Source organism: Lentzea sp. NPDC004782, from assembly GCF_040609115.1.
Classification (GTDB): domain Bacteria; phylum Actinomycetota; class Actinomycetes; order Mycobacteriales; family Pseudonocardiaceae; genus Lentzea.
Genome location: NZ_JBEXJN010000038.1, coordinates 54,748 through 95,548 on the forward strand (window position 1 = coordinate 54,748; position 40,801 = coordinate 95,548).

44 protein-coding genes (1 of these 44 cut by a window edge) are annotated in these 40,801 nt (G+C 70.5%); 23 read left to right on the forward strand and 21 right to left on the reverse strand.

What is annotated here, in order from left to right; all coding sequences use genetic code 11:
• Nucleotides 1-1,161: the 5' portion of an acyl-CoA carboxylase subunit beta gene (locus tag ABZV40_RS30400; RefSeq protein WP_355448997.1), read on the reverse strand. 477 nt of this gene lie to the left of the window's left edge; the window shows 1,161 of its 1,638 coding nt (coding positions 1-1,161); the start codon lies at nucleotides 1,159-1,161; the stop codon falls past the left edge of the window.
• 117 nt (nucleotides 1,162-1,278) lie between these two features.
• Between ABZV40_RS30400 and ABZV40_RS30405 the strand changes: the two genes are divergently transcribed.
• Genes ABZV40_RS30405 through ABZV40_RS30415 form a run of 3 tightly spaced genes read left to right on the forward strand, consistent with a single transcriptional unit; the run spans nucleotide 1,279 to nucleotide 3,551 of the window.
• On the forward strand, nucleotides 1,279-2,097 hold the full coding sequence (locus ABZV40_RS30405) for a biotin--[acetyl-CoA-carboxylase] ligase (RefSeq protein ID WP_355449000.1): 819 nt from the start codon (nucleotides 1,279-1,281) through the stop codon (nucleotides 2,095-2,097).
• A 13-nt stretch (nucleotides 2,098-2,110) separates the two neighbouring features.
• On the forward strand, nucleotides 2,111-2,635 hold the full coding sequence (locus ABZV40_RS30410; protein ID WP_355449003.1) for a PH domain-containing protein: 525 nt from the start codon (nucleotides 2,111-2,113) through the stop codon (nucleotides 2,633-2,635).
• On the forward strand, nucleotides 2,622-3,551 hold the full coding sequence (locus ABZV40_RS30415; RefSeq protein ID WP_355449006.1) for a hydroxymethylglutaryl-CoA lyase: 930 nt from the start codon (nucleotides 2,622-2,624) through the stop codon (nucleotides 3,549-3,551). Before ABZV40_RS30410 ends, ABZV40_RS30415 begins: the two co-directional genes overlap by 14 nt.
• 4 nt (nucleotides 3,552-3,555) lie before the next feature.
• Here ABZV40_RS30415 and ABZV40_RS30420 read toward each other — a convergent pair whose 3' ends face one another.
• A complete protein-coding gene (locus ABZV40_RS30420) occupies nucleotides 3,556-3,996 on the reverse strand; it encodes a MaoC family dehydratase (protein ID WP_355449009.1) in 441 nt (146 codons plus the stop codon).
• A gap of 96 nt (nucleotides 3,997-4,092) precedes the next feature.
• Here ABZV40_RS30420 and ABZV40_RS30425 point away from each other — a divergent pair, with 96 nt between their 5' ends.
• Genes ABZV40_RS30425 through ABZV40_RS30440 form a run of 4 tightly spaced genes read left to right on the forward strand, consistent with a single transcriptional unit; the run spans nucleotide 4,093 to nucleotide 7,715 of the window.
• Nucleotides 4,093-4,578, forward strand: a complete 486-nt coding sequence (locus ABZV40_RS30425; protein WP_355449011.1) for a YbaB/EbfC family nucleoid-associated protein — start codon at nucleotides 4,093-4,095, stop codon at nucleotides 4,576-4,578.
• Nucleotides 4,575-4,889: a hypothetical protein gene (locus tag ABZV40_RS30430; protein ID WP_355449014.1), complete on the forward strand. Its 315-nt coding sequence runs from the start codon at nucleotides 4,575-4,577 to the stop codon at nucleotides 4,887-4,889. The genes ABZV40_RS30425 and ABZV40_RS30430 overlap by 4 nt, the downstream gene beginning before the upstream one ends.
• A gap of 1 nt (nucleotide 4,890) precedes the next feature.
• On the forward strand, nucleotides 4,891-7,458 hold the full coding sequence (locus ABZV40_RS30435; RefSeq protein ID WP_355449017.1) for a glycohydrolase toxin TNT-related protein: 2,568 nt from the start codon (nucleotides 4,891-4,893) through the stop codon (nucleotides 7,456-7,458).
• Nucleotides 7,455-7,715 (forward strand): hypothetical protein, encoded by a 261-nt coding sequence (locus ABZV40_RS30440; protein ID WP_355449020.1) that lies wholly within the window; start codon nucleotides 7,455-7,457, stop codon nucleotides 7,713-7,715. Before ABZV40_RS30435 ends, ABZV40_RS30440 begins: the two co-directional genes overlap by 4 nt.
• Here the strand turns inward: ABZV40_RS30440 and hisN are convergent.
• Nucleotides 7,696-8,475 (reverse strand): histidinol-phosphatase, encoded by a 780-nt coding sequence (hisN, locus tag ABZV40_RS30445; RefSeq protein ID WP_355449023.1) that lies wholly within the window; start codon nucleotides 8,473-8,475, stop codon nucleotides 7,696-7,698. The genes ABZV40_RS30440 and hisN overlap by 20 nt on opposite strands.
• A 31-nt stretch (nucleotides 8,476-8,506) precedes the next feature.
• Here hisN and ABZV40_RS30450 point away from each other — a divergent pair, with 31 nt between their 5' ends.
• On the forward strand, nucleotides 8,507-9,181 hold the full coding sequence (locus ABZV40_RS30450) for a response regulator transcription factor (RefSeq protein ID WP_355449026.1): 675 nt from the start codon (nucleotides 8,507-8,509) through the stop codon (nucleotides 9,179-9,181).
• Entirely contained in the window at nucleotides 9,181-10,455 is a 1,275-nt protein-coding gene (locus tag ABZV40_RS30455; RefSeq protein WP_355449029.1) for an ATP-binding protein, read from the forward strand. Before ABZV40_RS30450 ends, ABZV40_RS30455 begins: the two co-directional genes overlap by 1 nt.
• 1 nt (nucleotide 10,456) lies before the next feature.
• Here ABZV40_RS30455 and ABZV40_RS30460 read toward each other — a convergent pair whose 3' ends face one another.
• The 3 genes from ABZV40_RS30460 to ABZV40_RS30470 all read right to left on the reverse strand — a co-directional run bounded on the left by ABZV40_RS30460 (nucleotide 10,457) and on the right by ABZV40_RS30470 (nucleotide 13,845).
• Complete coding sequence (locus ABZV40_RS30460) at nucleotides 10,457-10,990, reverse strand: GtrA family protein (RefSeq protein ID WP_355449032.1); 534 nt, start codon at nucleotides 10,988-10,990, stop codon at nucleotides 10,457-10,459.
• Nucleotides 10,920-11,498, reverse strand: a complete 579-nt coding sequence (locus tag ABZV40_RS30465; protein WP_355449123.1) for a GtrA family protein — start codon at nucleotides 11,496-11,498, stop codon at nucleotides 10,920-10,922. The genes ABZV40_RS30460 and ABZV40_RS30465 overlap by 71 nt, the downstream gene beginning before the upstream one ends.
• A 133-nt stretch (nucleotides 11,499-11,631) precedes the next feature.
• Nucleotides 11,632-13,845 carry a sigma-70 family RNA polymerase sigma factor gene (locus tag ABZV40_RS30470; RefSeq protein WP_355449035.1) on the reverse strand — a complete coding sequence of 738 codons (2,214 nt, stop codon included), beginning with the start codon at nucleotides 13,843-13,845 and terminating at the stop codon, nucleotides 11,632-11,634.
• Between the two features lie 139 nt (nucleotides 13,846-13,984).
• On the opposite strand from ABZV40_RS30470, the gene ABZV40_RS30475 reads away from it, so the two are divergent.
• The 4 genes from ABZV40_RS30475 (at nucleotide 13,985) to ABZV40_RS30490 (ending at nucleotide 17,072) form a co-directional block, all read left to right on the forward strand.
• Nucleotides 13,985-14,752, forward strand: a complete 768-nt coding sequence (locus ABZV40_RS30475; protein WP_355449037.1) for a GGDEF domain-containing protein — start codon at nucleotides 13,985-13,987, stop codon at nucleotides 14,750-14,752.
• Nucleotides 14,753-14,905: 153 nt separating this feature from the next.
• Nucleotides 14,906-15,286: a GntR family transcriptional regulator gene (locus ABZV40_RS30480; RefSeq protein ID WP_355449039.1), complete on the forward strand. Its 381-nt coding sequence runs from the start codon at nucleotides 14,906-14,908 to the stop codon at nucleotides 15,284-15,286.
• Nucleotides 15,283-16,077, forward strand: a complete 795-nt coding sequence (locus ABZV40_RS30485; RefSeq protein WP_355449042.1) for an ABC transporter ATP-binding protein — start codon at nucleotides 15,283-15,285, stop codon at nucleotides 16,075-16,077. The genes ABZV40_RS30480 and ABZV40_RS30485 overlap by 4 nt, the downstream gene beginning before the upstream one ends.
• The gene (locus ABZV40_RS30490; protein ID WP_355449045.1) at nucleotides 16,074-17,072 is read left to right on the forward strand and encodes a hypothetical protein; all 999 of its coding nucleotides are present in this window, start codon (nucleotides 16,074-16,076) and stop codon (nucleotides 17,070-17,072) included. The genes ABZV40_RS30485 and ABZV40_RS30490 overlap by 4 nt, the downstream gene beginning before the upstream one ends.
• On the opposite strand, the gene ABZV40_RS30495 is transcribed toward ABZV40_RS30490, so the two are convergent.
• Nucleotides 17,030-17,788, reverse strand: coding sequence for an NAD(P)-dependent oxidoreductase (locus ABZV40_RS30495; protein ID WP_355449048.1), 759 nt, complete (start codon nucleotides 17,786-17,788; stop codon nucleotides 17,030-17,032). The two genes, ABZV40_RS30490 and ABZV40_RS30495, sit on opposite strands and share 43 nt — an antisense overlap.
• A gap of 67 nt (nucleotides 17,789-17,855) precedes the next feature.
• Between ABZV40_RS30495 and ABZV40_RS30500 the strand changes: the two genes are divergently transcribed.
• The 4 genes from ABZV40_RS30500 (at nucleotide 17,856) to ABZV40_RS30515 (ending at nucleotide 21,558) form a co-directional block, all read left to right on the forward strand.
• The gene (locus ABZV40_RS30500; protein ID WP_355449051.1) at nucleotides 17,856-18,680 is read left to right on the forward strand and encodes a helix-turn-helix transcriptional regulator; all 825 of its coding nucleotides are present in this window, start codon (nucleotides 17,856-17,858) and stop codon (nucleotides 18,678-18,680) included.
• Nucleotides 18,644-19,831 (forward strand): 5-(carboxyamino)imidazole ribonucleotide synthase, encoded by a 1,188-nt coding sequence (locus tag ABZV40_RS30505; RefSeq protein ID WP_355449054.1) that lies wholly within the window; start codon nucleotides 18,644-18,646, stop codon nucleotides 19,829-19,831. The genes ABZV40_RS30500 and ABZV40_RS30505 overlap by 37 nt, the downstream gene beginning before the upstream one ends.
• Nucleotides 19,828-20,316, forward strand: a complete 489-nt coding sequence (gene purE, locus ABZV40_RS30510; RefSeq protein WP_355449057.1) for a 5-(carboxyamino)imidazole ribonucleotide mutase — start codon at nucleotides 19,828-19,830, stop codon at nucleotides 20,314-20,316. The genes ABZV40_RS30505 and purE overlap by 4 nt, the downstream gene beginning before the upstream one ends.
• Before the next feature lie 78 nt (nucleotides 20,317-20,394).
• Entirely contained in the window at nucleotides 20,395-21,558 is a 1,164-nt protein-coding gene (locus tag ABZV40_RS30515; RefSeq protein WP_355449060.1) for an acyl-CoA dehydrogenase, read from the forward strand.
• Nucleotides 21,559-21,614: 56 nt separating this feature from the next.
• On the opposite strand, the gene ABZV40_RS30520 is transcribed toward ABZV40_RS30515, so the two are convergent.
• The 4 genes from ABZV40_RS30520 to ABZV40_RS30535 all read right to left on the reverse strand — a co-directional run bounded on the left by ABZV40_RS30520 (nucleotide 21,615) and on the right by ABZV40_RS30535 (nucleotide 23,619).
• A complete protein-coding gene (locus tag ABZV40_RS30520) occupies nucleotides 21,615-21,971 on the reverse strand; it encodes a hypothetical protein (protein WP_355449063.1) in 357 nt (118 codons plus the stop codon).
• 478 nt (nucleotides 21,972-22,449) lie between these two features.
• Complete coding sequence (locus ABZV40_RS30525) at nucleotides 22,450-22,626, reverse strand: hypothetical protein (RefSeq protein WP_355449066.1); 177 nt, start codon at nucleotides 22,624-22,626, stop codon at nucleotides 22,450-22,452.
• Nucleotides 22,627-22,816: 190 nt separating this feature from the next.
• The gene (locus tag ABZV40_RS30530; RefSeq protein WP_355449069.1) at nucleotides 22,817-23,296 is read right to left on the reverse strand and encodes an SRPBCC family protein; all 480 of its coding nucleotides are present in this window, start codon (nucleotides 23,294-23,296) and stop codon (nucleotides 22,817-22,819) included.
• A complete protein-coding gene (locus ABZV40_RS30535) occupies nucleotides 23,293-23,619 on the reverse strand; it encodes a metalloregulator ArsR/SmtB family transcription factor (RefSeq protein ID WP_355449072.1) in 327 nt (108 codons plus the stop codon). Before ABZV40_RS30535 ends, ABZV40_RS30530 begins: the two co-directional genes overlap by 4 nt.
• A gap of 314 nt (nucleotides 23,620-23,933) precedes the next feature.
• Here ABZV40_RS30535 and ABZV40_RS30540 point away from each other — a divergent pair, with 314 nt between their 5' ends.
• The 3 genes from ABZV40_RS30540 (at nucleotide 23,934) to ABZV40_RS30550 (ending at nucleotide 26,406) form a co-directional block, all read left to right on the forward strand.
• On the forward strand, nucleotides 23,934-24,869 hold the full coding sequence (locus tag ABZV40_RS30540; protein WP_355449075.1) for a hypothetical protein: 936 nt from the start codon (nucleotides 23,934-23,936) through the stop codon (nucleotides 24,867-24,869).
• Between the two features lie 77 nt (nucleotides 24,870-24,946).
• On the forward strand, nucleotides 24,947-25,711 hold the full coding sequence (locus tag ABZV40_RS30545) for an META domain-containing protein (RefSeq protein WP_355449078.1): 765 nt from the start codon (nucleotides 24,947-24,949) through the stop codon (nucleotides 25,709-25,711).
• Nucleotides 25,712-25,989: 278 nt separating this feature from the next.
• On the forward strand, nucleotides 25,990-26,406 hold the full coding sequence (locus ABZV40_RS30550; RefSeq protein WP_355449081.1) for a DoxX family protein: 417 nt from the start codon (nucleotides 25,990-25,992) through the stop codon (nucleotides 26,404-26,406).
• Here the strand turns inward: ABZV40_RS30550 and ABZV40_RS30555 are convergent.
• From ABZV40_RS30555 to ABZV40_RS30565, 3 genes are all read right to left on the reverse strand, one after another.
• Nucleotides 26,387-27,070 (reverse strand): TIGR03089 family protein, encoded by a 684-nt coding sequence (locus ABZV40_RS30555; protein WP_355449083.1) that lies wholly within the window; start codon nucleotides 27,068-27,070, stop codon nucleotides 26,387-26,389. The two genes, ABZV40_RS30550 and ABZV40_RS30555, sit on opposite strands and share 20 nt — an antisense overlap.
• A 9-nt stretch (nucleotides 27,071-27,079) precedes the next feature.
• Nucleotides 27,080-28,267: an LCP family protein gene (locus ABZV40_RS30560; RefSeq protein ID WP_355449086.1), complete on the reverse strand. Its 1,188-nt coding sequence runs from the start codon at nucleotides 28,265-28,267 to the stop codon at nucleotides 27,080-27,082.
• A gap of 67 nt (nucleotides 28,268-28,334) precedes the next feature.
• Nucleotides 28,335-29,876 (reverse strand): LCP family protein, encoded by a 1,542-nt coding sequence (locus ABZV40_RS30565; RefSeq protein WP_355449089.1) that lies wholly within the window; start codon nucleotides 29,874-29,876, stop codon nucleotides 28,335-28,337.
• A 126-nt stretch (nucleotides 29,877-30,002) separates the two neighbouring features.
• Here ABZV40_RS30565 and rfbB point away from each other — a divergent pair, with 126 nt between their 5' ends.
• Nucleotides 30,003-30,989, forward strand: a complete 987-nt coding sequence (gene rfbB, locus ABZV40_RS30570) for a dTDP-glucose 4,6-dehydratase (RefSeq protein ID WP_355449092.1) — start codon at nucleotides 30,003-30,005, stop codon at nucleotides 30,987-30,989.
• Between the two features lie 4 nt (nucleotides 30,990-30,993).
• Nucleotides 30,994-31,842, forward strand: coding sequence for a dTDP-4-dehydrorhamnose reductase (gene rfbD, locus ABZV40_RS30575; protein ID WP_355449095.1), 849 nt, complete (start codon nucleotides 30,994-30,996; stop codon nucleotides 31,840-31,842).
• Nucleotides 31,843-31,966: 124 nt separating this feature from the next.
• On the opposite strand, the gene ABZV40_RS30580 is transcribed toward rfbD, so the two are convergent.
• The 7 genes from ABZV40_RS30580 to ABZV40_RS30610 form a co-directional block, all read right to left on the reverse strand.
• Nucleotides 31,967-32,569 (reverse strand): DUF6000 family protein, encoded by a 603-nt coding sequence (locus tag ABZV40_RS30580; protein WP_355449097.1) that lies wholly within the window; start codon nucleotides 32,567-32,569, stop codon nucleotides 31,967-31,969.
• Entirely contained in the window at nucleotides 32,566-33,648 is a 1,083-nt protein-coding gene (locus ABZV40_RS30585; protein WP_355449099.1) for a glycosyltransferase family 1 protein, read from the reverse strand. The genes ABZV40_RS30580 and ABZV40_RS30585 overlap by 4 nt, the downstream gene beginning before the upstream one ends.
• Entirely contained in the window at nucleotides 33,641-36,130 is a 2,490-nt protein-coding gene (locus tag ABZV40_RS30590; RefSeq protein WP_355449101.1) for a glycosyltransferase, read from the reverse strand. Before ABZV40_RS30590 ends, ABZV40_RS30585 begins: the two co-directional genes overlap by 8 nt.
• A 3-nt stretch (nucleotides 36,131-36,133) precedes the next feature.
• The gene (locus tag ABZV40_RS30595; protein ID WP_355449103.1) at nucleotides 36,134-36,685 is read right to left on the reverse strand and encodes a hypothetical protein; all 552 of its coding nucleotides are present in this window, start codon (nucleotides 36,683-36,685) and stop codon (nucleotides 36,134-36,136) included.
• A gap of 44 nt (nucleotides 36,686-36,729) precedes the next feature.
• Nucleotides 36,730-37,578 (reverse strand): glycosyltransferase family 2 protein, encoded by an 849-nt coding sequence (locus ABZV40_RS30600; protein ID WP_355449106.1) that lies wholly within the window; start codon nucleotides 37,576-37,578, stop codon nucleotides 36,730-36,732.
• A gap of 25 nt (nucleotides 37,579-37,603) precedes the next feature.
• Nucleotides 37,604-38,731: a glycosyltransferase family 1 protein gene (locus ABZV40_RS30605; protein WP_355449126.1), complete on the reverse strand. Its 1,128-nt coding sequence runs from the start codon at nucleotides 38,729-38,731 to the stop codon at nucleotides 37,604-37,606.
• Nucleotides 38,732-38,811: 80 nt separating this feature from the next.
• Nucleotides 38,812-39,783, reverse strand: a complete 972-nt coding sequence (locus ABZV40_RS30610; RefSeq protein ID WP_355449109.1) for a glycosyltransferase family 1 protein — start codon at nucleotides 39,781-39,783, stop codon at nucleotides 38,812-38,814.
• Nucleotides 39,784-39,803: 20 nt separating this feature from the next.
• Between ABZV40_RS30610 and ABZV40_RS30615 the strand changes: the two genes are divergently transcribed.
• Nucleotides 39,804-40,712 (forward strand): glycosyltransferase family 2 protein, encoded by a 909-nt coding sequence (locus ABZV40_RS30615; protein ID WP_355449112.1) that lies wholly within the window; start codon nucleotides 39,804-39,806, stop codon nucleotides 40,710-40,712.
• Nucleotides 40,713-40,801: the final 89 nt, after the last annotated feature.

Below are 40,801 nucleotides of genomic sequence, written 5' to 3' on the forward strand. Positions count from 1 at the left end.
GTCGACGAACGTGAGCACCGGGATGTTGAACGCGTCGCAGGTGCGCACGAACCGGGCGGCCTTCTCGGAGGCGTCGATGTCGAGGCAACCGGCGAACTGGGTGGGCTGGTTCGCGACGACGCCGACGGAGTGGCCGTCCACACGGCCGAAGCCGACCAGGATGTTCGGCGCGAACAGCGGCTGGACCTCCAGGAAGTCGCCGTCGTCGAGCACGCGGTTGATGACCTCGTGCATGTCGTACGGCTGGTTCGCGGAGTCCGGGATGAGCGTGTCCAACGAGCGGTCCTCGTCGGTGATCGAGTCGGCGATCGATCCGGGGGCCAGCGTGCCCTCGAACGTGGGCGCGTCGCTCAAGTTGTTCGACGGCAGGTACGACAGCAGTTCCTTGACGTAGGCGATCGCGTCCTCCTCGTCGCTGCCGAGGTAGTGCGCGTTGCCGGACTTGGTGTTGTGCGTGCGGCCGCCGCCGAGCTCCTCGAACGTGACGTCCTCGCCGGTGACGGTCTTGATGACGTCCGGGCCGGTGATGAACATGTGCGACGTCTGGTCGACCATCACCACGAAGTCGGTGAGCGCCGGCGAGTAGACGTGGCCACCCGCGTTGGAGCCCATGATCAGCGAGATCTGCGGGATCACGCCGGACGCGCGGACGTTGCGGGTGAAGATCTCGCCGTAGAGGCCGAGCGAGACGACGCCCTCCTGGATGCGCGCGCCGCCGCCCTCGTTGATGCCGATGATCGGCCGGCCGGTCTTGATCGCCAGGTCCATGATCTTGACGATCTTCTCGCCGTAGACCTCGCCGAGCGAGCCGCCGAAGACCGTGACGTCCTGGGAGAACACGCACACCGGACGGCCGTCGACGGTGCCGTAGCCCGTCACCACGCCGTCGCCGTACGGGCGGTTCTTCTCCTGGCCGAAGTTGGTGGACCGGTGCCGCGCGAGCTCGTCCAGCTCGACGAACGAACCGGGGTCGAGCAGGAGGTCGATGCGCTCGCGGGCGGTCTTCTTGCCCTTCGCGTGCTGCTTTTCGACCGCGCGCTCCGACCCGGCGTGGACCGCCTCGTCGTTGCGCCGGTAGAGGTCAACGAGCTTGCCCGCGGTGGTGTGGACGTCCGGGACGTCCGCGGGGACGTTCCCGATCGGCTCGGTCGCACTGCTCATGGGCTCGCAGCCTAACGAGAGCATTGCTGAACTGCCCCGTGCAGTTGTCCAGGTCACGGCAACCTGTTGGTCATCTCAAGTCGCACGTACCCTCTCTCGTTCCAATAGCCTGGCGCGATGGACACCGCACTCGACGCCGATGCGCTGCGCGCGCGGCTGGTAGCACCCAACGGTCCGTACGCCGCGCTGGACGTCGTGGCGACCACCGCGTCCACGAACGCGGATCTCGCGAAGGCCGCTGCCGAAGGCGCCGCCGATCGCACCGTGCTGATCGCGCTGGAGCAGAGCGCCGGGCAGGGTCGCCGCGGCCGCACCTGGTCGTCGCCGCCCGGCGGGCTCTACGTCAGCGTGCTGTTCCGCCCGTCCGAGGTGCCGCCGCAGCGGTTGCCGTGGCTCAACCTGATCGCCGGTCTGGCGCTGGTCCGGGTCGCGCAGTCGGCCGGTGTCGAGGCGTCCCTGAAGTGGCCCAACGACCTGCTGCTCGGTCCGAAGGCGGAGAAGGGCGCGGGGATCCTGTCCGAGATCACCGCCGGGGTCGCGCAGGCCGTGGTGGTCGGCATCGGCCTGAACGTGGCCAAGCTGCCCGACGACGTGCAGCCGGCGCCGGGCGGTCTCGCGCCGACGTCGCTGGAGGACGTCGGTGCCTCCGAGCTGGACCGGGGCGAGCTGGCGTTCCGGCTGCTGGTCGAACTGGCCCAGCTGGAAGGCGTGTGGCGCAAGAACGGCGGCGACGCGTTCGAGTCCGGGGTGCTGGAGGAGTACCAGGAGCACTCGGCGACCGTCGGCGAGCGCGTGCGCGTGGAACTTTCAGGTGGTGTTCAGCTGCTCGGGGTCGCGCAGCGCATCGAGGCGGACGGCACGCTGGTCGTGCGCGGGACCGACGGTGTGGATCACGGCGTGTCCGCTGGTGACGTGGTGCATTTGCGCCCCGCGTGATTAGGGTTGGCCCATGGCCTATCCCGACGACCTGCTGAGCCCGAGCGAGCACGTCGTGATCCACCGGCATCCCCACTGGAAGATGCTGATCTTCCCCGTGTTCTGGTTGCTGGTGGTCGTCGCGATCGCCACCTACCTGGCCGGGCTCGTCGTGGACCAGTCGTGGGCCACCGTCGCGTGGATCGCGCTGGCCGTGGTCGGCGTCGTGCTGATCATGTGGCTGACGCTCGCCCCGCTGGTGCGCTGGCGGACCACGCACTTCATCGTCACCTCGGACCGCGTGATGGCGCGCGAGGGCGTGTTCAAGCGCACCGGCCTGGACATCCCGTTGTCGCGCATCAACAGCGTCCGGTTCGAGCACAGCCTGCTCGACCGGGTGCTGGGCTGCGGCACGCTGATCATCGAGTCGGCGTCGGACGAGCCGCTCGAGTTCGACGACATCCCGTCCGTGGAGAGGGTGCACTCGTTGCTGTACCGCGAGGTGAACGACAACCCCGACGACGACTTCCACCCGAGGACGCTCGATGGGCGCGCGTGAGGCCGGTCTGCCCGACGTGGTGCCTTCCGGTTCGCTGCCCTCGCGGGTGACGATCTGGGAGGTCGGCGCGCGGGACGGCCTGCAGAACGAGTCCGTCGTGGTGCCGGTGTCGGTGAAGCTGGAGTTCCTCTCACGGCTGGCCGGCGCCGGACTGTCCGTTTTGGAGGCGACGTCCTTCGTGCACCCCAAGTGGGTGCCGCAGCTGGCGGACGCGGCCGAGCTCCTGTCCGGTTTGGACGCCAAGCCCGGCGTGATCTACCCCGTGCTGGTGCCGAACGAGCGCGGGCTCGACCGGGCGCTGGAGGCCGGCGTCACGCACATCGCGATCTTCGCGTCGGCCACCGAGACGTTCGCGTCGAAGAACCTCAACCGGACGCTGGACTCGCAGTTCGAGATGTTCGAACCGACGGTGAAGCGGGCCCTGGCGGCCGGTCTGGACGTGCGCGGGTACGTGTCGATGTGCTTCGGTGACCCGTGGGAGGGCGCTGTTCCGCGCGCCCAGGTGGTGGCCGTCGGCGAGCGGCTGCTGGAGATGGGGTGCTCGCAGCTGTCGCTGGGCGACACCATCGGGGTGGCCACGCCGGGGCAGGTCGAGTCGCTGCTGGAGGGCTTCCGGGACGTGACTCGGCTGGCCGTGCACTTCCACGACACCTACGGGCAGGCGTTGTCGAACACCTTGGCCGCTTTGCGTTGTGGCGTCACGACTGTGGACTCCTCGGCCGGTGGGCTGGGCGGGTGCCCGTACGCGGAGTCGGCCACCGGCAACCTCGCCACCGAGGACCTGGTGTGGATGCTCGACGGGCTCGGCATCGAGACCGGGGTCGACCTGGACAAGCTCGTGGAGACCTCGGTGTGGATGGCCGAACAGCTCGGCCGGCCCAGCCCGTCCCGCGTGGTGCGGGCGCTCGCGAAGTGAAGGCTCAGCGGCCGCGCGCTGTGAACATGCCGGTGGCCACGAACTTGTAGACCAGTTCCTCGCCCCGGTGCGCGGTGCCCGCGAACTCCACCAGGCCCAGGCTCGGCCGGCTCTTCGACAGGCGGGCGTTCAGCACCTCGGCCGCGAACGTGAGCTTGTCGCCCGCGTACACGGGCGCCAGCCAGGACAGCTCGCGGCCGCCCGGCGAGCCCTGCGAGGTGGAGTCGGCCAGGACCACGTCCACCCAGCGGCGCATCCACAGCGAGGCCGTGTACCAGCCGGAGGCGGACAAACCGCCGAAAATCGAGTTCCGTCCCGCTTCCTCGTCGAGGTGGAACGGCTGCGGGTCGAACTTCTTCGCGAAGTCCACCATGTCGTCCCGGTCGACGATTACCTCGCCGAGCGGGATGATTCGGCCTGCGGGCAGATCCTCGAACGCGATCACGCGTTGATCGTACGTAACTGAATCCGCTGGGAACCGATCTAAGGGCGACGGCGTCCAAGAGCCCGAGCCCAGGGCTATGCGTGTGAGGGGGACTCGGTGGACGACCACCGTGCGCAGGTCGAGGAGCTGCTGGCCGACTACCGGCGCAGCCGCGAGCAGCTGGCGTCGGTCCAGCGCGAGCTCGCGGCCGTCTCCGGACGGGCGTCCAGTCCGGACGGGACGGTCACGGCCAGGGTCGGCACGGGCGGCAAGCTCGTGGGGCTGGAGCTGTCCGAGCTCGCCTACCGGAGGCATCGCCCCGAGCAGCTGGCCGAGCTGATCGTGCGCACGGTCGAGGCCGCTGCCGCTTCCGCCGCCGAGGACACGTACAGGACGTTGAGCACAGTGCTGCCCGCCTCGACCGATCCGGCCGCGCTGGTCGCCGGCACCGCGGACCTGCGGCCGGCCGAGTACGCGGCGGACGAGACGGAGACCGTGGACCTGGGGCGCAGCCCCGTCCGTCGCCGGGTGGACGACGACGAGGACAACGAGCAGCGGGAGAGCTGGCTCGACTCCGAGCTCATCGACAGGAGGGTCCGATGACCGGGTACGAGGTCGACCTCGAACGGCTGGACGCCGGAGCGCGGGAGCTCAAGGGCTTCGCCGGGCAGGCAGGCGAGATCGCGTCGGTGCTCGGCAGGACGCTGGCCGGGTTCGGCGCCTGCTGGGGGGACGACGCGGTCGGGCGGAGCTTCGCCGCCTCGCACGAGAAGCCTTCCGGGGAGGCGCAGGGAGCGTTGTCGGCGCTGTCGACGACGTTGGGGGAGGTGGGCGACAAGCTCGCCGCGACGGCCGAGACGTACCGGCACGTCGAGCAGAGCAACGCCTCGGCGATGAAGAGACTGGACGGCTGACATGGGCATCGAGCTTCCCGTCGAACTGACCGAGGTCGCCGCCAAGGCCGGGGTGTCGTGGCCCAAGGCGGACGAGGACGCCATGCGTTCCAGCGCCGCCGCGTGGCGCGAGGCGGGCGACAAGATCAAGGGTTTGGGCACCTCCTCCGACGGTGCCGCCAACCGCGCGCTGGCAGGCGTGACCGGTGCGACCGGCGACGCCGCGCGCGGGCGTTGGGCGAAGGTCGTGGCCCCGGACGGCGACCTGCAACGAGCCGCGCGCGGCTGCCACGCCGCCGCCGACCGGCTCGACCACGCCGCCCAGCAGGTGGGTGCGGCGAAGGTCGAGATCGTCCGCGAGCTGGTGACGCTCGCCAAGAACAACGACGCCGCCAACGCCTCGGCCAAGGCCGGCAACCCCACCGCGTTGCTCGGCCTCGACACCCTCACCCGAGGCACCGCGGCCAACGTCGCGAACCTCCACCACACGTTGTCGTCGGCCGTCCGCCTGGACAGCGGCGTGGACATGAGCCAGGCCACGCCGCCGGTGAACACCGCACCGGGCGCGCACGGCCCCGGTGGTGGCGGCGGCTTGCTGTCGCCGGTCACGAACGTCGTCGGTGGCGTGGTCGAGCCCGTCGCCCAGGTGGTCGCGCCGGTCACCGACGCGGTCGCGCCCGTCGTGCACGCGGCGACGGCTCCGGTGGTGCCTGTCGTGCACGCGGCGACGGCTCCGCACACCGTGACGGACACGGCCGCGCCTGTCGTGCACGCCGCGACGGCTCCGGTGGCGCCGGTGGTCGACGCGGCTGCTCCTGTGGTGCAGCCCGTGGCCGACGCGGTGCCCGGTGGCCGTGACGTCGTCGGTGCGGTGACCGACGGCCAGGGCCACGGCGGGAACCACAACGACGGCCCCGGTCGCTTCGACGGTCCTGCCGACGGCCCCGGTCGCGCGGACGGACCTGGTCGCGTCGAGGGCCCCGACGGCTCCGGCCGCGGCGAGGGCAAGGGACTGGTGCCCGGTCTGGTCGCCGACGTGGCCCAGACGGCCGGTCAGGTCGCCCAGCCCGTCGTGCATCAGGTGGCGGAGGCCATTCCGAGCGTTCAGGGCACCCTCGGTCCGGTCGCGGAGGGCACGACCCAGGCGTCGGCGGCCGTCCTCGACCAGCCGCTGGTCCGCGGCGGCGAGATGCACGGCCAGCCGGTCGCCGGACCTGCCGCCGCCGCACCCGCGGCTCCGGCCGCTCCGTCCGGCCCGTCCCTCGGCGGCAGCCCGCTCGGTGGCGGTGCCCCGATGGGCGGACCCGTGGGCGGCCCGGTGAGTGGCGGTGTCGGACCCGTCGGTGCTGTCGGCGGAGCCGTGGGTGGCGCTGTCGGTGGTGTCGCGTCGGCGGCGCCCGCGACGGGTTCCCAGGTCGGCGCGGTCGTGGGTCAGCAGACGCCCGGACAGCAGGGTCAGTCCGGTCCGCAGGGCGGCAAGGCCGCCGACGCCAGGCTCGGTGAGGCCAGGTCCGGCGGTCCGCAGGCCGGACCGGCGGCCAAGACGGGTGTGCCGGGCGCGGTGGCGTCGGCCGGCCAGGCGGTGGCAGGCCAGGCGAGCCAGTCCGGCAACCAGTTGCCGGGCCAGTCCGGCGGCCAGGCCGCGGGCCAGACGCCGGGCCAAGGCGGCAACCAGGCCTCCGGCCAGCCTCAGGCAGGCGCCAAGGACACCAAGGACCTGTCGAAGGAAGCCCTCGACGCCCTGAGGGACGGAGCTCCCGCCTGGAGCCCGGACGAGCGCGGCACCCACCAGTCCGGCGAGACCGTCGCCGCGACGCCCGCCCCGATGGCCGGTGCCGATCTCGGCAGCCACCAGGGCGGTGCCCTCACCGACCGCCTGGACCGCCTCGACCACCGCGACCAGGCGTTGTCCGGCGGCACCGGTGCGGCGTTCGACATCGCCCGCCACACCTACACCGCGGCCGCGGTCGGCAGCTGGTTCATGGCGATCTTCGTCGGCACCGGCCAGGCCCCGCGGCTCGCCCCGAAGCCGGCCAGGCAGCTCCCCGCGCCCGCGCCCGAGGACCCGCAGCAGGTGATCCCCAGGTTCGCCCCGCAGGACCACCCGCAGGCCGACCTGGTCGACACGTCGTTCCCGCAGGCGGCCGAGCAGTCCCAAGGCCTGGGCAAGGATCACCCGATCGTGCAGGAGTTGCTGGCGGGCTACGACCCGTTGGCGGGCATGCACGAACGCGACTGGGCGAGCCTGTTCGAGAACGAGGACGGCACCCCGCACTGGCCGGTCGAACGCGAGGGCGGCTACGAGGACAGCCGGCCGGAGATCCTCAGGGCAGGCGCCGAGATCGACCGGTTCGGCACGCCGGAAGGCCGGGTCCTGTCCGCCGCGGGCACGCCGTTCAAGGAGCGCTCGCTGCCGCCGCAGGCCGCGGACGAGGGCTACCGCCGGTACCGCGTCACCAGGGACCTGCCCGTTCACCGCACGATCAGCGCGCCGTGGTTCGGCCAGCCCGGCGGCGGCGCCCGTTACCGGACCACCTACCCCGTCGCCGACCTGGTCGCGCTCGGCTACCTCACGGAGATCACCGCATGAACGTCGAGACGCTGCCCGAGTGGCTGACCAAGATCGGCGTGCCGGACGACGTCGTCAGCATCGGCGAGGAGGCGGACCAGCGCTGGTGCCTCCTCGCCGATGAAGACGGCAAGGGCGTCGAGGTGTTCTGGCAGGAGCAGGGCAACCGGTACGACTGGGCCCGCTTCGACGACGAGAGCGTGGCGTGCCACTACCTCTTCGGACGGTTGGCGTGGGCTCAGGTCGCGCGCGGAACCCTCACCGTGCCAACAGCTTGAGCGCTGCCTCGTGCAGGTGGCCGTTCGAGGTCAGCACGTCGCCGCCGTCGTAGCGCTCCTCGCCGGACAGCGACGTGAAACGGCCGCCCGCCTCGGTCACCAGCACCTGGAACGGGGCGATGTCCCACGGGTTCGCCACGGCCTCCGGCGCGAGGTCGATGGCGCCCTCGGCGACCAGGCAGTGCTGGTAGAAGTCGCCGAACGCGCGGCTCTCCCAGGTCGCGTCGACGAGCCGCAGGAACGCCTCGCGCGAGTGGTGCTCCACCCACGTCTTCAGGTCCGTGGTGGAGATGTACGCGTCTTCGAGTTCGCGCACCCCGGACACGGAGATCGCGCGCTCACCGGAGGCGTCCGACGCGAAGGCGCCCCCGCCCGCGGCGGCCCACCAGCGGCGGCCGAGCGCGGGCGCCGACACCACGCCCACGACCGGCGTGCCGTCGACGACCAGGGCGATCAGCGTGGCCCAGATCGGCACGCCGCGCAGGAAGTTCTTCGTGCCGTCGATCGGGTCGAGCACCCAGACGCGCGAGGCGTCCAGCGTGCCGCCGCGTTCCTCGCCCATGACGACGTCGTCCGGTCGTTCGGCGGCCAGCACCGCGCGGACCGCGTCCTCGACCGCGACGTCGGCATCGGTGACGGGGGTGCGGTCCGGCTTGCGCTCGACGGCGAGGTCGTGGGCGCGGAATCGGGTCGCGGTGATCGCGTCGGCGGCGTCGGCGAGGCGGAGGGCGAGTTCGAGATCAGCATCGTGGCGTGACACGCAGCGATCGTTGCACGAATACGCTGGGGCCGTGAGCGTGGTGTTGCTGGCCGAGGACGACCCGGCCATCGCGGAACCGCTCTCCCGCGCGTTGACGCGGGAGGGCTATTCGGTGCAGGTCGTCGGTGACGGACCGAGTGCCCTGGAAGCGGCGATCGCGGGAGGGGTGGACCTCCTGGTGCTCGACCTCGGACTGCCCGGCATGGACGGTCTGGAGGTGTGCCGCCGGCTCCGGCAGAACGGCAGGGGCGTGCCCGTGCTGATGCTCACGGCGCGCGCCGACGAGGTCGACTTCGTGGTCGGGCTCGACGCGGGCGCGGACGACTACGTGGCGAAGCCGTTCCGCCTCGCCGAGCTGATGGCCCGCATCCGGGCCCTGCTCCGCCGTCGCGCACCGGGCACGCTGGAGGTCAACGGCGTGCGCGTCGACCTGGCCGCCCGCCGCGTCACGGTCGACGGCGGCGAGGTCCAGCTCGCGAACAAGGAGTTCGAGCTGCTCAAGGTGCTCATCCAGCGCGCGGGCCAGGTGGTGAGCCGCGACGAGATCCTCTCCGAGGTGTGGAACGACCCGGACATGAAGGGCAGCAAGACGCTCGACATGCACATGTCGTGGCTGCGCCGGAAACTCGGTGACGGCACCCCGAACTCGGCGGAGAAGCGCATCGCCACGGTCCGCGGCCGCGGTTTCCGCTTCAACGCTGACTGATGCGCCGCCGCATCCTGCGGGCGATCCTGCTCGCCGTCGCCGTGACCGGCATCGTGCTCGGCCTTCCGCTGGGCTACTCCGCGTTGACCCTCGTCGAGGACAACGCTCGCGGTGACCTCACCGACCGCGCCCAGGGCATCGCGACGAAGCTCGACGACCAGCTCGCCAACCGGCAGGGCCTCAACATCGAGGCCGTCCGGATCGCCATCCCGACCGGCGGACGCCTCACCGTGATCTCCGGCGGTGCCACCACCGTCACCGGACCCTCACCGGGCGAGGACCCGCTGACCGTCGAACTGCCGATCGCCCAGCAGGGCACCGTCCGGCTGGAGATCCCGTCGGACCCGATGCGCACCACCCAGGCCCAGGTGGCGGGCCTGGTGCTGCTCCTGCTCGGCCTCTCCGTGGGCACCGGCACGGTCGTCGCCCTGGTGACGGCGCAAACGCTTGCCCGTCCGCTCGGCCACGTCGCCGCCCGCGCGTCCCGCCTGGGTGCCGGTGACTTCCGCGAGGACGGCCAGCGCTACAACATCGACGAACTGGACGCGGTCTCCGAGGCCCTCGACACCTCCGCCACCGCGCTGGCCCGGCTGGTCCAGCGCGAACGCGAGCTGGTCGGTGACGTCTCCCACCAGCTCCGCAGCCGCCTCACCGCCCTCCAACTGCGTCTGGAAGCCCTCGCCGAGCACCCCGAACCCGACACGGCGGCCGAGGCCCGTGCGGCCCTCGAACAGGCCGAACGCCTCGCCGCCGTCCTCGACGAGCTCCTCGCCGCCGCTCGCGCGGCCCGAGCCGTCGGCGCCGAACCGCTGGAGCTCCGGCCGGCCCTGAACGCCATCGCCGAGGAGTGGCGCGAACAGCTGAAGAGCCAGGGCAGGGCCATCCGCGTCCGAGTGCCCGACGGCCTGCTCGCCCGCGCCACCCCGGCCCGCCTGCGCGAGGCCATCGGCGTGCTGCTCGACAACGCCCTGCGCCACGGCGAAGGCTCGGTGCTCGTGTCGGCCCGCGGCGAGGACGGCACGGTCGTGGTCGAGGTCAGCGACGGCGGCGCGGGCGTGCCGGACGAACTCGCCGCGCACATCTTCGAGCGCGGTGTGTCCGGCGGCGGTTCGACGGGCGTGGGCCTGGCGCTGGCTCGCGCGCTGGTCGACGCGGACGGCGGCCGGTTGGAGCTGTCGACGGCGCGGCCGGCGACGTTCGCGGTCTTCCTGCCGGTGCCCAAGGCTCAGGACGTGGTCGGCATCCCGTGGAAGGCGCCGGGCACGCCCCGGTAGGTCACGAGTGGCCCAGGGCCTCTTCCTCGTCCAACGGCCGCCGCCCGCGTGCGTTCTCCTCGGGGAACACCCACTTCTTGTAGCCGTACCAGCGGAAGGCCATCGCGATGAGCGTGCCGATGATCTGCGCGCTCAGGAAGTCCGAGATCTCCTCGGTCAGCCGCGACACGTGCGGTTCTTGCAGGTGGAACAGGTACCGCGCGACGTACAGCGGTGCCGAGTTCAGCACGATGCCGATGCCGTTGACCAGGAAGAACAGTGCGGCCTCGTGGTGCCGTTCACGGCCGCCGCGGGTGCGGAACGACCACTCCCGGTTGAGGACGTACGACACGATCGTGGCGACCAGGGTCGCGATGATCTTCGCGGTCACCGGGTTGTTCGGCAGGACGACGGTCTTGATCCCGAAGAACAGGACCGTGTCGATCACGAAGCAGGTGCCCCCGACCAGGGCGAACTTCACCAGCTCACGATGCTTCAGCGCGATCGACCGGATCGGCTCCGGAAACCGGGAGACCACTGTTTCGGCTAGGGACACGAGGTGAGTCTACGGAGATCGGGTGAACGCGCCGGTCAGGACGAGCGCCGGCGTCCGGGAACACCCAGCGGCGCATCGCCCAGAACTTGAAGCCGGTGGCGAGCAGCATGCCGATGATCGAGCCCGAGACGAAGTCCGCGACCTCCTCGGTCAGCGCCGAGACGAACGGCGCCTGCAGGCCGATGAGGTGCCGCGACACGTACAGCGGCAGGATGTTGATGCCCACGCCCAGGCCGCTGACCAGGAAGAACAGTGCGGCCTCGTGGTGGCGCTCGCGACCGCCGCGGGTGTGGAACGACCATTCGCGGGACAGCACGTACGAGGCGATGATCGCCACCAGCACGCCGATGACCTTCGCCGTGACGACCTTGTCGGTCAGCACGGTGAGCTTCAGCGCGTACCAGACGCCGTTGTCGATGAGGAAAGTTGTGCCGCCGACCACTGCGAAGCGGATCATCTCGCGGTGCTTGTGCAGCAGGAACTGGAGTGGTTCTGGCAACCGGCTCATGGCCCGGCGAACGACTGGCAGCACCGCGCCAGCTTACGGATCAAGGTAACGGCGCTTGCCTCCGGGTGTTACCGAACTCCACTCAGAGGCACCTGACCTGCACGTTCAGTAATGGATAAAGATCAACTTTTGATCAACTCCGGACGCACGGCCTTCCCAGCAGATCGGGGATCAACCACGGGAGCAGCCCTGGCTTGGGCTGGCACGGTTCCTCCGACCTCGGCGGCGCGGTGGGCACCGTGGTCGACGGCGGCACGGACGGCGTCGGCGAGCCGGTCGACGGCGGGAGCACCGGCGGCAGGTCCGGGGTCGGCAGCGGCAGCGGCAGTGGCGAGGTCGGGGTGCCCGGCTTCGTGGGCTCGACCGGCTTCGTCGGCTTCACCGGCGGCGTGGTCGTCGTCGGCGCGGGCACGGTGGTCGGATCCGGTGCAGGTGGCTGCGGCTTCGGCAGGTCGTCGACCGGCGGGTGGCCCGGCCACCCCTTCAAGGGCACCTTCACGGTCTTCGTCGCGCTGCCCAGCGACGCGGTGACCTCGATCGAATCCGGATGGTGCGGACGCCGGAACGCCCACACCGACATCTCGTACTCGGCGCCCTTGTCCAGTTCTGTGACGCACTGGACGGAGTGCCTGTCGGTCTGCGTGCACTCGCGGCAGAGAGTGGCCAACGTGGCGTGCTCGGACGACACCTGCACCTTGAGCGTGCCTGCGCGCGGGCCCTTGTTGTGCACCGTGACGTTGACGCGCGGGTGCCACCAGTAGACCTCGTGCCACGTCGACACGGTCAGCTCGATGTCGTCGTTGATCGGCGGCACGTTGACCTCGACGCTGACGTTGACCGAGATCGAGGCACCCGCGGAGATCGTGCCCGTGATCGTGCCGGGCTGGGCGTCCTGCGTCGCGCGCAGGCGGAAGAGGAACGTCGCCTGGCCGCCGGGCGCGATGCCCTGCGGGGTCGTGCAGGTGATCGTGCCGCTGCCGGCCGGGCAGTTGACGGTCTGGTCGGTGGACCCGTCCGGCTGCAGCAGGCGTGCGGTGAACGACGCCGGGCCGCCGGTCGAGAGCACGCCAGGGGGCAGGTTCAGCACCATGCTCGCGGGCGGGGACGCGGTGCCGCCGGTGTTGCGGACGGTGATCGGGAAGTCCTTGGGCTCCTCGCCGGGCGTGAGCGTGAACCCGCTGGGCGTCGTCGGCGTCAGCGAGGCCGGTGGCGGCGTCGGCTCGGGCGCGGGGGTCGTCGGAGGCGTGGACGGCGGCGTGGGCGTGGGGGACGGCGTCTGCGTCGGCGCGGGGGGCGTCGGCTGCTGCGGCGCCGGAGGCGGAGGCGGTGGTGGCTTCGGGGAAGGCGGCTGGACCGCGGTGATCACGGGCGGTGGCGGTTCGGCGGCCTGGACCTGCGGCGACTGCTGGTCGCCGCTGCCCGCGGTCAGCGCGATCACCACGGCGGCGGCCACGGCGGCCGCTGAGCCGCCGAGCGTGATGAGCTGGCGGGGGATCGAGGCACCGACCGCACCCGCGCCACCGGCGGCCGCTCCCGCGCCGACGACGGCCGTGGTCGTGCCCGCGACCGCCAGGTAGGTCGTGGCACCCACGCCAAGCACCAGCGGTGCGACGAAGATCCGCAGCGCGCCGTTGACGTCCGCGAGCTCGGCGGCCAGCGCACGGCAGCGGCCGCACTCGTCGAGGTGGGCCTCGACCTGCGTCGCCTCGCGCTTGGACAGGCCGCCGCGGGTCCACGCGCCGAGCCTGTCGACGGTCGCCTTGCAGCGCTCCGCGTCCGTCTCGGCCAGGTGCATCTGCAGGTACTGCTGCTTGAGGCCCTCACGGGCGCGGTAGGCGAGCGCGGACACGCCGTTGGCCGTCAGCCCGAGCAGCGGGGCGACCTCGGCGGGCGACTGGCCCTCGATCTCGGTGTGCCAGAGCACCATCTGCCAGCGTTCCGGCAGGGCGGCGAACGCGCGGGCGGCGAGCGAGCGCTCCAGCCCGGCCACCGCGGTGTCGCTGAACGCCACGGCGGGCGCGACCTCGGTCATGTCCTCGGTGAGGTCGACCTTCTTGTCGCGGCGGGTCTTGTCGTACGCGGTGTGGCGCAGGGCGGTGAGCAGGTAGGCGCGGAACGCCGAGTCGGGGCCGCGACCGGCCCGCAGCGTGTCCAGCACCTTCGCGAAGGCCTCGGACACCAGGTCGTCCGCTTCGGCCTGCGAGCGGGCCAACTGGCGGGCGAGGTTGTAGGCCGCCGAGACGTGCCGTTCGTACAACTGGCCGTAGGCGTCGATGGTCCCTCCGCGCACGGACTCGATCAGTTCCGCGTCGCTGGGCCCCTGGACGTCTGCAGGAACGGTCGCCAAGTCTCGTGTCCCTCCTCGCGGCGCCCAGTGTGACGCACGACGCCGGATGGAGTCATCTCAATCCCCCGCGCGGGTTGCGTCACGAACCGGAAGTGACTGCGTCTCCCACCTGGAATCGGGAGAGCTGAAGGGAGACCGGGTGGGTGTCGCACAAGCGGAACGCCTGCTGAAGTCGAGGTGGCGCACCGCCACCATGGCCGCCGGCTGGGCGTTCCCCGCAGACTGGCCGCTCGCCGAGGTCGACGAGGTGTGCGCGGCGATGCTGGAGGACGCCGACCCCGGCGACGCGCTGATCCGGCTGGGCCGGGCGCGTGCCGAGGCCGGAGCGGGCCTGAGCGAGACGCTGCTGGACCTGGCCGCGCTGCACGCCGTGCTGACCGACGCGTCGCACATCGTGTCGCCGAACGTCGACGCGCTCCCTTCACGGATGCTGCGCATGACAGCGCTGGGATGGGCGGACGTGGTGACGAAGCAGGCCGGCGACTGCGCGGCCGAGGACCCTCTGACCGGGCTGGCGACGGCCGCGTACCTGCGGACCCGTCTCGGCGAGGTGTACCGGGAGACGCCGGTCGCGCCGCTCGACTACGCGCTCGTGCTGTTGCGCCTGGACGTGCACCGCGCCTCCGGCTGGTCGCGCGTCGTCGCGATGACCCTCGTCTCGGACGCTCTGCGGACCGTGTTCGACGGCGGCGAGACGTTGGCGACCCTCGGCCCGTGCGTGGCCGCGGTCCTGGTGCGCCGTGACGAGCTGCTCGCCCGGCGCATCTCCAACCTGCGCGTGCTGGCCGCCGACCGCCTCGCCGACGACCCCAACGTCCGTCCGGTCGGTCCCGCCAAGGTCTGGACCGAACGCCTCCCGGACACCTACGACGAGGCACGCGCACTCCTGACCTCGCTCGGGCGCTGACCCCCTGTCCCGCGCCCAAGTGCTCCCCGTTCCCCACCGCACGCGGGGCCCTTCCGTGCGCCAGGAGCGCACGAAAGCTCCCCGCGTGCGCTTCCCAACAACCGCAGACTTGTTCTAGTGTCTTAGTTCAGTAGAACAATCTGGGGAGCGTCTGTGGTCGAGTTCCACGTCGATCGCGGCAGCGGTCTTCCCGCGTACCTGCAGCTGGGGCGGCAGGTCAGGGAGGCCATGAGGCTCGGTTGGCTGCAACCGGGCGATCGGCTGCCGACGGTCCGCGACGTCGTCGCGACCAGCGGCGTGAACGCGAACACCGTGCTCAAGGCCTACCGCGAGCTGGAGCTCGCCGGCCTCGTCGAGGCGCGGCAGGGCTCCGGCACCTTCGTCAAGGCGTCCCTGGGGTCCGCCGCCCCCGAGGACCTCGACCCGTTGCGCGAGAAGCTCGCCGGCTGGGTCGCGGAGGCACGCTCCGCCGGGTTGGAGGACGAGGACATCTACGCGCTGCTGCGCGAGGTGCTGAGTGGGGGAGCGCAATGAGCGTGGTCGCGGCCGAAGTGTCGAAGTGGGCGGTGCGGAACGTCTCCTTCGAGCTGCCGCCGGGCAGCGTCACCGCACTGGTGGGGGCCAACGGCTCCGGCAAGTCGACGCTGCTGAACGTGCTGGCCGGTCATCTGCCGCCGGAGTCGGGGCACGCGTCGATCGCGGGCCGCGTGGCGTACGTGCCGCAGCACAAGCCGATGTACAAGACCTTCAAGGTGGCCGACGTCCTGCAGTTCGGCCGCCGCATGAACGACGTCTGGGACAACGATCGCGCCGACGGGTGGCTCACCAGGTTCAGGGTGCCGCGCCGGTTGCAGATCGGCGATCTCTCCGGCGGCCAGCGCACCCACGTGACCCTGGCGCTGGCACTGGGTTCCCGCCCGGACGTCCTGCTGCTCGACGAACCACTGTCCGAACTGGACCCGTTGGCGCGCAGGAAGGTCATGCGGGAGTTGCTGACCGAGGTCAACGACAACGGCATGACGCTGATCTTCTCCACGCACGTCGTCGCCGAGATCGGTGGCGTGGCCGACCGGTTGCTGCTGCTCTCCGACGGCCGCCTGATCGTGGACGGCGACACCGACGAACTGCTGGAAGAGCACGTTCTCTACACGGGTCCGCGTGACTCGACCTCACCGGTGGAAGGACCCGTGGTGCTGGCCAAGCACAGCAAGTCGCAGTCGTCCTACCTCGTGCGCTCCGGCGGCACGCAGGTCGCCGAACCGTGGACCGCGCGGTACGTGACGCTGGAGGAACTGGTCGTGGCGCACCTGGAGCGTGCGGCGTGAAGGACTTCGTCTGGCTGACCTGGCGTCAGCACCGCTGGACCATCATCGGCACCGCGGTCCTCGCCCTGCTCGCCGCGTACGCCCTCATCTACGCCGAGTCCTCGCACGACGCGTCGTTCGACTCCATGCCGATGAGCGGCTTCTACGGGCTCATGGTGCAGCTGGTGTTCGGTGCCGTCATCGGCATGTTCTGGGGCGCCCCGCTGATCGCCCGCGAACTGGAGGAACGCACCTACTTCGTGGCCTGGGGCCAGGACGTCACCCCCGCGAAGTGGTTGCGCGGCAAGGTGATCGTGCTGTCCGTGCTGGCCGCGGTGCTGGGCCTGCTCGTCGGTCTCGGCGACGGACACGTCGGCTCGCAGCGCACGTGGTCGGCGTTCGAGGCGAATCCGGCCGTGCAGATGGGCTACGCGCTCTTCGGCCTCGCGCTGGGCGTGTTCATCGGCCTGCTCAGCAGGCACGTGGTGACCGCGATCGCCGCGACGCTGGTCTTCTACACGATGTCCCGCGTGCTGGTGTCCGTGCTGCTGCGCGACCACTACCTGCCGACCAGCCGCACGATCGCCCGCTGGGACAGCACCCCGGTGACCCCGGCGGACGCACTGGAGATCCGCACCGGTTTCGTCGACTCCGACCTGCGCCCGATCGGCATACCGGAGGTGTGCGCGAAGTTCGCGAACCCGAACAGCTGCATGCGCCGCGAGGGCGGTGCCGTCGGCACGTACGTCGACTTCCAGCCGATCGAGCGGATCACGGCCTTCCGCTTCATCGAGTTCGGTGTCTTCGCACTGCTCGCCGTGGTGCTGTTCGCGCTGACGTTCCGGATCCTGCGGCTCGGCGGCGGGTGGAAGCCGTCCCGGCGCCACCGCCGCATCGAGCCGCCGCCCGTCGAGAGCGCGCCGCCGGCCGAGAGCGCTCCGGCGGCCGAGAGCACCGAGACCGCCGAGACCGCTCAGAGCGCGCCGGAAACCGCTGCCGCCCAGACCGACGGGTAGCGCGGGCGGAAGCCGAGCTCCCGTTGCGCGCGGATCGTCGACACGATCCCGTGCCACGGGTCGAAGTCCTGCTGAACGGTCTCGCTGGGGGTGAGGCCGTTCAGCAGGTGCAGTTCGACGGCGGTGGTGGGACTGTCGTCCGCCACGTTGAAGATCCCGCTCGCACCGGCGTCGAGGACCTTCGCGACCGCCTGCGCCACATCTGCGTGATGCACCATGTGCAGCCGTTGGTGTCCGGGCCATTTCGCGGCCCACCGCAACGATTCCTCCAGGTGCGGGTCGCCGTCGCCGTAGACGAAGGCCAGGCGCAGGATCGCGGCCTCCCTGGTCTCGCGCACCGCCTGCTCGCCGAGCGCCTTGGTGCGGGGGTAGTCGCCGAACGCCGCGTCCGGGCCGGTCGGGTCGTCCTCGGTCGCGGGCCTGCCGAGGCCGCCGGGGTAGACCAGGTTCGTGCTGATGTGGACGAACAACGGCACCTTCTCGCTGGCCTCGGCGAGTGCTCGCGTGCCGTGCACGTTGACGCCTTCGAAGTCCGTGCTCGTGCGGAGGGCGGCGGCGACGTGCACCACCGCGTCCACGCCTGCCACGAACTCCTCCACCGCCCCGGCGTCTTCCAGCCGGTGGGCGAACGTGCGCACGTCGTGGTCCAGCTCCCGCAGCCGTGGCAGGAGCCTGCTGCCGACCCGTCCGGTCGACCCCGTCATCGCGATCTTCATGTGTCCCAGCGTGTTCGCGTCTTCCGCACCCAGCCAGGGACAGTCGATACCCGGCTACGGTGGTGGCATGCGTGACCTGGCCGGCTTCCTGCGCAGCCGCCGTGAGCGGATGGCACCCATCGGCAACGGACGTCGCCGCACGCCCGGCCGCCGCCGGGAGGAGATCGCGGCGGCAGCGGGCATGTCCGTCGACTACTACACACGCCTCGAACAGGCCCGTGGCCCGCATCCGTCGGTGTCGGTGCTGCACGGCATCGCACGCGCGTTGGAGCTCAACGCGGACGAGCGCGCACACCTGTTCCGGTTGGCCGGCGAGGCGGTGCCGGAGGAACCGGCCTCACCGTCGGTCCGGCCTGGTGTCCGGCTGCTGCTCGACCGGCTCCGGGACGATCTCGCGGTGGTGATCTCCGACGTGGGTGACGTGCTGGCCGCGACCCCGCGGGCCGAGCTGGTGTTCGGCGAGGTCGTCGGCAGGAACGTGTTCAGGGCGTTCTTCTTGGGCGACGAGAGCCGGATCCCGGAGGAGGACCGCGAGGACGTCGCCCGCGCGCACGTGGCCGACCTCAGGGCCACGGTCGCCAGGCGGCCTGCCGCGCAGGCGTTGGCCGACGAGCTGATGGCGAGCCCGCTGTTCGCCCGCCTGTGGGCGGAGCACGACGTGGCGGTGCGCCGGTCGGCGCGGAAGCGGTTGCGGCATCCGGTCGCGGGCCTGCTGGAGTTCGACTGCGAGGTGCTCGGCGCGCCGGAGCACGACCAGCGGCTCGTGATCCACACCGCACCTGAGGGCAGCGTCACCGCGCGGCGGCTGGCTCTGCTCGCGAGCGCGGAAGAAGCCGCAGGTAGGATGCCTGAACCGTGGACTCCCGTACCCGTCTCCCCGTCGTCGGCATGATCGGCGGCGGACAGCTCGCCCGCATGACGCACCAGGCCGCGATCCCGCTCGGCCAGTCGCTTCGCGTGCTCGCCGTCTCCGAGAACGACCCCGCCGCGCTGGTCGCGCGGGACGTGGTGCTCGGCACGCACACCGACCTCGACGCGTTGCGCGCGTTCGCGAAGGGCTGTGAGGTCGTCACGTTCGACCACGAGCACGTGCCGCAGGAGCACCTGCGCGCGCTCGTCACCGAGGGCGTGAAGGTGCACCCCGGTCCGGACGCGCTGCAGTACGCGCAGGACAAGCTGAAGATGCGCGTGCGGCTGTCCGAGCTGGGGCTGCCGGTGCCGCCGTTCGCCGAGGTCCACGACGTGCGCGACGTGCTGAAGTTCGGCGCCGCGCACGGCTGGCCGTGCGTGCTCAAGGCGATCCGCGGCGGCTACGACGGCCGTGGCGTGTGGATGCTGAACCAGCCGCACAGCGCCGAGCTGGTCGTGCCCGAGCTGCTGGAGGCCGGGACGCCGCTGATGGTGGAGCAGTGCGTGCCGATGCGCCGTGAGCTGGCGGCCGTGGTCGCGCGTTCACCGTTCGGGCAGGGCGCGGCGTGGCCGGTCGTCGAGACCGTGCAGTCCGAGGGCATCTGCGTCGAGGTGCTGGCGCCGGCGCCCGCGCTGGACGGCGCGGCGGCCCAGGAGCTGGCGCTGAAGGTCGCCGACGCGCTCGGCGTGGTCGGGGTGCTGGCCGTCGAGCTGTTCGAGACCGCGGACGGCGTCGTCGTGAACGAGCTCGCGATGCGCCCGCACAACTCCGGCCACTGGTCGATCGAGGGCGCGCGCACCTCCCAGTTCGAACAGCACCTGCGCGCCGTCCTGGACTACCCGCTGGGCCGCACCGACCTGATGGCGCCCGCCGTGGTGATGGCGAACGTGCTCGGCGCGTCCGAACCGCCCGCGATGGGTCCCGACGAGCGCGTGCACCACTTGTTTGCGCGCTTCCCGGACGCCCACGTGCACCTCTACGGCAAGGAGGAACGGCCGGGCCGCAAGGTCGGCCACGTGACGTTCCTCGGCAACGACATGGCCGAGGTCCGTCAGCGCGCGCGGTTGGCCGCCGACTGGCTGTCCACCGGCGTTTGGTCAGACGGATACGACATTCACGGGAGCGCGGAGTGACTCAGGTTGGCGTGATCATGGGCAGCGACTCGGACTGGCCGGTGATGAAGGCGGCCACCGAGGCGCTCGCCGAGTTCGACGTCTCGTTCGAGGTGAGCGTCGTCTCCGCCCACCGCACCCCGCAGCGCATGCTCGACTACGCGAACTCCGCTGCCTCGCGCGGCCTTCGCGTGATCATCGCCGGCGCGGGCGGCGCGGCCCACCTCCCGGGCATGGTCGCCTCCGCCACCGTGCTGCCGGTGATCGGCGTGCCGGTGCCGTTGAAGTACCTCGACGGCATGGACTCCCTGCTGTCGATCGTGCAGATGCCGGCGGGCGTGCCGGTGGCCACGGTCTCAGTGGGTGGTGCGCGCAACGCGGGCCTGCTGGCCGTCCGCATGCTGGCGTCGTCGGACGTGCAGCTGCAGGAGCGCATGGCCCGCTTCCAGGCGGAACTCGAGCAGCTCGTACTAGACAAGGACGCGGCGCTGCAGAAGTCCCTCTGAGTGCTGAACAGCACACCGGCGCCCGTGGTGAACGGGCGCTAACATCGTGCCGAGTACTCGCTACCCGGAGGTAACAAGGTGAACCCGAGCTTCGGCACCTACCAGCTCGCCGAGGAGCACGAGGCGCTGCGAGAGGCCGTCCGCTCGCTCGCCGAGAAGGAGATCAAGCCGTTCGCGGCCGAGGTCGACGAGAACGAGCGCTTCCCCGTCGAAGCCCACAACGCCCTCGTGAAGGCGGGCTTCGCGGCCGTCCACGTGCCCGAGGAGTACGACGGTCAGGGCGCGGACTCCGTCGCCACCTGCATCGTGATCGAGGAGGTCGCCCGCGTCTGCGGTTCGTCGTCCCTGATCCCGGCCGTCAACAAGCTCGGCACCATGCCGATCCTCCTGTCGGCCTCCGAGGAGCTGAAGCAGCTCGTCATGCCGTCCATCGCCTCCGGCGAGGCCATGGCGTCCTACGCCTTGTCGGAGCGCGAGGCGGGCTCCGACACCGCCTCCATGCGCACGCGCGCGGTCCTCGACGGCGACCACTGGGTGCTGAACGGCACCAAGTGCTGGATCACCAACGCCGGCGAGTCCTCCTGGTACACGGTCATGGCCGTGACGGACCCCAACGCCGCGAAGAAGTCCGCCGGCATCTCGGCGTTCGTCGTGCACAAGGACGACCCGGGCTTCTCGGTGGGCCCGAAGGAGCGCAAGCTCGGCATCAAGGGCTCGCCGACCCGCGAGATCTACTTCGAGAACTGCACGATCCCCGCCGACCGGATCATCGGCGAGCCGGGCACGGGCCTGAAGACGGCCCTGCGCACCCTGGACCACACGCGCCCGACGATCGGGGCGCAGGCCGTGGGCATCGCCCAGGGCGCCCTGGAAGCCGCCGTCGCGTACGTCAAGGACCGCAAGCAGTTCGGAAAGTCCATTTCGGACTTCCAGGGCGTGCAGTTCATGCTCGCCGACATGGCCATGAAGATCGAGGCGGCCCGCCACATGGTCTACGTGGCCGCGGCCAAGGCCGAGCGCGGCGAGCCGAACATCGGCTTCATCACCGCTGCCGCCAAGTGCTTCGCCTCCGACGTGGCGATGGAAGTCACGACGGACGCGGTGCAGCTGTTCGGCGGCGCCGGGTACACGCGTGACTTCCCGGTCGAGCGGATGATGCGGGACGCGAAGATCACGCAGATCTACGAGGGCACGAACCAGATCCAGCGCGTCGTGATGTCGCGCGCGATCCTCAACGGCTGAGCCCGCACGGCATGTGGAACGGCCTGGAGGCCCCGCCTCCAGGCCGTTCGCCGTTGCTAGGCGGCCACGCAGGTGCCGAACGCCTCCCCGATCGCCCCCTTGGCCCCCAGTACGCAGGGCGAGTCCGCCGTCAACGACTTGTCGGAGATCTGCTGGGCGAACGCGAGCGCGACGTTCATCATCCGCGTGGGGCTGCCGCTGTCCACGGCCGCCTTCACCGCCGCCGCCCGCGCCTGCTCCGTCGCGCAGTTCAGGTCCGTGCCGAACTTGTCGACGCGCGGTAGCCACAACGCCTTCGTGCCGGGGGCGCACGGCGCGACGAGCCAGCGGGTGCCTGTCGCGGCGGTGGCGGGCTGGGTGGAGAGCGCGACGAAGCTGAGCGTGAGGGCCAGAGCCGTGAGAAGTCGTCTCATGTGGTTGAACGTAACCGCGTCAAACCTCTTCTATCGGGGGAACCGTGACCACGGTCGGTGACTACGCTCTGTCCAATTCGGACCAACAAGTGTCCGAAGTAGACGACGCTAGGCGAGGTGGAGGGCGATGGGGAGGACGACCAACGTGCCGTCCTCCCAACGTGCTGCGCGGCCGAAGCGGATCGCGGTGATGGACTCGCCGTCGGCGAACGCGGCTGACGCGGAGCCCGCGACACGCGATCGGGGAAACGAACACCTCACTCCATCGGTCGACATGGTGATGTCGTTGCTCCCATGGTGATCCGGAACGACGCCTTGATCTTCAGGTAGCCGTGCACCGCGGGGTCCAGTGTTGACCGGGTCAAGTCGATCTGGGTCAGCTCCGAGCTCGTGGTGAGATGCCGGAACGCCTGCCTACCGCTTCGACCGGTGAACCGCTCAACCCGAACGATCCTTCGCGATGCACACCCCGCTCGACCTAGCGGATCCGAGCTTCCGCCGCGGCCTGCGGCGTCTGGCCGTACATGCTCATGACCGAGGTCTCGTCCAGCATCAGGAACGTGCGGATCCGTCCCCGTTCGATGTCGGCGGGATGTGGTTGCCGGTGGGGCGTGGCGGTGACGATCGCGACTTTCGCCGCCTCGACCGCGGTCATGCTCCTGGTTTCCGCGCGCCTGGCGGTTCGCCGCGACGACCGGACAGTCCGACCTGCGCGACAACGAGGGTGATCAGCAGTACCAGCAGTACCAGCAGGAAGGACATCGTCTCCCCGAGCGGGCACCTCCGCGCGATCGGTCACGCGGAGCATCGCCGGTTCGGCTACCGCGATCACTCCGCTGAACGGGTCACAGCGCGGCCAGCACCTCGCCCAGCCGCTCGTAACTGCGTCCGGCACCGTCGGCCATCCCGGTCGCCAGCACCGCGTCCCTGGCCTCCTGCGACACCAGCCGCATCGTCGTGGTCATCGTCGTCTGCCCGCCGGACTCGACGAACTCCACGGTCGTCACGGCCGGCGGGTTGTCCTCGAAGTGCTCGGTGTTCACGATCCGGGAGTGGGGCGTGACTTCGGTGTACTCGCCGTGCATCTCGAACGCGCCGGACCCGTCGGGCAAAGCCCAGCCGTAGCGCCACTTCCCGCCCACGCGCAGGTCGACCTCGCAGATCGGCATCTCCCAGCCGTCGGGGCCGAGCAGCCAGCGGCGGAGCAGCGAAGGCGTGGTGAACGCTTCCCAGACCAGGGTGGCGGGCGCGTCGAACGTGCGGGACATCGCGATCTCGGTGTCGGACGGGAGCGTCACGGTGGTGCCGAACTTGACGGTGCTCATTGCTCTTTCTCCTTCATCTCGGTCAAGAGTGCGTCCAGGCGCGCGTAGCTCGCATCCCAGAAGCGGCGGTAGTTCTCGGCCCACATGGCCACTTCGCGCAGAGGTGTCGCATCGAGCCGGCAGGGGCGCCACTGGGCTTCCCGGCCACGGGTGATCAGGCCTGCCTTCTCCAGCACGCGCAGGTGCTTGGAGATCGCCGGGCCGCTGATGTCGAACGGCTCGGAGAGCTCCTTCACCGTCGCGGGACCCTCGGTGAGCCGCGCGAGGATCGCCCGGCGGGTCGGGTCCGCCAGTGCGGCGAAGGTGGCGCTCAGCTGGTCCATCTCGTACCTAACCACTTGGTTATCTAACCGTTGGGTTAAGTAAGCCGTACATGCGGCCGCCTGTCAAGCCCCGACTTCAAGATCGACGTTCGGGATAACGCTTTCCGATTCTGCACATTTGTTGGAGAAATGGCCCGGACGGACCTTTTTCTGGCAGGTGTGGAATGGGAGTTCTGCTGAATAGAGCAACTTGGAAGACGGTGCTGGACAGCAGGTCAGCGCCTCGCTACGTTCGCAAAGCCGCAAGTTGACCCTCTTTAAATGGGGTATTTCGAATGAGAGCGAAAAAAACTGTTTCATTAGCGTTCGGATTCGTGCTGGCTGCTTCTGTGTTCGTGCCGACCGCGCAGGCGGCACCGAACGGCAGCTCGGCCAGCCTGGCCAGAACGTCCGACAACAAGATCCAGACGGCTGCCGCGGCGGAGGCGTACTGGACGCCCGAGCGCATGGCCGCCGCCATCCCCGCCGAAGGTCCTGCCACGGTCAAGGCCTCGTCCGCACACCAGCCCTCGGGTCGTGCGGGCAGCATCGACGGCGCCGCGCCGTCGGTGAAGGTCCAGAACCGGCAGGCGCAGGGCGACGTCGGGACGATGCTCAACGAGTCGCAGACGGTCGGAAAGGTGTTCTTCACCAACCCGGCCAACGGCCTGAACTACGTGTGCTCGGCCGCGACCGTCAACAGTGGCAAGAAGAAGCTGGTCCAGACGGCGGGGCACTGCGTGCACGGCGGTGCCGGTGGCCAGTGGATGACCAACTGGGTGTTCGTGCCTCGCTACCGCAACGGCGCGCGCCCCTTCGGTACGTGGTACGCGTACCAGCTCACCGCTCGCACTGCCTGGGTCAACTCCAGCAGCAGTGACGAGGACATGGGCATCGTGATCATGCAGACCAGCGGCGGCAACTCGATCGTGAACGTCGTGGGTGGCAACGGGTTGCGCTGGAACTGGGGCTACTCGGTGTACGTGACGGTGCTGGGTTACCCGGCCGCACCGCCGTTCACCGGTGAGCTGCAGTACTACTGCCAGGGCACGACCTACCACCCGCACGGGCAGGAGGTCGAGATCGCCTGCAACATGACCGGCGGTTCGAGCGGCGGTCCGTGGCTGCAGGAGTACAACGACCAGAACGGGCTGGGCTACATCAACAGTGTGGTCAGCCACCGGCACTCCGACGCGAACGTCATGGACGGGCCGTACTTCGACAACGACATCAAGAGCCTCTACGACTTCGCGGAGTCCCTGTCCCCGTGACGTCGAATCTCCCGAAGGCCGGGTCGTGCACCCGGCCTTCGGGCAACCCGGGAGACCCCGTGTTCCGTCCTCACGGCATGAGCTACCGAGTTCTCGTCGCCGTCATCGTCGTCGCGCTGCTGGCCACCGGGTGCGGCAACAGGTCCGCAGGGCTTGGGGGGAACGACGTGCGGGGAAAAGTGTTCAAGTCCACGGCGGTCACCGAGCAGGGCGAGCCGCGTGCCCTGGTCGAGGGCACGGTGATCGAGTTGAACTTCACCGAGGACGGCAGACTCATCGCCAATGCCGGCTGCAACATGATGCAGGGCCCGGTCACGCTCGACGGGGGCAAGCTCGCGGTGGCCGACCTCAGCAGCACCGCCATGGGATGCCCGAGTCCCGACCTGCACAAGCAGGACGAGTGGTTGACGAAGCTGCTCTCCGCCACACCGTCGTGGAAGCTCGACGGCGCGAACCTGGTCGTCACCGGGCCGAACACCGAGATCGTGCTGTCGGCCGAGGCGCCGGCGAAGCTCGAAGGCGGGACCTGGAAACTGACCAGCCTCATCCAGGCGGACGCGGTGTCGTCGGTCCCCGGTGGCGTGCCGGCCACGCTGCAGTTCCAGGACGGCAAGATGACCGCGTTCACCGGCTGCAACAACGCTTCCGGATCGTACAAAGTGGACGGTCAGACCATCGCGTTCGACTCGGTTTCCGTCACCTACAAGGCGTGCGGACCGGACGAGATGGCGGCGGACAGGGCGATGCTGGGCGTGCTGGCAGGCCAGGTCACGTACAAGATCGACCGCGGCTCGCTGACCCTCACGAACGCCAAGGGCGAAGGCGTCCAGTTGCGGAAGTAGCAACGGGCCGGGCGCGTGCGGAGCGCGACCCGGCCTGCCTCGAAGGGCTCGGGACGTCCGTGCCGCAGGTCTGTGCGCTCCCACCTCGGGTTCGTGCTGAAGACCTCGGGGTGCTCGCCACCCGTCCGCACCACGACGTACGGGTTGTCCACCGTGTGAGGACCTGTGGATTCGCTGTTGGGTTCCTCTCGTTTTCGTGAGGTCGTTCAAATCTGTACTAGATTTGGTTCGAAGTTGAACGACTGACGGTGGAACGACAGGATCGGGGAGCAGTCACCATGGTGAAGGACGTCACCGCACTCATCGGCCGGATCGGCATCGGCATCGTGTTCGTCGCGCACGGCTGGCAGAAGTGGACCGAGTGGGGTCTCGCCGGCACCGGCGCGTCGTTCGAGAAGATGGGTGTGCCGCTGCCTTCGGTCTCGGCCGCGTTCGCCGCGACCGTCGAGCTCGCCGGTGGTCTCGCGCTGATCGCCGGGGTCGCGCTGCCGATCGCCGGCCTGCTGCTCGCGGTCGACATGCTCGGCGCGCTGTTCCTCGTGCACCTGCCGAACGGCCTGCTCGGTCAGGGCGGCTCGGAGCTCGTCGTGGTGCTCGGTGCGGCCGCGCTCGCGCTCGGCTTCAACGGTGGTGCCTACGCGCTGGACCGCGTGCTGTTCAAGAACAACAAGGTGCTCAACCCAGCTGCAGCGTAGTTTTCTCGCTGTCCCGGCGCGCGGCCAGGCGGCCCGCGTCGGGATTGCTCACCTGCACCAGCGAGCCGCCGGCCGCCAGCACCGCCAGGAACCCTTCCAGCACACCGGAAGGCACATCCCACTCCAAAGTGGACAACACGCGCGGCTCGGGTCCCAGCTTCGCGCCGAACTCACGCGCCTGCGCGACCACCTCGTCCACAGTGGACTCACCGAGTGCGGGCGTCGAACCCTCGATCGGCGACCACGGCGTGAAGTCGTCGCCGTGCGCACGCACGTCGTCCAGGTAGTCGACCGGAGCTCCGGCCCCGCGGCCCCAGACGTCCAGCGACGCGACCGCCACGACGTCCGCGTCCGCCGTGCCGCCCGGCGGCACCACGGCCACCCGAGCGCGCTCGCCGGCGCCGACCACGCGGGCGCCGCACCACCACGCGCCGAGCAGCAGGCCCGCCGTCTGCCAGTGCGCGGGCAGCAGCACCGCCACCGGGTCACCCGGCTCGACGTCGTGCTCGTCCCGCAGCCAGTTCGCCGTCTTCGCCGCCCAGTTCGCGGCCGTCGCGCGGGACAGCTCCATCCGCGTGCCCGCCGCGTCGTCGAAGTGCGTGATCAGCGGACGACCCGGATCGGCCTTCAGCAACGGCGTGAAGAGGATCTCGGTCACGCTCACGCGGCACTCCTAGTCGACGCAGGGCACATCCTGTTGCGCTGCCACGGCGTGCATGCCGTCCAGCGAGAGCAGCTTCTCAGGACCGAACTTCGCGGGTGTGGTGGGGGTCGTGGACGACGGCACCGGCTTGGCCGTCTCGCCGATCTGCTGCGCCACCCAGGTCCGCACCGCGTCGCGGTCCACCGTGACCACGCTCTGCCCGCGCTCGTTGCGCGCGTCGATGTTCGTCACCGGGATCGTGGCGAACTCCACGTTGCCCGACGCGAGGCCCTGCGCCTGCGCGGCGAGCGTCGCGAGGTCCAGCTTCTCGTCCACCACGACCGACTTCGAGACGGCGTCCAGCAGGCCCTTCAACCTGCCCGCGTCGGTGAACGTGCCCGCGGACAGCAACTGCTTCATCGCCTGCGACATGAACACCTGCTGCCGTGCGATGCGGCCGAGGTCACCGCCGGGCATGTTCCGCTGCCGCACGAACGACAGCGCGTCGCCGCCGGAGATGACCTGCTCGCCCGCGCGGAAGTTCGCGCCCGAGTTCGGGTCCGACGTGCCGGCCTTCAGGCACACCTTCACGCCGCCGATCACCTCGGTCAGCAGGTAGAAGCCGTAGAGGTTGATCTCGGCGTAGTGGTCGATCCGCATCCCGGTGAGGTCCTGCACGGCCTGCACCAGCGCCTTGCGCCCGGCCTCGTCCGACTTGCGCTCGCGTTCCTGCTGGTCGGTCACGCCCTCGGCCTGCAGCCGTTCGGCGGTCAGGTACTTCACCGCGCCGTAAGCTGAGTTGATCTTGTCTTCGCGGAAGCCCGCGATCGGCACGTACGTGTCGCGGGGGATCGAGATCGCGCTCACCTTGCCGCCGTTGCGCGGCACCCGCATCACGATGATCGTGTCGGTGTTCACCGTGTCCGTGCCCTCGGTGCGCAGCTTGCGCAGCACGTCCGGCGGCAGCGGGCGCCCCTGGGCGTCCGTGCGGCTGTCACTGCCCACCAGCAGGATGTCCATCGCGCCGTCCTCGACGGCCGGCGAGTTCGGGATGTCCTCCAGCACGTTGAGGATCTGCGTGGTGTTGGTGTTCTGCTTGACCAGCTTGAGCGCGGTCCAGAAGTATCCGGAGAACACCAGCGTCGCCACGGCGACCAGCGCGACGACCGTCCGGCCGGCGACCAGTGCGGTCTTCTTCGCGCGAGTGGCAGCGCTCAACGTACGTCCTCCGTGTGCTGGATATGCGTGCTCAGCGTAACGACCGGAAGTCCGTCGCGCCGGGGATTCAGTTCACGCAGACCAGTCCGGCCGCCGTGATCGGCGGCGCGCTGCTCGACGGAGCGGTCGACGAACCCGGGACGCCCTGCGGGTCGACGTCCTCGTCGTTCGTCGGCGCGGAGTAGTCGGTGCCGACGAAGACCTGCACCTGTCCACTTCGGACGGAAGCGTCCTGCTGGACGCCCACGTTCGGTCCGAGCTCGGCCGCGACCTTGCGCGCGGAGCCCTCCTCGCCCGCCGCGTACTTCACCACGGTGGTGTCGCTGGTCTGCGGCGCCGAGGCGACCAGGCCGCGCTTGAACCCCTTCGCCGCCAACGCGTTCAGCACGGTGCTCGCGAGACCCTGCACGTTCGCCGCGTTGTAGACCTGCACGGTGATCGACGAGTTCGGCGGCGCGGGCAGCGTCGTGGTCGGCGTCGGCGCGGACGAGCTGGACGGGGAGTTGTCCGCCGCGAGGCTCGTGAGGAACTTCCGCACCTGCGCCGGGTTCACCGGCAGCACGTTTCCGTCGCCGTAGGTGTCCATCGGGTCACCGACCGGGATCGTGCGGAACTCGAAGTTGCCGCCGACCAGGCCCTGCATCTGCTCGGCGAACGTGGTGATGTCCCAGCCGGTGCTGAGCACCACCGACTTCTGCACGGCCTCGACCAGCCCGTTCAGCTTGGCCGGGTCGGTCAGCGTGCCGCTCGACAGCACCTTCTTCGCCAGCGCCCCGATGAACACCTGCTGCCGCACGATGCGGTCGAGGTCGCCACCGGGGAGGTTCTTGCGCTGCCGCACGAACGACAGCGCCCGCGCGCCCTCGATCGTCTGCGGGCCCGCCTTGAAGTTCGCGCCGGAGTCGCGGTCGGAGGTGTCCTCCTTCAGGCACACCTCGACCCCGCCGATGGCCTTCGTGACCTCGTAGAAGCTCGCGAGGTTGACTTCGGCGTACCGGTCGATCCGCACGGTGCCGCCGGTCATGTTCTCGATGGTCTTGATCAGCGTCTTGCGGCCGGCGGCCATCGACTCGGTGCGGATCTTCTGCTCGTCGGTCTCGCCCTTGGCGCGCAGCTGCTGGTCGACGGTGTTGCGCTGGCGGGCGAACGCGGAGTTGAGCTTGTGCTTGCCGAACCCGTCGGCGATCTCCACATAGGAGTCGCGGGGGAACGAGATCGCGACCGCGCGGGTGCCGTCGACCGGGATGTGCACGAGGATCATCGTGTCGGTGTTCTGCTCGCCGTCGGCGTACCCGCCGTTGAGCAGGGCGAGCGCTTCCTCCGACAGCGGGTTGCCCTGCGCGTCGGTGCGGCTGTCCATGCCGACCAGGAGGATGTCGACGGCGCCGTCGAGCGGCTTGGGCCCCTGTTTGGTGAGCTCTTCCGAGATGACCTCGGTCTTGACGATGCCGTCGTTCGCGCCCTTGATCTTGCCCCAGCCGTAGGACGTGAGCAGGAGCACAGCCGCCGAGACGAGAGCGACGAAGATCTTTCCCGTCACCAGGAACGTGCGGAAAGCCGCCGACGGCCGGGTGGCCTGCACCCTGACCGGCAGGCTTCTGCCTTCCACTGTTTCCTCCCCCACCACGCCACGAGTTTAGTCGTTTATAAGACACACGACGTGACGTCGCTGTGGGTTGCAGCGATGAGCCACGTGACAGACTGCGAGCGGGGAACACCACGGGAGGAACTGAGCATGCGCGTACTGGTGACAGGTGGGGCCGGGTTCATCGGCTCGCACTACGTGCGGGAGTTGGTGAGCGGCTCGTACCCGGCCTTCGCGGGTGCCGAAGTGGTGGTGCTGGACAAGCTCACCTACGCGGGCAGTGAGACCAACCTCGCACCGGTCGCCGGCAAGTTCGAGTTCGTCCGCGGCGACATCTGCGACCCGGCCGTGGTCGCCGAGCAGATGCGCGGCACCGACGTCGTGGTGCACTTCGCCGCCGAGTCGCACGTCGACCGCTCCATCACGGGCTCGGCCGACTTCGTGCTGACCAACGTCCTCGGCACCCAGACCCTGCTGCAGGGGGCGCTGAACGCGGGCGTCGGCCGGTTCGTGCACGTGTCGACCGACGAGGTCTACGGCTCGATCGAGGAGGGTTCCTGGTCGGAGACGCACGTCCTGGAGCCGAACTCGCCGTACTCGGCCTCGAAGGCCTCCTCCGACCTGCTCGCGCGGGCGTTCCACCGCACGCACGGACTGCCGGTGAGCATCACTCGGTGCTCGAACAACTACGGGCCGTACCAGTTCCCCGAAAAGGTGATTCCGCTCTTCGTCACCAATCTGATCGACGGTGAGAAGGTGCCGCTGTACGGCGACGGCCTGAACGTGCGCGACTGGCTGCACGTCGCCGACCACTGCCGCGGCATCCAGCTCGTCGCCGAGGCCGGTCGGCCGGGAGAGATCTACAACATCGGCGGCGGCACCGAGCTCACCAACCGCGAGCTGACCGAGAGGCTGCTCGCCGCGACCGGCCGCGACTGGTCGTTCGTGGAACCGGTGACCGACCGCAAGGGACACGACCGCCGCTACTCGGTGGACATCACCAAGATCTCGTCCGAGCTGGGCTACGCGCCGCAGGTCGACTTCGCCGTGGGCCTCGCGGACACGGTGGAGTGGTACCGCGAGAACCGGGCCTGGTGGGAGCCGCTCAAGAAGCGCGCCGGGCTGGCGAAGGGCTGAGGCGTTGATTCTCGTTCCCGGTGGTCGTGGTCAGCTCGGCCACGACCTCGCTGCCCTGTCACCCGACGTCCGCGCGGTGCCGTCGGCCGAGCTGGATGTGACGCGTGTCGCCGTCGACGACCTCGCCGGCGCCACCGCGGTGATCAACTGTGCCGCGTACACCGCCGTCGACGCGGCTGAGACCGACGAGGGCCGCGCGTTCGAGGTGAACGCCGTCGGGCCCGGCCTGCTGGCTGAAGCGTGTGCGTCGCTTGGCATTCCGCTGATCCACGTGTCGACGGACTACGTGTTCGCCGGTGACGGCACGCGGCCGTACGAGCCGTCCGACCCCGTCGGCCCGAAGTCCGCGTACGGGCGCACGAAGCTCGAAGGCGAACGCCGCGTGCTGGCCGCGGGCGGCTGGGTCGTGCGCACCTCGTGGGTCTACGGCGCGCACGGCTCGAACTTCGTGAAGACCATGGCGGCACTGGAGTCCTCACGTCCCGAACTGTCCGTTGTGGACGACCAGGTCGGTTCGCCGACGTGGTCGCACGACCTCGCCGCCGGCCTGCTGGAACTGGTCTCGGTGCTGCCGCCGGCCCGCCTGCTGCACGCGACCGGAGGCGGCGAGACGACGTGGTTCGGCTTCGCCCAGGCGATCTTCGCCGAGCTGGGTGCCGACCCGGCCCGCGTGCGGCCCTGCACCACCGCCGACTTCCCGCGACCGGCCCCGCGGCCTGCCTACTCGGTGCTGTCGGGCGCGTCCTGGGCAGCAGCGGGACTGCGCCCTTTGCCGCACTGGCGAAGCGCCCTTTCGGAGGCATTCAAGGCGGGCGTGGTAGCTCCCCGTACCGGTGCTGCGCCATTGGGGTGACCGGTCTGGCACGCCCGTTCCAAGTGCGGGAACCTGTTCGGCATGTTCGATTCCGGGCGCAACCCCCAGCGTCCCGCGACAGCGGATACCGATCGGCAGCGCTTCCTGAAGTGCGTTGCCGCCGTCACGGGCTCGCGACAGGTCTCGCTGAGCCAGTTCGACAAGTACTCGCCGAGGCCGCATTCTCGGTGAAGTCGTTCGGGCGTCGGGGTTTCCTGACGCCCTGCAACGCGAGCAGCGCTCTGATCCGCTCGCGCTCGTCGGTGAGACCGCGGTAGCCGCGTCCCCGGCAACCGTGGTCGATCCAGTGCTGCCAGGCGCCGGCGAACGTCTCGGCGCGGGCCGGGTCGATGGTCACCAACGCGCCCATCGCCCACGGCTGGTCGTACTGGCAGTTCAGCTCCGGCAGCCACCGGTCGAGGTACGTGGCGAGCCACTCGGCGTCGTCGGGCCCGCCGAACGCGGCCAGCGCGAAGCAGCAACCCTGGCCCGCGTAGGAGGTCTCGCTCTCCACGAGCAGCGCGCCGATGCGGTCGCGGAACGCCGTGCGGCGCGCGAAACCGGCGAGGTACGCGCCGGTCAGCTGCTCCCGCCACGCCGACCGCAGCAGCGTCTCGATCTCCTCGTCGGTGGCGGCGAGTCCCCTCTCGGAGAGCTCGGCGGCGAACTCCTCGCGGTCGGGGTCGTCGAGGAAGTTCGCGCCGATCAACCGCAGGTGCGGCGTCACGCCCGGCTCTGCCGGTACGCCTCGACCGTCTTCTCCGCGCACCGCCGCCAGGTGAACCCGGACGCGTACGCCCGCCGTTCCGCCTGAGCCGCCGGAGTCGCCGGTGCCGCCACGGCCTGAGCCAGCCCCTCGGCCAGCGCCTCGACGTCACCGACCGGCACGTGCAGCGCGTGCCCACCGGCGACCTCGCGCAGCGCGGGCACGTCCGAGCACACCACAGGAACGTTGCACGCCAACGCTTCCAGCACCGGCAGCCCGAAGCCCTCGTCGCGCGACGGCAGCACCAGGGCGGTGGCCCCGGCCACCACGGACCGCAGGTGCACGTCCGGCAGGTACCCGGTCCGCAGCACCCGACCGTCCACACCGGACCGGCCCGGTCCGACTATCACCAGCGGCGGCAGCGAAGGATCGGACGCGTGCGCCTTCGCCAGGTACTGAAGGCCCTTGCGCGGTCCGTCCGCGCCGACGAACAGCAGGTACTCCGACGGCAACCCCAGCCGGCCGCGCAGCGTGGCGGAGGGCGGCCGCGCCGCGTACCACGCCGGGTCGACGCCCAGCGGGGTCACGACGATCTTCTCCAGCGGGACCGCGAACCGTTCCGCGACAACGGAAGCGACGGCCGCGGTGGGCGTGCAGATCACGTCCGCGCGCTGGGCCGAGAGCCGCACCAGCTCCGGCAACCGGCGGTCCGACGGCGGCAGGTCGCCGGGCGCGTCGAGGAAAGCCAGGTCGTGGATCGTGACGACCCGGCCGGCGCGCACGGTCGGGGGGAGCACGAAGTTCGTGCCGTGCATGACGTCGGAGAACCCGGCCAGCATCTCCACCGGCGGGAACGGTGCGCTCAGCCACATCCGGCGCAACGCCCGAGCCGCCACGGGCAGGCCGCGCGCGGTGACGTCGTGCGGCAGCACCGTCCGCAACGCGCGCCAGCCGCGCAGGGTGAACGCGACCGCCCGTACGTCGGCCTCCTCCGGCATGGACGCCAGTTCTTCGGCCAGTGCCGCGGTGTAGCGGCCGATTCCGGTGCGATGTCCGAGCAGGGGCGTGCCGTCGAGCAGCACGGAGAGGGGTTCAGCCATGTCCACCACGCGCGATCTTGCGCAGACGCCCCGTCGCCCGCTTGGCCAACTCTGTCGGGCCGCCCGCGTCCAGGTACTCGCGCACCAGCCGCAGGTCCCGCTTCACCTTGTCCGCCTTGCTCAACCCCGGTGTGCGCACCAGTGGTGCGGAGCCCGGCAGACGGTCCGCGGCGGGCCTGGGGTCGCGGCAGAACTCCGCCAGCGGCGCGAGCGCCGTCTCCCAGGTGAACCGCTCGCGGACGACGGCGATGCGCTCACGGCACGCGGCCGCGAACTCCTCGTCGTAGAGCACCTTCTCCAGCGCGTCGGCGAGCGCGTCCGGGTCCTCCGGCGGTACGACGACGCCCAAACCTTCCCGCAGCACCAGGTCCGCGAACGAGTCGCCGGACGTGGTGACGATCGGCAGCCCCGCCCACAGGTAGTCGAGCACCCGCGTGCGGAACGCGAACGTGGTCTCCACGTGCTCGTAGTGCGTGGTGACCCCGCACTGGGCGTCCAGCAGGTAGTTCTGCCGGTCGTGGTAGGGCACCCAGCCGTCGTTGAAGAACACGTTCTCGCCGGTCAGCCCGAGCGACGCGGACAGCGCCCGCGTCTGGCCGGCGATGTCCATGTCCGGCACCTCGGGGTTCGGGTGCTTCATGCCGAGGAAGAACAGCTTCGCGTCGGACCGCCGCTCGCGCAGCGAGCTCATCGCGCGGATCAACGACAGCGGGTCGAACCACGAGTACACGCCACCGGCCCAGATCACGACCTTGTCGCTGTCGGACACGCCCGGCACCACGCCCCTGATCGCCGGGCCGGTGCGCTGCGGCGGCTTGCCCGGCAGTCCGAAGGGGACGATCCCGAGCAGCGACTGGGTCGTGGGGTCGTTGTCGTACAACGTCGGCGTGAGCCGGCCGAGCGCGGCGAGGTGGCCGAGCCAGAAGTGCCGCTGCCGTTCGGACGCGCACAGGAAGAAGTCACCGCGTTCGAGCTGGGTGTTCAGCACCCGTGTGACGGTCTTCAGGTCGAGGGCGCGCTTCTCGTCGGTGTCGTCCTTGCCCTGTTCCAGCAGCTCCAGGTGCATCGGGTCGTACATGTCGCAAACCACGATCTTGGTCGACGACGCCTTCTTCAGCTCGCTCATCATCTCCAGCGCGTGGCCCTGGAGCACGATCACGTCCGCCCACGCGACGTGCGGCGGCAGCTCCTTCGGCCGCGCCCGTTCGACGGCGAACGGCGCGTCCGGCGGCACGCACAGCGGGTTCGTCGTGACCAACCGCACCTGGTGCTCGCCGGACAGCACGTCGGCCATGTGCCACGCGCGGATCGCGGGCCCGGCCATCCGGTCCGAGATCGCGTCACCGGTGATCACCAGGATCTTGCGCGGCTTGCCGAACACGTCGTCGAGACCCAGCACGTCGACGAGGACGTCGTGCGCCGCGAGGTAGCGCGGCAGGGGATAGGCGGGCTCCAACGCCTTGCGCATCAACGGAACCAGGTCGGTGTCGGACCGGCGGCGCGCGGCCTGCTCGATCTTGCGCGACTCCGCCAGCGACGGCATCAGCTCGACGAACTGGTCGATGGCGAGGAACCCGGCCAGCGCCTGGCGCGACACCCCGACCGGTTCGCGGTCGGACGCGGGGTCCGCCGGCCTGCGGGTGATCTCCAACTGCGTCGGGTCGATCTCCCCGCGCGCGGTCGCCCTGCGCACGCACAGCGCCAGGGCGGCGGGCAGCACCTTCGCCAGCGTCTCGTCGGAGAAGTTCTTGTACAGCGCCGCGAGGGCGTTGCGCTCCAGCAGGTACAGCTCGCGGCTGTGGTCGATCGAGCTCATCGAGGCGTGGTGGCGGTGGAACGTGAGCGACGCGGGCTCGTAGCGGACCCGCCAGCCGCGCAGGTTGAGCCGCCAGCCGAGGTCGACGTCCTCGTAGAACATGAAGAACCGGTCGTCGAACCCGCCGAGCTCGCGGTACACGTCCGCGCGCACGAACATCGCCGAGCCGGTGCCGAACAGCACGTCGCGGGGGTCGTCGTGCGCGCCGTCGTCGTCCTGCCCGGCGTGGCGCTTGTAGCCCATGCCGAACCAGGTCAGGCCGCCGTCCACGAAGTCGATCTTCTTGCCGTCCCAGTCGAGCACCTTGCTCGCGACCGCGCCGACCGACGGTTCCGACTGGAACACCCTGATCGCCGTCTTGATCCACGCGCGGTCCGCGCGCGCGTCGTTGTTCAGGAACGCCAGCACGCTGCCCGTGGCGTGCTCGACGCCGAGGTTGCAGCCGCCCGCGAAACCGAGGTTCCGCTCGGAGGTGACGATCTTGGCGCCGGGCAGTTCGGCGGTGAGCCGCGCGGTGTCGTGCGCCTCGTTGTCGACGACGACCACCTGCAGCAGCTCGGCCGGGTAGTCCACCTCGGTCAGCCCGCGCACGCAGGTGATCGTGTCCTCCACGCCTCGGTAGTTCACGACGACGACGGACACGACGGGCAGTGATGCGCGATCCACGGGCTAAGCCTGCCTCATCACTCTGCGCGCCCGCAGTGTGGTTGCGCAGATCAGCAACAACAAGATCGCGATCGGCACCCCGAACACCCACTCGTCGGACCAGTCGTTGCGGTCGGCGAGCAACGGCCGCATGACCGGGTGCCGCAGCACGGTGGCCGGGCCCGGCGGCATCTTCTTCTCCGGCTCGCCCAGCACGACGATCCGCAGCTGGGCGCCGTCGGGGCAGGTGAGGTGGTGCGCGAACGCCGGGTTGTCCGGTCCGGGGACGTCCTCGACGGCGGTGATCACGCACGTCTGGGGCGTGGCCAGCACGTCCATCAACGCGCGGTGGCCGTCGCTGACCAGCACGGCCGTGCCCGGGATCGCGACCATGATCGCGGGCAGCACCAGCCACGCCGGCCCGAGCTTGCCGACGCCCCACGCGAACGCGAGCGACAGCAGGCAGCACGGGACCAGCACCGCGAGCTCGTACTCCTCCGGCACGATCGCGCCGAGCACGACAGCGGCGGCGATCGCGGCCAGCCCGATCACGATGAGCGGTACCGGTCGTCTCACGGCTGCCTCCCCATGCTGGGAGGACGCGTGCGACCCGAGCAGGTTCACCCGCGCGTGAGGATCTTCACCCGCAGCGTCAGCCCGGCCTTCACCAGCAGCCGGAACGGTGCCCACAGCACGCCCTGGTGCCGGTCGGCGAGGTACCGGTAGGCGCTGCGGTGGTGCTCGCGCAGCATCCGGCCCGAGGACCGCGCCGTGGAGTGACCGCCGATGTGGGTGACCTCGGCGTCGGGCACGTAGACGTTCTGCCAGCCGGCCTTGCCGACCCGCTCGCCGAGGTCCACGTCCTCGAAGTACATGAAGTAGCGCTCGTCGAAGCCCCCGACCGAGTCGAACGCCTCGCGCCGCATCAGGAAGCAGCTGCCCGACAGCCACCCGGCGGTGCGCTCGACCGGCGTCGTCTCCTGCCGGTACGCGCGCGTCCACGGGTTCGACTTCCAGAACACGCCGAACACCGCGTGCCCGAGACCGCGGCCGAGCGACGGCAGCAGCCGCGCCGACGGGTAGACCTCACCGTTCGGTTCGCGGATCAACGGCCCGAACATGCCGCCCCGCGGCCACCGGGACGCCGCCTCGATCAACGTGTCCACGCTGCCGGGGGCGAACTCGATGTCGGGGTTGGAGATCAGCACCCAGCCGACGTCCGGCCCCAGTGCCGCGACACCGCGGTTCGCGCCACCGCCGTAGCCCAGGTTCCCGCCGGTCGGCAGGAACGTGACGTGCTCGCGTTCGGCCGCCACCTGCTCCGGCACGCCGTCGGTGGAACCGTTGTCGGCGAGGATCACCTGCACAGGGCGGGTGGTCGCCTTCGCCAGGGTGTCCACGAACGGTGCCAGCGTCTCGCCCGGCGAGTACGTGACCGTCACGACACCAAGTCCGTCGCCGTAGTTCACGCGCGACACAGTAGTGCGTCGGGTTTCACCGCCGGTGACGCACCAAGGCCGCCCGCTCGTAGGCCAGCCGGTGCCGTTCGGCGCTCACGGCCCACGAGAAGTCCTTCGCACGCTGCTGCCCGGACGCGGCCAGGGCCGAGCGGCGGGCGGGGTCGTCCAGCAGGTCGGCGATCCCCACCGCGATGTCCCCCGCTCCGACACCGCAGTACGCGACCGCCTCGCCGCCCACCTCCGGCAGTGAGAGTCTTCGGGTGGTGAGCACGCAGGCGCCGCACGCCATCGCTTCGAGCACCGGCAGGCCGAAGCCTTCTCCGAGCGACGGGTAGGCGACCAGTTCCGCGCCGCCCAGGAAACCCGCGAGCTGTTCGAACGGCAGGTAGCCGGCGCGGATCACGCGGATCCGGTGCGGGACGGAGTCCAGGGCCCGTTCGACCTGGCTGTCCCAGCCCGGCTGGCCGGCGAGCACGAGCGCGGGCGGGTTCTCGCGGCCGACCACCGCCTGGGCGAACCCGCGGATCAGCGCCGGGACGTTCTTGCGCGGCTCGAGCGCGCCGAGGAACGCCACGTAGGGCATGTCCCCCAACGACAACGTGCGCCGCACCGTCATGACCTCGTCCGGTGACGGCGGGTGGAAGCGCTCGGTGTCGACGCCGTGCTGCGCGATGTGCAGGACGCGGCGGTCGGCTCCGGCGACGCGCACCAGCTCGTCGGACGTCGCCTGGGACGGCACCACGCACAGATCCGCGCGCTTCAGCGAGGCGCGGGTCCACGCGCGGAAGAAGCGGGCCTTGACCGACGAGTGCAGCACGGGGTCGGTGAAGAACGTGGCGTCGTGCAGCGTCACGACCGATGCGGCCTTGCTGGCCAGCGGAAGCGTGTAGTGCGGTGAGTGCACGACGTCGACTCCCAGCGACCGCACCAGGCGCGGCAACGTCGTCTGCTCCCAGGCCAGGCGTGCCGTCCTGGTGGCGACGGCGTCCGCGGCCCGCACGACGCGGGCGTTCGGCGCGATCTTGGTGAACAGATCTTCGTCGCGCGGCTGGCACACCACGGACAGCTTGGCGCCGTCGGCGTCCAGTGCGGCGACGAGCGAATCCACGTAACGGCCGACGCCACCTCGATCTGCGGGGACCGCGGTGGCGTCGATCAGCACGCTGGGTTCGGCGGTCGGCACGATCAGCTAGCGTAATGTCAGTTGCGAATGCGTTTAGCGGGATTGCGCTAATCCGGTCGTTAAGTGTGGGTGTCCCAGACTCCGCGTGCGGTGTTTGCCCAGGTGAACTCACTCGCCCGGGTGATCCCTGCCTCGACGGTGTGATGCGGATCAGCCAGAACGGCACGCAGACCTTCCGTCAACGACCCCAGATCGCCCCGCCGCACGACCGTTCCCGCGCCTCCCGCGACCTCCACGAGCGCCGGGTCGTCGGAGTGCACGACCGGCACCCCCGCCGCCATCGCTTCCAGCACCGGCAGCCCGAAACCCTCGGCCAAACTGGGTGCTGCCAGCACCGTTGCCCCCGCGAGCACCGACGCCAGCCGTTCGTCGGAGACCTTGCCCAGCAACGTCACGTGCGGTGCGCGGAGATCGACACCGCCCCAGCCCTGCGGCCCGATCACGACCAGCGGGACGCGCAGCCGTTCGGTCGCCCGGACCAGCAGGTCGAAGCCCTTGCGCGGCTCGATCGTGCCGACCGCGAGCACGTACCGGTCAGGCAGATCGGCCGGTTTTCCGCCGACGAGTTTCGTGACTCCGTTGGGCACCACGTGGACCGGAACTTCGACGCGCAAGTGGGTCCGCAGTTGGTCCGCGACGGCCTGCGTCGGCACCACGAGCGCGCGTGCCTGCCGGGCGGCCTTCGCGATGACCCTGCGATGCCACGCGACGCCGCGGGGCGTCAGCGTTTCCGGATGCGTCCACGGCACGACGTCGTGCACGGTCACGACCGCGCCCGGCAGCGGGGCGAGCGGCGTGGGTGCGTGCACGTGCGGTCCGAGCTTCGGCGGCAGTCCCCGTTCCCACAACGCCACCAGCACCCGGCGCGGCACCCTGATCACGCGGTCCGCACCGGCTGTCGCCGCGGTGGTGACGGTCCAGCCGGCGGGCGCGGTGTCCTCGAGGGCGCGCAGCAGCTCGGCCGTGTAGCGGCCGGTGCCGCCGGGGACGGGGGCGTTGAGTTGCTCGGTCAGCACTACGAGCTCGGGCACGTCGCGTACCGTCTCACGCCGTGTCGGCACTCAGCACCGTGGTGGTCGTGACGTGGCGCGGGCGTGACCACATCACGGCGTGCCTGGACGCCCTCGCGGCCCAGAAGAGTCCACATAGGACGATCGTTGTCGACAACGCGTCCGACGACGGCACAGCCGCGTTGATCAGCGGACATGAGGTCGTGCGGCTGCCGCGCAACCTCGGCTACGCGGGCGGGCTGGCCGCTGTGCTCGACCTGGTCGACACCCCGTACGTGGCGTGGCTCAACGACGACGCCGTGCCCGACCCGTCGTGGCTCACCGAGCTGGAGCACGCTCTCGACGGTGATCCCGGCGCGGCCGCGGCCACGTCCTCGATCCTGCTGACGGACGGCTCGACGCAGTCCGTCGGTGTGGCGCTGACCTCGGACGGCCACGGCAAGGACGTCGTGCTCGCCGGGCGCGAGGTCTTCGGGTTCTGCGGTGGCGCGGCCCTGCTGCGGACGTCCGAGCTGCGCGCCGCGGGTGGCGTGCCGGCGAGCTTCTTCTGCTACTACGAGGACACCGACACGGCGTGGCGGCTGCGGCTGGCCGGCCACCGGGTGATCTCGGTGGGGCCGGCGCGGGTGCGGCACCGGCACGGCGCGAGCACGCGGCCGGGCTCGGCGTTGTTCCACCGGTGGAACGAGCGCAACCGGCTGCTGATGCTGCTGCGGTGCGCGCCGGGACCGGTGGCGGTGCGGGAGCTGGCCCGGTTCCTGGTGATCACGGCGTTGCTGCCGTTCCGCGAGAACGTGCCCGATGCGGCCAACTTCACGTTCGGCCTGCGGGCGCGGGTGCTCGGCGAGGTGCTGCTGAGGATGCCCGTGACGGTCGTGCAGCGGCTCGTGATCGGCGCGCGGTCGAAGGTCGCCCGCCGGGTGGTGTGGCGGGACTGGGCCGGTCGCTAGCCCTTCTTGCTGTGGCTGGCAGGAGCGCTTGCGTCGTGGGGGTTTGGGGGGGGGGGAAGGAAGAGGGGGGATAGATGTGGGCGGCAACA

Coding starts and splice junctions, on each gene's coding strand:
- ABZV40_RS30500 (WP_355449051.1), top strand. CDS start 17,856: ATGCGTGACCTGGCCGGCTTCCTGCGCAGCCGCCGTGAGCGGATGGCA.
- ABZV40_RS30585 (WP_355449099.1), bottom strand. CDS start 33,648: ATGGCTGAACCCCTCTCCGTGCTGCTCGACGGCACGCCCCTGCTCGGA.
- ABZV40_RS30535 (WP_355449072.1), bottom strand. CDS start 23,619: ATGGACCAGCTGAGCGCCACCTTCGCCGCACTGGCGGACCCGACCCGC.
- ABZV40_RS30410 (WP_355449003.1), top strand. CDS start 2,111: ATGGCCTATCCCGACGACCTGCTGAGCCCGAGCGAGCACGTCGTGATC.
- ABZV40_RS30545 (WP_355449078.1), top strand. CDS start 24,947: ATGAGCTACCGAGTTCTCGTCGCCGTCATCGTCGTCGCGCTGCTGGCC.
- ABZV40_RS30485 (WP_355449042.1), top strand. CDS start 15,283: ATGAGCGTGGTCGCGGCCGAAGTGTCGAAGTGGGCGGTGCGGAACGTC.
- ABZV40_RS30430 (WP_355449014.1), top strand. CDS start 4,575: ATGACCGGGTACGAGGTCGACCTCGAACGGCTGGACGCCGGAGCGCGG.
- ABZV40_RS30530 (WP_355449069.1), bottom strand. CDS start 23,296: ATGAGCACCGTCAAGTTCGGCACCACCGTGACGCTCCCGTCCGACACC.
- ABZV40_RS30455 (WP_355449029.1), top strand. CDS start 9,181: ATGCGCCGCCGCATCCTGCGGGCGATCCTGCTCGCCGTCGCCGTGACC.
- rfbB (WP_355449092.1), top strand. CDS start 30,003: ATGCGCGTACTGGTGACAGGTGGGGCCGGGTTCATCGGCTCGCACTAC.
- ABZV40_RS30415 (WP_355449006.1), top strand. CDS start 2,622: ATGGGCGCGCGTGAGGCCGGTCTGCCCGACGTGGTGCCTTCCGGTTCG.
- ABZV40_RS30525 (WP_355449066.1), bottom strand. CDS start 22,626: ATGACCGCGGTCGAGGCGGCGAAAGTCGCGATCGTCACCGCCACGCCC.
- ABZV40_RS30520 (WP_355449063.1), bottom strand. CDS start 21,971: ATGAGACGACTTCTCACGGCTCTGGCCCTCACGCTCAGCTTCGTCGCG.
- ABZV40_RS30465 (WP_355449123.1), bottom strand. CDS start 11,498: ATGAGCCGGTTGCCAGAACCACTCCAGTTCCTGCTGCACAAGCACCGC.
- ABZV40_RS30495 (WP_355449048.1), bottom strand. CDS start 17,788: ATGAAGATCGCGATGACGGGGTCGACCGGACGGGTCGGCAGCAGGCTC.
- ABZV40_RS30435 (WP_355449017.1), top strand. CDS start 4,891: ATGGGCATCGAGCTTCCCGTCGAACTGACCGAGGTCGCCGCCAAGGCC.
- ABZV40_RS30550 (WP_355449081.1), top strand. CDS start 25,990: ATGGTGAAGGACGTCACCGCACTCATCGGCCGGATCGGCATCGGCATC.
- ABZV40_RS30405 (WP_355449000.1), top strand. CDS start 1,279: ATGGACACCGCACTCGACGCCGATGCGCTGCGCGCGCGGCTGGTAGCA.
- ABZV40_RS30440 (WP_355449020.1), top strand. CDS start 7,455: ATGAACGTCGAGACGCTGCCCGAGTGGCTGACCAAGATCGGCGTGCCG.